Below are 57,671 nucleotides of genomic sequence, written 5' to 3'. Positions count from 1 at the left end.
GTTACCAGAACTACTGTTTTTCTCACGCTGATATCATCTAATGTCTTTCTGACACTCGTAAATCGTTCTTTTTATTATTCTATATTTACGACCATACGTTACAAAAACAATCTGGTTTTAATGATTATTTCGTTAACCATTATCATCACGGGGTTATTATTGTTTGTTCCAATATTCGCTCATTTCTTTCAATTTGAAACGGTTTCAGCCAGCCAAATAGGTTTGAGTATTTTAGTCGGGTTTGTCTCCGTACTTTGGATTGAAATTTACAAATTATTTAAGCGTAGAAAACAGAACGAAAAGCCCGAGATAAGATAAAGGCAAGAAGATTTATTTTACTGACTAGCGTCTAAAAAGTCTATCACTCTTTATCTTTAAAAATGATATTGAGTCCAAATTGAAACGAAAGACTATTGGCTTTGGAAACATCCTTATATTCTAAAAGATTATCAGCCAGAACATAAAAATTCACAGGTCCGAATTGACTTGACAACCCCAATCCGATATTTTTATAGGAGTAAGAATCGATCGTGTAAGTTGCTTTCATTTGCAAAGAATTGAAAATTTTTCTTCTATAATACGTTGTAAAAGCCATTAATGGTGTCCGTGGAGTTGACATTAGAAACAACTGCGCACCAACGGCACTTTTATAAACAGTTTCAGGATTATAATTCAAACAGTCACAATCATCAGGGCGTTCTTCATCAAACGAATATTGAATAGATGAATTAAATTTTGCTGGACGCCAAGTGGTATATTTAGTGTACAAAGTATCTAAAGGAATAGCTGCTTTAAATTCTTGATAAACATTTCCTGCTGAATTTCCGCCCAAAAATTTTGGGTTAATACCCTCCGCATTATAATATCCTTTATAAACAAAACTTTCTACGTCCTTCGTGTGCTTTATAAAACCAATATCCGCAACACTTGCCGTAAACTGAACATTTTTCTTAGGATAATAGGTAAGTCCAGCATCAAAACCTAAGCCGAGATCACCACCAAAAAAAGTCCTATGAGCAATATCACTTGCAATATTTCCTGAATAATCACTTTTAGTATATTGCGAAATTCCAGAAGTATTGAGTTGCAAATTCGAAGAAATAACTTGTTCATAAATCCCCTTATCAGATGGAATTGTATAAATATATCCTGAATTATTAGTCGAATTCAGATTTGCAGCACTTGAATATATTTTTCCTCGAAAACCAAGGATCAAATGGTCATTTACGTTTTTATGATATCCTATATGAAGAACCGATAGCATTTCTGCCTTTACATTCAAATCCCCCAAATCAAATACTTTTCCTAAATAATCTTTATTTCCGTCCAAAGCGAGTATGGCTAAATCTTTAGGCATATAGCTCAAGAAATCAAATTCCTGATACATTCCAAAAGAAATGTAAGAATCGTATTGATCTTCGTCCCTTTTGATCCTGAAACCGCCGTTAAACAGTTCTACTTGTTCGTTTATTGCTGCTTTATCTTTTCTTGTGGTAGAAAACACGACATCACGCAATTTTTCATTAAAATCCACTCCGTTATTAGCAAATAAATCATAGGCAGAAAAACCACTTGAACCTACATTTGCCGAAATTCCAGATAATAATGGAATTCCAAAGTAGAATTTATATTTAACATCAGATCCGGGGTTAGTCAACAAAGACTGAGGAACTGCCGTAAAATTATATAAAAGTTGTTTGTTTTGGGAAATACTGTTAACCGAAACCAATAGAATAAAAAGCAATATTATTTTTCTCATTGTATAACTAAATAAGCGGTAACACTTGAACGTAATTTAATACTTCCCGAACTGTTTTCAGTTAATATTGGGCCTGGTAGCATTCTCAGAACGAAAGACATTTTAGTGGTACTTTTTAATAAATTAAGTTTTGTGTTTTGAAAAATTTCGGTTTTTGTTACAACATTAGTTCCCCCAGTATAAGCAGGAATAAAAAAGTTCATAGAATAAAGAGGTTGATTGTTTTTATCAATTAAAACGATATCCAAAACATAAGCTCTATTTATGGTGTTATTAATTTCAAAAAAGAAATCGGCTCGATTTAAATTATCTCTGAAAAAAGCATCGTTAAAGACATCAATTGTTGGAGAGTCCACTGATATAATTTGTTCTATTCCATTGGTTACAAATTGATTTGCCGGAACATCAAAACTAGCCAGATTCGTAACAAAAATAGGTTCTAACTTTACTGTATTAACTTGATTAAAATCTAAGTCGCTTGAACAGGAAAAGAAGAATATAGAGAGAAGAAATATTCCTAAAATTCTATTGAAAGGCACTGGTTTCATTGTTAAATTTATTAAAATCAATCTGTAAATAATTGTATTACCAACGCACCAATTACCTACTTATTATTTTAAATACCAAATGTTAATAAAGGCTTAAAGCTATTCATTGACTAGTGAAATTCACCAAACAATTTAGAAGCCTCATTATAAGCACTTTCAAAACTCATCGGACTTAAATTTGTATTTTCTTTTTTGGAAGTAAAGTAGGACAATAATTTCTCTGTAGGCATATTACCCGTCAAATCATCAGTGGCCATTGGACAACCACCAAAACCCTGAATCGCACCATCATATCTGCGGCAACCTGCGTTGTAAGCGGCGTCAATTTTCTCAAACCATTTATCTGGTGTCGTATGAAGATGGGCTCCAAACTCAATTTTAGGATATTTTGGAATTAAATTCGAAAATAAATACCCAATTACATCAGGTGTCGAACTTCCCACAGTATCAGAAAGTGAAAGGATTTTCACGCCCATATCAGATAATTTTTGGGTCCACTCCCCTACTATTTCCGTGCTCCATGGATCACCATAAGGATTTCCAAAACCCATAGAAAGATAGGCCACCACTTCTTTATTACTTTTATAGGCAATTTCCAGAATTTCCTGCAAAGTGATTAATGATTCAGCAATAGTTTTATGGGTATTTCGCATCTGAAAATTTTCGGAAATCGAAAACGGGAAACCTAAATATTGTATTTCAGCGTGTTCTGATGCCAAAATTGCCCCTTGCGTATTTGCAATTATTGCCAATAATTTACTTCGGGTTTTTGACAAATCTAGTTGTGCCAACAATTCCGCCGTATCCTGCATTTGCGGAATAGCTTTTGGCGAAACAAAACTACCAAAATCAATGGTATCAAAACCGACACGCAATAAGGACTGGATATAGGCTACTTTTCTAGCAGTAGGAATAAATGGTTTTATGCCTTGCATGGCATCACGTGGACATTCTATAATTTTTATTGGCTCCATAGAAAGCCAAAGATAAGAAAAGTTGCAAAGTTGCAAAGTTTCTGACTTACAAAGTTTTTATGAATTCAAAAAAAGAATGTACACTCAAAATATTAGATGGTTTTAGGATAAATTTCAACCTTATTTAGTTTTGGTTTTCCCAAATTTCCCCAAATTTTAGAATAATCCAAATTACTTAATTCTTTCTAAAATTTCCTTGTTTATGGCTTTCACCAATGCAGGACCTTCATATATAAATCCAGTATACAGTTGCACTAAACATGCTCCTGCTTCCAGCTTTTCAATTGCGTCAGCGGCAGAATGGATTCCACCTACTCCAATAATAGGAAAGGCTTTTTTACTGTTTTGAGATAAAAATCGGATTACTTCAGTGGAACGTTGCGATAATGGTTTTCCTGACAGACCGCCCATTTCCGTTTTGTTTTCGGATTGTAATCCTTCGCGGGAAATCGTTGTATTTGTAGCAATAACTCCAGCAATTTTAGTTTCTTTAATGATATCAATAATATCTAGTAATTGCTCATCAGTCAAATCAGGAGCAATTTTCAAAAGAATCGGCTTTTGTTTTGGCTTAGCCAAATTCTTATTTTGCAATGTTTGCAACAATTGAGTCAATGGTTCTTTATCTTGCAAGGCACGAAGATTTGGCGTGTTTGGCGAACTTACGTTGACTACAAAATAATCAACATAATCAAACAAAGCTTCAAAACAAATTTCATAATCTGAAGTGGCATCTTCATTTGGTGTCAATTTATTTTTACCAATATTCCCTCCAATCAATACGCCTGTATTTTTTTTCAATCGTTCAACTGCTTCAAGAACACCACCATTATTAAAACCCATTCGGTTTATGATTGCGCTATCTTCTTTAAGGCGAAACAACCGTTTTTTTGGATTTCCTTCTTGCCCTTTTGGCGTAAGAGTTCCTATTTCGATAAATCCAAAACCAAAATTTGACAATTCTTTATACAACTTGGCGTCTTTATCAAAACCAGCTGCCAATCCAACCGGGTTTTTAAATTTTAATCCAAAAACTTCGGTTTCTAACCGTGGATCATTGATGTCATAGAGCGATTTAAAAAGGGACGAAAATCCCGGAATTTTAGATAAAAATCTAATAAGTGAAAAAGTGAAATAATGAACTTTTTCCGGATCAAACCAAAAAAGTATGGGACGAATTATTAATTTATACATGATTGTTGTGTTGCTGCTGCAAAAATAGAACTATCTACTCGATAATTAAATATTTGCAAATTAATTTAATAAATGAATTCTATTTTTCATAGAATTAATCTGAATAATTAATTATAAATCACTAATTTTAAGCATCTTATGTTATTTTAAATTGAATCAACCTTAAATATTTAATTATTAAACTTTAAAAAAATGAGAAAAAATTTAAATTTCCAGAAATTCTTGTCTGTTTGCATCGCTATTGTCAGCTGTATGTTTATTTCAACAAGTTGTAATTCTCAAAAAAAAGAGAATAAAGAAACTTTCAATATGGCAGTTGCCAAAAAAGCTGTTGAGAAACAAAACACAATTTTTACTGAGGCAATGAACAAAAGCGACTCGATAGCTGCAGCCAATTGCTACGCTACAGATGCAAAATTTATGCAGCCTAATGCAAAAGCTGCTGTTGGCAAAAATAATATTCTTCACGTAATGTCGGCTTTTATGAAAATGGGAATGCCAAAACTCAGTTTGAAAACCATAGATGTTTGGGGAAATAGTGATTTGCTCTTATCCGAAGATGAATGGACATTTACCGATAAAGACGGAAAAGAATTAGACCGAGGAAAGTCGTTAGTCGCTTGGAAAATGGAAGATGGAAAATGGAAAATGTTCCGTGACTGCTATAATTCTGATATGCCAATGCCACAAGCTAAATAAATTTATCCGTTTTCAGCAATGAATAATAAAATTATCAAAACTTTAAATTATATACCATGTTGGCTAACTAATCTGAAGTTTCTACTACGGCATTAAAATAAAAAAACCGAACCCATAAAATAACTGAGTTCGGTTTTTTTAATTTCAACTTTTAAAATAAAATGCAGCTTCAAATTTTAAATCTTTCTACTTTTTGTTCATTTTTTCTTTTTCCATTTCCATTTTAGATTTGGTTTTCATCATCATCATTCCATTCATATCCATCATTTGACCGTTTTCAATCATCATAGATTTTCCGTTTTTCATTTTCACCATTCCGCTAGGAGAAACTACTGAACCATTACTTAATTTCATATCTTTTTGCATCATCATCATTTTCCCATTTTTCATCATCATCATCTTCCCATTTTTCATGTGCACATAATCATTCATTTTGTCCATCATCATTCCATTCATAGCGATCATGTCCCCGTTTTTCATCATCATGGATTTTCCATTTTTCATTTTCACCATTCCGCTAGGGTAAACCATTGTGCCGTTACTCATTGTCATTTCTCTATTCATCATCATCATTTTACCGTCCTTTACCATCATCATTTTACCGTCACTCATCATTACATGGTCCTTAATTTGCACAATTTTTGAATCATCCACCTTATTTTTATCAATTTTGCTCTCATGAGCCATCACTCCCATGGAGAAAAAAGCAACCACCAATAACACAAATAAATTTTTCATAACTTTTTGATTTTAAATTATTTAATTTTTTTTTTGACATATTAAAATTACAAAAAAAGTATATCAATTTACTGAAAAATAAAATTATAAAAATAATTTTAAAAACTGATGTTTAACAGCGTAGCCAATCATAGTCAAAAGTGCACAATTAACAATATTCTATTATTGTTATACATTATCAATTTTGTGCTTTAATCTAACTTTAACTAGAAAAAATATAATTACGGTTATAATTATCATAAAAACTACAAAGATGGAGTGTCTGAATATTTCAAGTTCATTTAAAAAATATTCCAAACAATGATGAAATAATAAGCTAGCTGCGATGTAATTAGACATCCATGCATCTCTTTCTCCTTTGGTTAAATCCCCGAGTAATTTTTTACCTGTTTCGGTATATTTGGCATTTACAAATTCGACAGTTCGAACTTTTGTTTCGCTCGCAGTTAATAGTGGAGTTTCCATCGATTTTTCTTTTTTACAAACTACCTATATAGTAAAGCACAAAGCAAATAAAAGTATCTTTTTCATAATTTAAAAATTGAAGTTAATAATCTAAAAATTAAAAAAAGATCTGGGAAATTTAGGATTAAATTTAGCAATAAAAATTGACATATCACTTGCATTTTTTAAATTTATATTTTTTAAATATCTGAATATCAATTTTTTATAAAAAAATTAATGACTCTAAAAATAAAAAATGTCGATTTTAAAAAAGATCAAACAAAAAAAATTATAAATACTAATGAAGATGGCATTTAATTCTGACAAAACGGTATGATTTTAGTGTCGAATACCTTAAATTAGCATTGGAAAATTAATACAATTACCAATTTTATAAACAACTACTTAATATCATGAAAATTAAAATTACGATTAGCTTACTCTTCTTCTTTAGCGTTCAACTTTTTTTTGCACAAGCTGTCAAAAATGACTCTCTTCATTTCGCTGCGAATACCACGGTAATAACCACGATTACAACAACAAAAGACACTCTTAAAGTTACAGGAACTGGAATACTATTAAACAAAGACAACATCGCATTAAAAGAAGATGAAAGAGCTTTGAATGACAGATTAAGAGCTGAAAAAAAAGCACTAAAAGATGCTAAAAGAAGTGAGAACGAAAAAAAGGATTTTGAAAAAAAGCAAAGACGTTTTGAAAGACAACAAGACAAAATTGCCTCAAACGAAAGTTCTGTTGCTAAATTAAAAAGTAAACTTGCAAAAGAAAAAGAAAATTTTTCGAAACTTTCGGGAAGATTAGAATCAAAGAAAGCAAGAGGAAAACTTTCATCTACCAAAATTGAAAAAGAAAACATCAAAATAAGCAAAAGCCAGATAAAAATTAACAAATTAGAAGATGATTTGGAAAAAGCTGGAAATAAGCTCACTAAAAGCAGAAAATAGCAAATACCACCTTCGGGTGGTTTTTTTTTTGTGTAAAGAGAAACATCCCGAAGATAAATTATTTCTAATAGTAACTCTTTGCACTGATTTCAAAATTAGAGAAAAAGACAAAATTTAGTTCGAGAGCCACCAGAAAATGCTCCTAAAAAAATGATTACATTTGCATAAAAAAATAAAAGATGCAACATATTATAGATCGATTTATCAGCTATGTAACCATCGATACAGAATCTGACGCCAACTCTGAAACCACGCCAAGTACAGCCAAACAATGGGATCTGGCCAATAAACTCGTTGAGGAATTGAAAACTATTGGGATGCAAGACGTAACAATAGATGACAAAGCATACATCATGGCTACCTTGCCAAGTAATGTTATTCATGAAGTACCAACTATTGGATTCATTTCACACTTTGACACTACACCCGATTTTACCGGAGCCAATGTAAAACCTCAAATTATTCCTAATTATGATGGTAAAGACATTGTGTTAAATGCAGAACAAAATATTATATTATCACCTAATTATTTTAAAGATTTGTTATTGTACAAGGGACAAACGTTGATTACAACTGACGGCACAACCTTGTTAGGTGCCGATGATAAAGCTGGAATAACCGAAATTGTTACCGCAATGGAGTTCCTAATTAAAAATCCAGAAATCAAACACGGAAAAATCAGAGTAGGTTTTACACCTGATGAAGAAATTGGTCGTGGTGCACATCATTTTGATGTAGATAAATTCGGAGCTGAATGGGCGTATACTATGGATGGTAGCCAAATAGGTGAACTGGAATATGAGAATTTTAATGCGGCTGGTGCCAAAATTATTTTGAAAGGAAAAAGTGTTCACCCTGGCTATGCCAAAGGAAAGATGATTAATTCCATGTTGATTGCCAATGATTTCCTCAATCAACTGCCTCTAGGTGAAACTCCAGAAGAAACTAAAGGATACGAAGGATTTTTTCATGTACACCATTTAACCGGAAGTATTGAAGAAACAGTTTTGGAACTTATTATAAGAGATCATAACAAGAAAAAATTTGAAAAACGTAAAGAATTAATTGAGAAAATTACCAAAAAAATCAATAAAAAATTTGCGAAACAATTTGGTGAGGATATTGTTGTAACCGAAATAAAAGACCAATATTACAATATGAAAGAAAAGGTATTGCCTGTAAAACATATTGTAGATATTGCAGAGAAAGCCATGAAAGAAATAGGTATTAAACCGCTTATTAAGCCCATTCGAGGCGGAACTGACGGTTCTCAATTATCTTATAAAGGATTGCCTTGTCCTAATATTTTTGCGGGTGGACATAATTTTCACGGGAAATACGAATACGTTCCAGTAGAAAGCATGCAAAAAGCAGTTGAAGTAATTGTAAAAATTGCGGAATTAACAGCAATTGGCGATTTCTCTAAAAGTAAATAATGATAATTTAGTAACATCTGAAATTTAGTTTCTTATTCGCGACAAAATCAATAATTTGTCAAAAAAAATAAACAGAAGTGTATCAATACATATCGAATATATCATAAATACAAAGGAAAAAAAAGTCTCATGAAAATGAGACTTTTTTTTTGCATATTTTCGGAGTATTCAACAAATGATTTCATCATTTCCTCTTTACATCGAATCTTACATACATTAAAATCACTAAAACTACATTAATTAAAAAAACACCTTTTGAAAAAATAAACAAACTTAACATTGGCGCACCAATAAAAATGCTTAAATTTAATAACATTTTATTAACCATTCGTTAATACCTGTGGTAATCAATTTTATTCATGTTAAAAAAATAATTTAAAATAATACGTAACGTTATGGTAGTAAAAAAAGAAGAAACTGAAGTACAAAAAGCGCCTGAAGTAATTGAGTCAGTTAGTCCAATTAAAACTAACAAAATAACAGCAGCTAGTGCAACTGGACAACCTAGTGTAGTTGTTGAAAATACTTCTACAGAAAAAAAAGTCCCAGTAAAAGCACCTGCAAAAATTCCAACAAAAGTAGCGGTAAAAGTCCCAATAAAAGCGCCAGTAGAAGATAAGACGGCTAACGAAGCGGGCGAAAATTCTATTGATGAAACTAAAGAACTAGATAAAAAAAAGAAGAAAAAAAGCAAAACTGACATGAAACAAAAATCAAAAGACAAGGCTAAAAAGGCCGATGCAAAAGAAAAAGCGAAACAAAAAGCTAAGGCAAAAGCGAAAAAAGCAAAAAAAGCAAAAAAAGACAAAGCAAAAAAAGCTAAGGTAAAAGCGAAAATAAAAGCGAAAAAAGCCAAAGCAAAATCTAAAAAAGCGAAGAAAAATAAAAAGAATAAAAAATAATCTACTTATTTTCTTTAAAAAAGTCCCAATCCGAAATATCGGTTGGGACTTTTTTATAAATATAAAAACTGAATTATTTTTTTACTACTGCAGTATTTAGAGCCGCACTCATTTCCATTGAAATAGCGGAACGCTCCATTTTTAATTTTCCTGACATAGTCTCAACAATAACCGTTGTATCCCCAAGCTCAGAAACTTTTCCATGAAGACCACTTTTTGTAATAATCTTATCGCCTACTTTCAAAGTACTTTCAAATTCTTTTTCGCTTTTAGCTTTCTTTTGTTGTGGTCTAATCATGAAGAAATAAATCACCACAAACATTAATAGAAACGGCGCAAATTGAGTTAATTGTCCCATAATTTTAAATTCTCTTTTTTTGTTTATAAATATTACATTAAACCACGACCGGCTTTAATCATTTTTTTATTAGCCTGCAGCTCTTTTACTAAATTATCTAAAATTCCGTTGATAAAAATACTACTTTTTGGAGTAGAATACTCTTTAGCAACTTCTAAATATTCGTTAAGCGTAACTTTTACTGGAATCGATGGAAATTTTAGAAATTCACAGATAGCCATTTTAAGAATAATGGTGTCAATTTCAGCAATTCTGTCGCTGTCCCAATTTGGCGTTTTATCAACATATTCTTTAGCAAATTCCGTTTCATTCAAGACCGTTTTTCTAAACAAATCTCTAACAAAATCTTTGTCCTCGTTGTCTTTATACAATTTTGGAACTCTGAAATTGTCATTTTCACCAGATTTAATAGCTTTCAGTTGTTTGATGATATGAGTATTAACCAATGGAATATCGTCCACCCAAGTTAATTTATCATCTTCTAAATATTCATATAATTTTTCATTAGGGACAATTACATCCATAAATAAATCAACAATAAACTGTTTATCTTCTTCGAATGTGTTGATTGAATTGCTCATGTATTTTCCATACAACTCACTTGACTTTATATCATTAAGAAGTAATAAAATATAATCATCGTTCAATGTCCAATTGTCAATTTTACGATTTTCAAGAGCAATACTTAGTGAATTGTTTTCTGAAAGAATTTGAAAAATACTATTTTTAATAAATTTTTCATTTGGCTTACGCTCTTCTGGAGTGGCAAGATGTTTCAGAGACGATTTATGTAAAAAGATCGTTTCTTTTTTACAAATTTCAATCAGGGAAGAAAGCATTATTAGGTATAAATCTTGAATATTGTCGATACTATAAAAAAGAAATTTTTCTTCTTTTTCAAGATTATCAGAACCATTTTGATGCATCGCATAAATGGATTGCATAACTTTGACGCGGATGTGTCTTCTATTTACCACCTTGTAAGAACTTTATTAATTAGTTTGCAAAAATAAGAATTTCATCCTTGTAAATAAAATTAAAAGACCTTTTTTTAAAAGTAATCAGTATTCAGTCTCGGTTTCCAGTTCTATCTGAACTCTGCGACTGAACACTGCTTATTAACTATTTTCTATCTATTCTCTATCTTTCTTTGATCAATACGATTTTGAGCTATAGTCAAAGCCGCATGATGCGTTGTAATTCCATTAGCAATTGCGAACGCAAAAATCTCCAGCGTTGTATTGTAAATATTCTCTGTTTTACGCATGATTTCCGCTTTGTCATAATGCGCTAATTCTGCATAAACATTAATAATACCACCAGCATTAATCAAAAAATCAGGAGCGTAAAGAATACCTCTTTCTTGCAAAATAGCACCGTGAATATTCTCATTTGCTAATTGGTTATTCGCAGCACCAGCAATTACTTTCGCTTTTATTTTATGTACAGTAGCATCATTTATCGTTGCTCCCATCGCACAAGGCGCATAAATATCAACATCAGCAGTATATAAATCATCACCTGTGAATATTGTGGCACCGTATTTAGATCCAACTTCGTACAATTTTTCTTCATTAATATCTGCGATGGTAACTATTGCACCTTCTTTTGTCAAATAATCAACTAAAGTTTCTCCAACGTGACCAATTCCTTGTACCAATACTTTTTTCCCGTTAAGAACATCCGAACCAAATTGCTGTTTCGCAGCTGCTTTCATACCAAGATATACTCCGTAAGCGGTCACAGGTGATGGATTTCCAGAACCGCCTCTTGATTCAGAAATTCCTGTCACATAAGGCGTCACGTCTCTGACGATATCCATATCTGCGGTCTCCATCCCTACATCTTCGGCAGTAATATATCTTCCGCTTAGTGAATGTACAAACTCACCAAACTTACGCATCAACTCAGGAGTTTTTTGGGTTTTGGCATCGCCAATGATAACTGCCTTACCTCCACCAATATTCAGTCCTGTAATGGCTGCTTTATAAGTCATACCACGAGAAAGTCGCAATACGTCATTTAAAGCTTCCCATTCATTGGCATAATTATACATGCGAGTACCGCCTAAAGCAGGCCCCATAACCGAATTATGAATACCAATAATTGCTTTTAAACCTGTATCTTTGTCGTTGCAAAATACAATTTGTTCGTGATCATCAAATGATAATTGACCAAAAACGGGATCCATTTTTTGAAGTTCCTTTCCAGTTGTGAAAGCTGCATTCATAGTATTAATTTTTATAGTGATAAAATTATGAATTTGTCAAAAAGACAAATCAAATTTACATAAAAAATAAATATACACTAATTTTTAAGCTTAAATTTATTGATATGATAATTATCAGACTAAAATATTAATTTTACAGATTATTAAAAACTGAATGAAATTCAAAAAATAAAACTATTTCAATAAAGAATATCTTAAAAAAATGAAAGAATTACGCTATTTAAATAAATACTTTGTCAAATACAAATACAGTTTTTCTCTTGGTATTTTATTTACCATCATCGCACAAATATTTTCTTTGTTTACACCAAAATTAATTAGCAAATCCTTCAAAGTAATTGAATCTTATTCTAAAGATAAAAACGTAGCCATTTCGGTGATTCGTGAAGAATTAATTTCGAATATTTTACTGATAATTGCGACTACTATTGTTGCTGGTTTTCTTACTTTTTTGATGAGACAAACCTTAATTGTTATGTCGCGACACATTGAATTCGATTTGAAAAATGAAGTCTTTAGACAATATGAAAACTTATCACAGAATTTCTACAAACAAAACCGTACCGGCGATTTAATGAACCGCATTAGCGAGGATGTTTCAAAAGTAAGAATGTATGTAGGCCCTGCCGTTATGTACACCATAAATACTTTTATTCGTTTTACAATTGTGATCGTATATATGTATAACGTATCGCCACGATTGACTTTGTATACTATTCTTCCTCTACCCATATTATCATTTTGTATCTTCAAATTAAGCTCGGAAATCAATATACGAAGTACCATTTTCCAGCAATATTTATCAAAAGTTTCCAGTTTCTCTCAAGAAATATTTTCGGGAATTCGAGTTATAAAAGCCTACTCATTGGAAGATCAGCACCAAAACAACATGGTGGATTTAGCGAATGAGAGCAAAAGCAAAAGTTTAAACTTAGCCAAAGTGCAATCACTATTTGGACCATTGATGTTGGCGCTGATAGGAATAAGCAACTTAGTGGTGATTTATTTTGGTGGATTAATGTACATTGATGGCACCATAAAAAGTATTGGAACCATAGCAGAATTTATTTTGTATGTCAACATGCTTACTTGGCCAGTGGCATCATTAGGTTGGGTTTCGTCAATGGTGCAAGAAGCCGAAGCTTCTCAAAAACGTCTCAATGAATTTCTTAAAATTGAACCCGAAATAAAAAATAATAACCCTAAAAAATCTATTATTGAAGGCACAATTTCTTTCGAAAATGTAAGTTACACTTACGAAGACACCAATATTCAAGCTTTAAAAAATGTAACTTTTACGGTCAAAAAAGGGGAAACATTAGCAATTCTTGGAAAAACAGGATCAGGAAAATCAACTATTTCCTCTTTAATCTCTCGATTATATGACGTAACGAGTGGAAAATTAAATATCGACGGAAATGAAATAAGCACAGTCAATCTTTATGACTTGCGAAATAGCATTGGAATCGTGCCACAAGATGCCTTCTTATTTTCGGATAGTATCAAAAACAACATTAAGTTTGGTAAAGAAAATGCTACCGATCAAGAAGTAGAAACAGCTGCAAAAAATGCGGTGGTTCATGACAACATCCTTGGTTTCAATAAACAATACGATACCATATTAGGCGAAAGAGGAATCACGCTTTCCGGAGGTCAAAAACAGCGCGTTTCTATAGCCCGAGCGATTATCAAAAACCCTCCAATTTTACTTTTTGACGATTGTTTATCCGCTGTTGATACGGAAACCGAAGAAGCGATTTTGAACAATTTATTTGAAATTTGCAAGGATAAAACGACCATTATTGTAAGTCACCGAGTTTCATCTGCTAAAAATGCTGATAATATTATCATTCTTGAGGATGGAAAAATTATCCAACAAGGTTCTCATAATCAATTGATAAATCAAGAAGGATACTATGCCTCCTTATATTTAAAACAACTTTCGGAAAAAGAATTGCTTTAATTGTTGTGTAATACATATATTTTTTAGATTTTTGAGTACTACTTAACAACCATAAATTGACAGAAAGGATTATGAGAGAAAATGACATGTTAGAAAAAGAAGAGATATTTTCAAAAGTTCTACGAGCTGGAAGAAGAACATATTTCTTTGATGTGAGGGCTACAAAAGCAGATGATTATTATATTACAATTACCGAAAGCAAAAAATTTACTGAAGAAGATGGCTCATTCCATTTTAAAAAACATAAAATTTATTTGTACAAAGAAGATTTTGCTGCTTTCGCAGAAATTTTAGGGGAAATGACATCCTATGTATTAAACCACAAAGGAGAAGAAGTAATCTCTGAAAGACACCAAAAAGATTTCAAAAAAGAATATGCTTCAGATAAAACAGATGATGATATCCTACCAAAAACATCTAGTTTTACCGATATAGATTTTGACGATATTTAAAGTCTAATAGATACTTAAACGAAAGTTAAAAGTCTGAAATTCAAATGAATTTCAGACTTTTTTCATTATATTTAGGATCTAGACAAAAAAAAAATGACAGAATCCAATTCCTTGTTCAACTTTTTTTACGCCAAATTTTTATCTGAGAAAACAAAAAAGAGAACTGAAATATTCTTTGTCTCGCTAGCGATAATAAGCTTTTTAATGCATTTGTTAATTATCGCACTAGTTGATTTTAAAATTATTTTAATCAATGATTATTCAAAATTACTAACTAATCCAATTTCAGCAATCTATACACCTTTCTCGTTCATATTGATTTATGAAGTGTATCTTTTAGTTTATTATTTGCCTAAATCAACAACCATCTACATAGGAAAACAATATGAAATTATTACTTTGATCATTATTCGAAGAATATTCAAAGATTTAACAAAATTAGAACTTAACTCCAACTGGTTTGATGTAAAATACAATGTAAATTTCACCCTCGATATTATTGCAACAATACTTTTATTTTTATTGATTTTTATTTTTTATAACCTCAACAGAACAAATGAGATCAATCAAGCTAAAACTCAAAAAACAATAGATGTAAACAAATTTATAAAACTTAAAAACATTTTTGCTTTAGCACTCATCCCTATATTTGTTTTATTATCCGTTTACAGTTTAGCACATTGGATTTACGAAAGTTTCTTTTCATTGACGCAAATAGTCACTACTATTAAGGACATCAATAAGATTTTCTTTGATGATTTTTTTACAATTCTTATATTAATAGATGTACTTTTGTTATTGTTTTCCTTTTTCCTTTCGGATAAATTTAATAGAGTAATTAGGAATTCGGGCTTTATAATTTCAACCATACTGATAAAACTTTCTTTTGCTACCGAAGGAATTCTGAATACAATCCTTATTGTTGCCGCAGTTTTGTTTGGTGTAATAATTTTAGCCATCCACAATAAATACGAAACTTTAGAAGCAAAAAAAGTAAGTACTTTTGAGACTTAAATCACCATATTCTTAAACCGTTTTCTACGTTTAATCAAATCGCATTACAACAATAGTAATGCTCTTCCGCACTGAATCTAAAACCAAAAATTAACTCATAAATTTTATTATTTGCTTTTTAGCATAAATAAGGACTGTTATTTGTCGCTTCAGTAGCTCTTCTTTTTGATAAAGCTAAAATTGCATATCAGAAAGAACATTAAAAAAAGCTATGGAATATTACTCAAAAAGTTATGCAACCGATTCATTAAATGTCGATGCCAGCTGTAATAGAGCTTCATCATATTATGAATTTGACGCGTTTAAATGAACTTGGAATGATTGGGCAGATTTATCCAAATTAGGACAAATCAATGGAAAAAAAACTTTATATGAATTATTGCAAATCATAAGTGACAAAAAACCAACTGGTGGACTTACTTTTGCTGCAACGACAATAATCAAGTAACCATTTTAATTTAAAAATGGGATTCTAGTAATTATATCATCTCTATTTTTAAATTTCTTCTCCAACTATTAAATCTCTACAGTAAAAAAAAATGAGTAACTTTGATAACAAACTCGTTTTCAACACTATTGACACTACTTATTCGCATCCAATAAAACCCATTTCGCTATTATTTTTCTATTTTATAGTCCAAAACTTTAGAACTTTAATTTATGAAAACTTCAGCAACCGCGAATTTTTGGCAATTCGACACAAACTATTGGCTTCAAAAACTGAATAGTAGTAACAAAGGTTTGTCTAAAACTGCTGCCGATAAAATACTATCACAGTCGGAACATATCAAAAGAAATAAATCGGTTTTCAGGAAAGATGTGACTCTTTTTATAGGACAATTTAAAAGCCCATTGATGCTGTTATTGATTGGTGCTGTAGTATTATCGGCTTTTCTTGGCGATACCTCCGATGTGTTTATTATCCTCTTTATTGTTTTATCTACAGGTTTACTTAGTTTTTTCCAAGAAAGAAATGCAGGACGGTTTGTCGAAAAATTACAGTCGTTGATTGCTTTAAAAAGCAATGTTTTGAGAGATGGGAAAGAACAGGAAATTTTCTCTTATGAAGTGGTAACTGGAGATATTATTATTTTGAAAGCCGGAGACATGCTGCCGGCTGATTGTCTAATAATTGAAGCTAACGAATTGCATGCAAATGAAGCCAGTTTAACTGGAGAATCTTACCCAACGGCAAAAGAAACTGGGGTTTTAGACCCAAATACCGCATTGGCGAAAAGAACTAATTCGCTTTGGGAAGGTACTAATATCGTCAGCGGAACGGCAAAAGCGTTAGTAATTAATACAGGTAACAATACCATTTTTGGAAATATTGCGAAAAGTGCAACCACAACGGTAGAAACTAAATTTGAAAAAGGAATTAAAGACTTTGGTTATTTTCTAATGAGGATAACATTGGTTCTTTCACTCTTTATTTTAGTGGTCAATCTATTATACCACAAAAATGTTATTGACTCGGCTTTATTTGCTTTGGCTTTAGCCGTAGGAATGGCGCCCGAGCTATTACCAGCCATCACAACAATTGCGATGAGCGCTGGGGCAAAAAGAATGTTGGACAAAAAAGTTATTGTCAAGAAACTATCTTCTATTCAAAATTTAGGCGAAGTAAATTTATTATGCACGGACAAAACTGGAACAATTACAGAAGGAGCAATTATAATATCAGGCGCGGTAGATGGTCTTGGCACCGAAAATCAATTTGTAAAAGAACTCGCTTATTGGAATGCTTTTTTTGAGTCTGGTTATGCCAATCCAATAGATGAAGCGATAAAAAAATTGGAATTGCAAACAAAAATTATTCCCGTAAAAATGGGCGAAGTTCCATATGATTTTATTCGAAAAAGATTAAGCATTGCAGTCAAAAATGCCCCAAATAAGTTATTAATCAGTAAAGGAGCATTTAACCAGATTATCAGTATTTGCACTAGCATCCGTTTAAGCGATGGCAGCGTTGAAAACATTGAATCTCACAAAACTGAAACTGAGAAAAAATTCAATCAATTTGGGATTAACGGTTTTCGAACCATTGCAGTCTGTTATAAAAACATCGCAGCCGACAGTATTTCAAAAGAAGATGAAACAAATATGATTTTTGCGGGTTTTATTTTGCTTGAAGATCCTATAAAAGCTGGAATCATAGAAACCATTGACGAGTTAAAAAAACTACAAGTACATCTAAAAATAATTTCGGGCGACAACAAAAACGTGGCACTTTCTATTGCGTTGAAAATTGGAATAAAAGATCCTATTGTAATGACTGGAAAAGAACTTTTTAGTACAAGTCCGGAGGCGTTACGACAATTAGTAAAAAAAACACACATTTTTGCGGAAGTGGAACCTCAACAAAAGGAACGTCTTATTCAATCTTTACGAACAACATATACTGTCGCGTATGTGGGTGATGGCATAAATGATGTTTCGGCTTTAAGTGCTGCCGATATCGGGATTTCTGTCGAAAATGCAGTGGATGTCGCCCGAGAAGCTGCCGATTTTGTATTAATGGAAAAAGACTTGAAAGTCATAATTGATGGTATAAAAGAAGGTAGAAAAACTTTTGCAAATACCTTAAAATACATCTTTATCAACACCGGTTCCACTTTTGGGAATATGTTTAGCGTGGCAATAGCTTCCTTATTACTACCTTTTTTACCCATGCTTCCAAAGCAAATTCTGCTGACTAACTTTATTACTGACTTCCCATATCTCACCATAGCATCAGATAATGTTGACGAGGAACAACTTCAGAGACCGGGCAAATGGAATTTGAAATTGATTCGGAATTACATGGTCATTTTTGGCATACACAGTTCTATCTTCGATGTAATCACTTTTCTAATCCTTTATTATATATTAAAAGTAAAAGAATCGGCTTTTCAAACGGCTTGGTTCGTAGAATCAATACTTACAGAACTTTTTATTTTATTTATCATACGAACGCACAAAAATTTCTTTAAAAGCCAACCCGGTAAATACCTATTTATTTTGAGTTTTGTTGGATTAATACTAACATTGATTCTACCCTATTTACCCTTTGCAGATAAAGTAGGACTTTCTCCATTACCTTTTCTCAATATGGGAATAATGTTACTAATCGTCGACATTTATATCCTAACTGCTGATCTACTGAAAGTTTGGTTTTTCAAAAAACATATGCAGTCTTAAATACTGATATTTTGGCTCCAAATACTATTCTGGTATCTTCTATAATTAATTTAGTGCTTAAAATATTTGAAATAGATTTTCTAAAAAGTATTTTTGTTTAATGGAAACGAAACTATTAATATTGGCAGGACTCGGCGATTCCGGAGAAAAACATTGGCAAAGCTATTGGTTACAAAAATTTAAAAATGCCACTAAGGTGGCCCAAGAGAATTGGGATGAACCACAATTAGACGATTGGCTTGATAAATTACAGGAAGCAATTTCACAATTAGATTCTCCAACCATTTTGGTGGCACATAGTCTTGCTGTATCTATGGTTTTGCATTGGGCTGCAGCAAATAATAATCCCAATATAATTGGGGCGTTATTAGTTGCGCCAGCCGATGTTGATTCCGAAGATCATACTCCAGAAACGATTTGGAATTTTTCTCCGATGCCAATTAAAAAATTAGATTTCCCATCTATTGTTATCACGAGTGATAATGATCCCTATATTTCATCGGAAAGAGCCCAATATTTTGCGCAAATGTGGGATAGCGACTTTATAAATATTGGACAAAAAGGACACATCAATTCCGATTCAAATTTGGAATTCTGGGAAGAAGGCCAATTGATTTTGGAACAATTAATTCATAAAATTAATCGACAATAAATCTGGAGTTGTTTTAGTAAAACGGTTTTCTATTAAAATAAAAAACTGCTTCAATTTGAAAAGCAGTTTTCTAATTTTAATAGAAAAATATAAAAATAGTAGCTGTCATTTTTATTAAGCGAAACAATTAATTTTTTCTAACCCAACAAACTATTTACCGTTAATATAAAATTTAAATTAATGTGCCAATTGTTGTTCACTACACATTTCTGCACATTTACGGCAAGCTTCTGCGCATTTTTTACAATGTTCCATGTCGGGATGTTTTTCACATTCAGTGGCACATCTTTCACACATTTCTCCACATAGTTTTAGAAAAATATCTGTATTTTCAGAATTTCGTTCCATTAACTGCGCTGTTAAACGGCATATATCCGCACAGTCTTGGTCGTTCATCATGCAATGAGCCATTTCCATTTCTTTTTCTAAATGGCATGCATCATAACAGTGTGTGCATTGTGCAGCACAAAAATGCAATACGTCAATCATACTTTGCTTTTCCATTTTAAATATATGTTTAAATTAATATTCTATTTTTTTAAACTCCAAAAGAGAATGTTTCTGATTTGATACCCGTCAATTTTTCTGCACGTAGAAACCAAGATAATAATTAATCGATTCGAAAGAATTAGCGATGGAGTATACTACTCGAATGATAATTACAAATAGACTTTTTTTTTCGATGATATGCTAAAAAAAATTCCAAGATCAATTAGGAGAAAAGTAAATTTACAATATTTTTATTTTTAAACATTTGATAAATAATAAATTAACATTTTAATAACTGAACTTTATTGGAAAACATAGCCACTTAAATATTTTCTAAATCAACCAATACGCAATCCATTTTCAATCTTGAAATCAGGTGATAACAATATTACATCACCTTCCTCGCCCACTGCACCGAGGACAAGACATTCGCTCATGAATTTGCCAATTTGTTTTTTAGGAAAATTTACCACTGCTACAATTTGACGGTTTACCAAATCTTCTTTTTCGTAACGTTTGGTAATTTGTGCCGAGGTTTTTCGGATTCCAATTACGTTACCAAAATCTATTGTGAGTTGGTAAGCTGGTTTTCGAGCTTCGGGAAAATCATTGACTTCCAAAATAGTTCCTATATGCATTTCTACTTTTTCAAAATCAGACCAATTTAATTCCATAGTTAAAATTTATTAATAAAAGGATAGTTCCTAACAAACCTATCAATTTTACAACTAATTACACTAATTCTATAAAACAATTTTTATCTAATCTTTCTAAATTTACAAATCAACCAAGCTATTAAAAAACTATAATATTGTTACAAGATGGAAGAAAATCAAGCAAATGGAAACGAATTATTTAGAAACAGTAGTTTTTCTAAATCAAAAATATCAACTGATAAGTATATTGAAACGGAAACAAACGTACAATTATACGTGAAGGACTACGGTGAAGGAAAACCAGTAATTCTTATTCATGGTTGGCCACTTTCTAATGAAATGTGGGAATATCAAATTGATGCTCTTGTTGAAAATAATTTCAGAGTTATTGCTTACGACCGTCGTGGTTTTGGAAAATCGTCGCAGCCCTGGGATGGATACGATTATGACACTCTAGCTGATGATTTAAAGGCAATTATTGATCAATTGGAATTAGAAGATGTTTCACTTGTAGGATTTTCGATGGGTGGTGGCGAAGTCGTTCGTTATTTCAGTCGTCATGGTGGAAAAAACGTTGTAAAAGCAGTACTTATTTCGTCAGTTACTCCATTATTGTTAAAAACAGATTCGAATCCAGATGGTGTGCCGCAGGAAAAATACGATGCCATGGCGGAACAAATTAAAGATGATAGAATGAACTTTCTGGAAAGTTTTGCAAAAACATTTTTTGGCGTGACTTTTATCATAAAACCCATAAGTACAGCCTTATTAGACTATTATAGAATGTTATGTTCATTTGCATCACCTCGTGCAACTTTAGAGTGTGCAAAGTCTTTTTCCACAACTGATTTTAGCAATGAAATGCGAGATATTAGCGTCCCTACTTTAATTATTCACGGAGATGAAGACAAGACCGTTCCTATTGAAATCACTTCAGAAATTGCAGCCAGATTAATCCCTGACAATATATTTATCGTTTATGAAGGAGCGCCACATGGCTTATTTTATATCGAAAAGAAAAAATTAAACAGTGATTTGATTAAGTTTTTAAATTCTTAAATTTAGACTGAATCACTAAAAAGTATGCTTTGAACCGTAGTCTATCAAAAGACAAAACAGTTTGAAGCGTACTTTTTCTTATTTTGATTCTAAAATAATTCTAGTAAAAAACAGAATATTTTCTAATAGTGTCTTTTTTATTGTAATTTGGTGAAAGCAATTTCAATTTCAATGGCAAGAACAACTTCAAACATAGTAGCACTGGAGACTTTGGCTCCAAATTTCACATTAAAAGACACAAATTCCAGCGAATGGTTTTCTTTTCCGGATTTAAAAGGCGAAAAGGGAACTTTGGTTGTGTTCATCTGTAATCACTGCCCGTTTGTTCATCATGTAATCGATGAGATTGTTATGATCGCTAATGATTATCGGGTTCAAGGAATTGGAATAATCACGATTTCCAGCAATGATGTTTCAAAATATCCTCAAGACGCACCCGAATTGATGACCGAGTTTGCTTTCCAAAATAAATTCGAGTTTCCCTATCTTTATGACGGAACTCAGGAAGTAGCAAAAGCCTATGATGCAGCATGTACGCCTGATTTTTACTTATTTGACAATCAAGATAAATTAGTTTACCACGGACAATTGGACGACAGCCGTCCGGGAAATGGAATTCCGTTAAGTGGTAGCGATTTGCGTGGTGCAATTGATAGCGTAATTTACAATAGGACAATTAACCCAGATCAAAAACCGAGTTTAGGTTGCAATATTAAGTGGAAATAATTAACATTTAACCTTTCTTTTACTGGAATAAAAACAGTTCATTTCGACGAAGGAGACTCGAACAAAGTGAACTGTGAAACAAATTACATTAGTTGCTCTCGTTATGAAATTTCTCCCCTTGGTCGAAATGACAAAATAAAATGATAAAAAAAATCCCAAAACTCTCGCTTTGGGATTCTAAATGAATTGGATTATTCAATACTGCAAACTGCGACTGAACACTATTACTTCACGTCCATTAATTCTACGTCAAAAATCAAGGTAGCGTTTGGTGGAATTGCTCCTCCAGCGCCACGAGATCCGTAACCTAAATGTGATGGAATTACAAAACGAGCTTTATCACCTACGCGTAACAAGGCAATACCTTCGTCCCATCCTTCGATTACATTTCCTTCTCCTAATGGAAATTCAATTGGTTTTTTTCTTGGGTAAGAACTGTCAAAAACTTTTCCGTCTGGAAGTTGTCCTGTGTAATGTACAGAAACTGTTTTACCATTTTCTGCTTTTTTACCTTCACCTCTTTGGATAAATTGGTAACGCAAACCGCTTTCTGTCTTTTCGAAACCAGCAGCTAATTTTTCCATTTCAGCTTCTGCATCTGCTTTTAGTGAAGCATCACGTTTGTTACGGGCACCTTTGAAATTAATAAAAGCTTCAATCGCATTCCATTTTTCAGCTTCAGCTCCAACTCTAACAATTTCCACTGCATCTAAAACATCTCCTTGAGCGATAGCATCAACAACATCCTGACCTTCTACAACATGTCCAAAAACAGTATGCTTACCGTCTAACCATGAAGTTGGAACATGTGTAATGTAAAATTGAGAACCGTTTGTTCCAGGACCTGAATTAGCCATAGCTAATATTCCCGGTTTGTCATGTTTTAAACTTGGGTGAAATTCATCATCAAACTTATACCCTGGATCTCCAGTTCCAGTTCCTAGTGGACAACCACCTTGAACCATAAAATCAGGAATTACTCTGTGGAATTTTAATCCATTATAAAATTTTGTCCCTTGTGGTTTTACCTTATTTTCTAAGTTTCCTTCTGCTAATCCTACGAAGTTACCAACAGTTCCTGGTGTTAATTCGTGCTCTAATTTTACTAAAACCGACCCTTTTGCGGTGTTGAATTTAGCGTATATTCCGTTTTCCATGGTGTTTAATTTTTATTGAAGGGCAAATTTACAAAATTAATTTTAAAAAGGGAATTGTAGGATTCGTTGATTTGGCTATTTGGCTATTTGGTTATTTGAAAGTTTGCGGATTACCGAGAAATAGATTTTTAGTAACTAAAAGAGTCGATTGTATTTAGTTACCTATGTTCTAAAATTGCTGTTTTTATTTCATTAGGAACTAAATATAGGTAAAAAAAAACCAATCGTTTCATCTGTCCCGTTAGGGACTAAATGTTGGTAGAAACACACATTTCGCCTCTTCTTTTTGTCCCATTAGGGACTATACAATTTTAAATCAATTCTTTGAAAATAAATTTGTCGTCATAATCGATTTCAAATTTTTCAAGAAAATCAAGATATTCATCTTTAAATGTTTTCTTTTTATGATGCAATTCTTGATTTTGAATATAATTTACCACATGGTTTATTTGTGATTTACTATATGAAAACGCACCATAACCTTCTTGCCATTCAAAATGTCCGTTTGTTAGTTTATTTTCATTGATCCATTTTGAAGAACTTTGTTTTATGTCCTTCATTAAATCTGAAATCGATTGTACCGGTCTTAACCCAATCAAAATATGGATATGATCCGGCATTCCATTTATTGCCAAAAGCTTATGGTTATTATTTTGAATTATACCCGTCATATATTTATACAAATCTTCTTTCCATTTAGATTCTATAATTCCATGCCTGAATTTTACCGAAAAAACAAAATGAATGTGTATTTGAGTGTAGGTATTTGCCATATGTTTCGTCCCTACGGGACTTTATTGGTGGGGTTATTATTTTTTTGCTACCAACATTTAATTCCTAGCGGAATAAGCTATTGCTTGTAATATTTCCGTTGAGATAAAACATTTGATTTAGATTTTAATGGGAAATTGCGAAGAATTTTACAAATCTGTTCTTGTTTAAAGTATAAATAAGCATCTTCATTTTGCACTAAAAAAAGCATAAAATCATCTAACTCGATTTTACTGCCATTTTGACCCATATCTTTCCTCACCAATTTCATAATTTTAAAATACAACTTAAAATGATTTACTGCTGAGTTTGGTTTATTAAGCTCAAGAGTCCAACTGGTAAAAGATTTAAAAACATCATCGGGGGCGTATAGAAACATATCTTTTTTAATGTCAAGCAGGCGCTTCATAATATCCTTATCAGAGAACGATTTGCCTAATTAACTTCTTGCAATTATATCAAAAATTATATTTACTAATTCCGAATACATTATATATTTTCTATCCGAAAGCTGACTTTCAATATTTATAATTTTATCCTTTTGATGTTGTACTCTCCAAATCAAAAAAGCACGTACTGTTGCCATTAACAAGAGCGAAATTTCTTTCTACCGAATTTCAGAATACATATTGTGCATTTTTATAAAAAATTTTATTAATTATGTCAACTTGTTTATATATAGATTAATAGAACACATTGTTGTTTCACTAATTTATTAAAAATTAGTTTAAAGCCTTTAAAAAGAAAGATTTATTTTACAAATACTTTTCGTACTCATTCAGTTCTTCAAAACCTCCTAATTCCACAAAACCCTAGCCCAGATAGCAGTGGAAATCCTTTTTATTCGCCTTTTCGGCGTATAAAAAGATTGCAACGAATAGCTGGAATAGCTCCAAAAAAAAATGGCATCCATTACGAATGCCATTTTGATTATTGAATTAAACTAAGATTATTTATCCGACAGTCCTGCGTTTCTTAAATAAGGTTCGATTTCCATATCGTGTCCTATGAATTCTTTGAAGGCTTTATTTAAATCTACACTATTCCCTACGGATAAGATGTATTTTCTGAAACGCTCACTATTTTTTCTTGTGAGACCGCCGTTCGCTTTCATCCAGTCGTACACATTATAATCTAATGTTTTAGACCAAGTATAAGCGTAATAACCTGCTGAATAACCTCCACTCCAAATGTGCGCAAAATAAGGCGTGTGGTATCTTGTAGGCACTTCGTTTACTAACAATCCGTATTTTTGAAGTGCTTCATTTTCAAAAACTAAAGCAGGTTTGAAATCCCCTTCTTTTTCAACACTATGCCAGTTCATATCTAATGTTGATGCCGCCAAAAGTTCGGTTACATCATATCCTTTGTTAAAAGTTTCGGCTTTTTTAATCTTATCAATTAATTCCTGAGGAATCACCTCTTTAGTCTTGTAATGAAGTGCATAATTTTTTAAAACTTCCGGATCTAGCGCAGCGTGTTCATTGATTTGAGAAGGAAATTCTACAAAATCACGTGGCACAGCCGTTCCAGAAAGACTGGTGTAATTTTGATTTGCGAATAAACCGTGCAATGTATGTCCAAACTCATGGAACATAGTCGTTACATCATCAAAACTAATTAGAGATGGGTTTCCGTTTACTGGTTTTGCAAAATTGTAAACGTTTACAATTACTGGTTTTTGTTTCAAATAATGAGATTGATCCACAAAGTTGCTCATCCAAGCTCCCCCGTTTTTATTGTCTCTTGTGTAGAAATCTAAATAATAGATTGCCATTGATTTTCCGTCATTATCAAAAACTTCATACGCCACAACATCGGGGTTATAAACCGGCAAATCTTTGCGTTCTTTAAAGGTAATACCGTACATTTTTTTGGCTGCAAAAAACACTCCTTTTTCTAGTACTGTTGTCAACTCAAAATAAGGTTTTACTTGACTTTCGTCTAAATCATATTTGGCTTTACGTACTTGCTCTGAATAAAAATTCCAATCCCAAGGTTCTAATTTAAACCCACCTTTTTGAGCGTCAATCAAAGCTTGTATTTCTTTTGCTTCTACTTTCGCTTTAGCGACAGCGGGAGGAGCAATTTTTGCTAATAAATCCATCGCTCTCTCTGGAGTTTGAGCCATTTGATCTTGTAGTTTCCATTCTGCAAAATTCTTTTTACCCATTAATTTGGCTTTTTGCAAACGCAATTTCGCCATTTTTTCCAGTATGTCGCGGGTATCACCCTCATCATTCTTTTCGGAGCGAGTCCAAGACGATTTGAATATTTTTTCTCTAGTTGCTCTATTGGTAAGGCTTTGTAATAATGGTTGTTGGGTTGTATTCAATAATCCTATTAAATAATGTCCATCGTGACCTGCCTCAGTCGCTTTTGCTTTTGCAGCAGCAAGTTCATTAGCGCTTAAACCATCTAAATCCTTTACATTATCAAACAAAACAGCTCCGTTTTTACGGGCAATTAATAGTTTAGTACCGAAAAGTGTACCTAAACTAGCTATCTCTCCATTAATTTTTTCCATTTTTACTTTATCGTCAGCAGATAAATTTGCACCTGCCAATTCAAATTTTTGCAAGTAAAACTGAGTCAATTTTTTATCTTCTCCCTTTAAGTTTTTTAAATCCAATGCTTTAAAGCGATTATACAATTGACTGTTCAAATAAATTTTATCATTGTGTGCTGAAAAAATCGGAGCATATTCTGCTTCAATCGCTTGCAGGGTTGGATTGGTGTTAGATCCTGTCAGATTATAAAAATCACTGCTTGCTCTAGTCAAATCTACACCACTGGTTTCTAAAGCTACCACCGTGTTCATAAAAGTGGGCTTAGCTTTATTGCTTGTGATTTTTTTCACTTCTTCATCGTGAACTTTTAAAGCATATTCGAACGCAGGTTTGAAATGTTCGTTTTTAATTAAATTAAATGGCGGTGCTTGATATTGCAACGTACTTTTTTGTAAAAGAGGATTTGTCATTTTTACAGATTTTGTTTGTGCGTAAAGTGATTGTGTTTGCATAGAAGCAACAAAAATCACTGAACTTGCCACGATTATTTTTGAAAAAATTCGCATAGTATTATTTTTTAATTTGGGTATAAATATAGTTAAAAAAGAGTATCTGATAAAAATTAGATCTCCATTTAAAATAGTTTGAAGTCCAATTTTAAACACTACCCAATTAATAGTATTAACTTTGCATCTTAGAAAATAAAAAAATGCGCATAGATATTGTTACAGTTTTACCTGAATTGCTGCGAAGCCCATTTGAGGCTTCTATTATGAAACGAGCTATCGATAAAGGATTAGTGGAAGTTCATTTTCATAATTTACGAGATTATACTACAAACAGGCAGAAAAGTGTGGATGATTATCCATACGGCGGTGGTGCGGGGATGGTGATGACAGTACAGCCTATAGATGCCTGCATTACGCATTTGAAAAGCGAAAGAACCTACGACGAAATCATTTATATGTCACCTGACGGGGAAACTTTGAACCAGAAAATGGCCAATACCATGTCGATGTATGAGAATATCATTATTCTTTGTGGACATTATAAAGGTGTTGATCAACGCGTACGTGATCACTTTATCACTAAGGAAATCTCTATTGGCGATTATGTTTTGAGTGGCGGAGAATTAGGCGCTTTGGTTTTATCGGATGCTTTAATCCGATTGATTCCGGGTGTTTTGAGTGATGAAACCTCAGCATTGACTGATAGTTTTCAGGATGGATTATTGTCTGGACCCATATATACAAGACCCGCAGATTATAACGGATGGAAAGTTCCGGAGGTTTTAACCAGCGGTAATTTTGCAAAAATCGACAAATGGCGAGAAGATATGGCGTATGAACATACAAAGGCGAGACGACCGGATTTATTGGAGGAATAAGCCCCCTAGCCCCCAAAGGGGGAATGTAAAAAATCCAAATTAAAACGTTTGGAACTTTAAACAAGAAAAACTTTAAACTTTAAACTTTTTAATTATCTTTGCACCCAAATTCAGACCAACCTCTGGCGAGATCCGCGAATGTTGATTTGATATAAAAACCATAATTAAAAAATATCATGGCAGATTTAATGAAATTCGTTCAAGACGAATTCGTAACAAGAAAAGAATTCCCAGTTTTTGCAGCTGGAGACACTATCACCGTTTACTACGAAATTAGAGAGGGTGAAAAAACTAGAACACAGTTTTTTAAAGGAGTTGTTATTCAAAGAAGAGGTTCTGCTAATACAGAAACTTTTACTATTCGTAAAATGTCAGGTGCTATTGGAGTTGAGCGTATCTTCCCAGTTAACTTACCAGCTTTGCAAAAAATTGAAATCAACAAAAAAGGTGCAGTTCGTAGAGCTAGAATTTTCTACTTCAGAGAACTTACTGGTAAAAAAGCTAAAATTAAAGACAAAAGAAGATAGTCCACTATCTCTTTACTATAAAAAATCCTCAACATTGTTGAGGATTTTTTTTTGGAATACATTCAATTTGGCTTCTTTGCTTTATCTTCATTTATTTGCGTCTTTTATTTGGTAAAAAAAGAATATTATATTTTTCATATTCTCTTTTAAAGCAATTAAAAATAACAATTTGACAATTAGATTTAATCAAAAAAAGTAAATGTAAACGCATTTTCTTTTACGATAACGTTTTATTATATTTGTAGCCACGTTTTAAAATAAATAAATTACACATCAATAATACATTATGACAAAAATTAAAGTAGCCAATCCAGTGGTTGAATTGGATGGAGATGAAATGACACGAATTATTTGGTCTTTTATTAAAGAAAAACTAATTCTTCCTTATTTAGATTTAGACATTAAATATTACGATTTAGGAATTGAAAACAGAGATGCAACTAATGATCAAATTACTATTGATTCTGCAGAAGCAATAAAAAAATACAATGTAGGAATTAAATGTGCTACTATAACTCCTGATGAAGATCGTGTAAAAGAATTTGGTTTAAAGAAAATGTGGAAATCACCAAACGGAACTATCCGTAACATTGTAGGTGGTACCGTTTTCCGTGAACCAATTATCATGAAAAATGTTCCTCGTTATGTACAAGGATGGACTCAGCCAATTGTTATTGGTCGTCACGCTTTTGGAGATCAATACAAAGCGACAGATACTGTTATAAAAGGAAAAGGAAAATTAACTATGACTTTTGTACCTGAAGATGATGGTGAAACAAAAACATGGGAAGTATATGATTTTGAAGGTGATGGAGTTGCTATGGCAATGTACAACACGGACGAAAGTATTTATGGTTTTGCTCATTCTTCTTTCCAAATGGCTTTGACTAAAAAATGGCCATTATACCTTTCTACTAAAAATACTATTTTGAAAGCTTATGATGGGCGTTTCAAAGATATTTTTGAGGAAGTTTACCAAAAAAACTACAAAACTCAATTCGCTGAAGCTGGAATTACTTATGAGCACCGATTAATCGATGACATGGTTGCTTCTGTGATGAAATGGAGCGGTGGTTTTGTTTGGGCTTGTAAAAACTACGATGGTGATGTACAATCTGATACCGTTGCGCAAGGTTTTGGTTCTTTAGGATTAATGGCTTCTGTATTGGTAACTCCTGATGGAAAAACGGTAGAAGCTGAAGCAGCTCACGGAACGGTAACAAGACACTTTAGACAACACCAACAAGGAAAAGCTACTTCTACTAATCCAATTGCATCTATTTTTGCATGGACAAGAGGATTGGAACACAGAGGTAAATTAGACGAAAATCAACCATTAATTGATTTCTGTCATGCTTTGGAACAAGTTTGTATCGACACTGTTGAAAGCGGAAAAATGACTAAAGATTTAGCCATGTTAGTTAAACCAGAAGGTTTAACTGCTGCTGATTATTTAACTACCGAAGATTTCTTGGCGGCAATAAAACAAAATTTAGATGCTAAATTAGCATAAATCTATTTTTTTTATACATTACAAAAGACAACCCGAAACGGTTGTCTTTTTTTTATCTTAGCAATACATTAACAGTTGTTAAACAAGAATTAACTTCCATTTGTTGAAATTTGCAAATCAAAATCTAAGAAATGATTACTAAGAAAAATATTGTCTTTTTTATTCTTTTATTATCCTCTCTAACTTCTTTCTCCCAAGATAAATTCACGATTAGCGGAACAATTATGGACGCTAACAGCAACGAAACATTGATTGGCGTCAACATCGTTATTCCACAGTTAAAAACTGGGGTAACTACGAATGAATATGGGTTTTACTCGCTTACGATTCCAAAAGGTGAGTACACCGTTCAAATAAGTTATTTAGGTTACCAAACGATTGAAGAAAATATAAACGTAAACCAAAACACAAAACACAATTATAATCTTGCAAGCAATGAAACCGTTTTAAAAGAAGTTATAATTACGGATAATAAAACCAAAACCGATATACGGAAGCCGGAGATGAGCGTCAACAAACTCTCTATTTCAGCTATTAAGAAAATGCCAGTCGTACTAGGTGAAGTCGATGTTTTAAAGTCCCTTTTATTACTTCCTGGAGTTACTAATGCTGGTGAAGGCGCTTCCGGATTCAATGTTCGAGGTGGTGGTGCAGATCAGAATTTAATATTACTGGACGAAGCAACTATATTCAATTCGTCTCATGTCTTTGGCTTTTTCTCTGTTTTTAATCCAGATGCCATCAAGGATTTAAAATTATATAAAGGAGGAATTCCTGCTCGTTATGGAGGAAGAGCGTCTTCTGTTTTAGATATTTATCAAAAAGATGGTAGCAGTAAAGGATTTCATGTCAATGGTGGAATCGGATTAATCTCCAGTAGGATTTTGGTCGAAGGACCATTAGTAAAAGACAAAGGTTCCTTCCTTATTGGCGGTAGAAGTTCGTATGCGCATTTATTCTTGAAACTATCCGAAGAACAAAAAAACAACTCTGCTTATTTCTATGATTTGAATACCAAACTGAGTTACAAGCTGAATCCAAATAACAACTTATATTTATCGGGATATTTTGGAAGAGACGTTTTTAGCTTAAACAAAAGTTTTACTAATATTTATGGTAATACAACGGTCAATCTGAGATGGAATCACTTATACTCCGAAAAATTATTTTCGAATTTGTCCCTTATTTACAGCGATTATTATTACGGTTTGGATTTGGACTTTGTTGGTTTCAAATGGGATTCCGGCATCAAGAATTACAATATCAAATACGATTTCAAAAACTATATTTCTGATAAATTCAAATTAAATTATGGTGTAAATGGGATTTATTACGAATTCAATCCTGGAACTATAAAACCATCTGATGCTAATTCCGGGATTAATTTTGATCAATTGGACAAAAAATATGCATTCGAGCCCGCATTATATATCAATGCTGATCATGAAATTTCAGATAAAATATCAATTTCTTATGGGCTTCGTTATAGCCTATTTTATCGTTTAGGACAATCAACCGTAAATATTTATGAAAATGATAATCCGGTAACATTCAATCCGGATTTACAGATTTATCAAAAAGCGACTCCCATTGGAACAAAATTCTATGAGAAGAATAAAGTTATGAAAAGCTTCAATAATCTGGAACCCCGTTTTTCATTTGCCTATCAAATCAATGATGAGCAATCTGTAAAAGCCAGCTACAACAGAATGGTCCAATATTTACAATTAATTTCAAACACCTCATCTCCCACCCCGCTTGATGTTTGGACGCCAAGTGATGCTTTTATAAAACCCCAAATTGCAGATCAGGTGGCTTTGGGTTATTTCAAAAATTTTAAAGACGGAATGTATTCGCTTGAAGTAGAAACGTATTACAAAAAAGTAAAAAATCGACTGGATTATATAGACGGAGCAAATTTGATAGCCAATAAAGCAATTGAACAAGTGATACTTAACGGTCAATTAAGATCCTACGGATTAGAACTGATGCTCCGAAAAAACGAAGGAAAATTTAACGGATGGATTTCCTATACCTTATCCAAATCTGAGCAGCAAACTCCGGGAAGAACACCCGTTGAAACCGGAATCAACAACGGAGCATGGTACAATTCTGTGTATGATAAATTGCACAATATTGCCATTACGAGTTCTTATAAGTTAAATGAAAAATGGTCTTTTGGAGCCAATTTTGCCTTACAAACCGGACAACCCGTAACCTATCCTAACGGACAATATGAATATCTCGGAATAATTGTTCCAAGTTATGGTTTGAGAAACGAAAACCGCCTCCCAGCGTACCACCATCTCGATATTGCAGCAACTTTGACACCAAGAAAAAACATGGACAGAAACTGGAAAGGAGAATGGGTTTTTAGCATTTATAATTTGTACAACCGCAAAAATGCCGCTTCCATCAATTTCCGTCAAAATACAGATACAGGTAATAATGAGGCAGTAAAAACTTCCATATTCGGGATCGTTCCAGCTATAAGTTATAACTTCAAATTTTAAGGCCCTATCCCTCAAATGGAGAATAAAAAACAAAAAATAATGAAAAAAATAACATTTTATCTGATACTATTCATCGCTGTTTTTTCAACAAGTTGCGAAGACGTGATAGACGTAACTTTAGACAATGCTCCATCAAAACTGGTTATTGAAGCAGCAATTAATTGGAAAAAAGGAACTTCTGGAAATCAACAAAGCATAAAACTAACCACCACAACTGGATTTTACAGCACTGAAATTCCAAAAGTTTCTGGAGCAACAGTTACTATAAAAAATAGTGCTAATGTTGTTTTTACATTTTCAGAAATAGCAAATACTGGCGAATATGCTTGCACTACATTTGTTCCAGTCCTCAATGAGACCTACACGCTAACTGTGATAAGCAAAGGCAATACCTATACCGCCACCGAAACCTTGAAACCTGTTACAGCCATTACTAAAATTGTTCAAAACAATCAAGGTGGTTTAACAGGTAATGAAAAAGAAATTAAAACATTTTATCAAGATCCACCAAGTGAAACTAATTATTATCTATACAAATACGTTTACTCTAATCAGGTAAAATCAAACTTTTATGTTGATCAGGATGAGTTTTTCAACGGAAATGAATTCTTCAGTATCTCGCAAAATGACGACTTAAAAAAAGATGATAAAATTGAGGTTAGTCACTTTGGAATTTCTAAAGCCTATTACAACTACATGAGTGTTTTGGTAAGTATTGCAGGAAATAATGGTGGCGGACCATTTCAATCTCCCCCTGCAACCGTTCGAGGAAATATCATCAATATCACTGATTCGGCTAATTATCCATTGGGCTATTTTTCCCTTAGTGAAGTCGATATCAGAAATTATACGATTGAATAAGTATTAATTCTGAATTTATTTTAGAAGCTTTTCCAGCTTTCCATTACAAGTTCTCTGGTCAAAAAGTTTTTTCCCATTGTTCCAGCAAGAGCTTCCTTTGGTCGCTTTGCCAGTACAGGAAAAAATACTTTTTCCCTGCGAGAACTTTCCATTGCAATCTGGGCTAAAGTGCAGTCGGAGTTTCCAGTTTGCATATTTTAACTAACTTTACAGTCTAGCATTTATTCAACTGTTCTCAATAGCCCAAATCTAATACCACAATTCTTAAATCTACAAGCCTCATGTCCTCACATCATATCGTTCGCGACGACCAAGAACCCGCTTTAATAATTGCCAACGGCGCAGCATGCCATCCGGAATTATTAGGACAATTATTAGAATGGTCTCCTTTAGTAATTGTATTGGATTCGGCCATGGAAAGAGTCATGGAATTAGACATAAAAGTGGATGTTCTTTTAGGCGATTTTGATAGAGGATTTGATCCGGAGCATTACCAAACTTCACAATATCCTATCGAAATAATCCACACGCCAGATCAAAACAAAACCGATTTAGAAAAAGCATTTGATTATTTGATAAACCGGAAAATTCCAGCGGTAAATGTAGTTTGGGCAACCGGAAAAAGAGCAGATCATACGATTACCAATCTCACCAACATTGTCCGATACCGGGACTTATTGAAAATTGTTATCATGGACGACCATTCAAAAATATTTTTATTACCCAATAAATTTGAAAAATGGTACACTGCCAATACGCCTATTTCATTAATTCCAGTGGGTCACGTCACCGGAATTCATTCTGAAAATTTATTTTATCCCTTAAAAGATGACAGTTTAACCATTGGTTACAGAACTGGAAGCAGCAACCATGTCACTAAGGATGGCATTGTAACAATAGAACATAAAGAAGGAGATTTATTGATGATGGAATGCATGGATTAACATTTATTGAATCTTCAACAAAGCATTTCTCACAATCTCATAATGGCTCCAAGGAATAAAATGATTAGCCTTTTCAATCGTTATGATATCTATTGACTTAGCATTGACAAACATTTTTTTCATAAAAGCGACATTACTATACGGTACCAAAACATCTTTTGTTCCGTGAATAATAGTCACATCACAAGTGATTTTATTCAACTCTGGTTCTAAGGCTACCAAATCCTGTTTCAGCCACCAAAGTTCGTCATTAGAAGGTCGTAGTGCTCCTGGAATCAAATACCTCACAGGCGATACTTTGATAGCTGTTCTCCATTTCTCCGGTTTCTCCGCTTTTGGGTCTAATGAACCTGCAAGTATGACCAATCTAGAATACCACGATGGATGATCCACGACAAGCTTAGTCACAACAGGTCCACCAACGGAATGTCCCACCAAAATCAACGGCTTTTTATTATCGATTTTTTTAATGAACTCCGATATTCTTTGAGATTGCACACTTAAATTTTGAGCATCACCAAAATTACTAGATCCAAAACCAGGTCGGTCAATGGCAATCATTCGGTATTTTTTCAACAGTAAAGTATCTTGAAGATATTCTTTGAAGGCGTTCCAACTTCCCGGTGAACCATGAACAAAAAACAAAGTTGGATTTTGCGCGTTACCCGTTGCTACATAATGTATTTTAAAACCTTCAAAAGTGATTGTTTTATCTTGAAACGGTGTTTTTGAAGTAGCAAAAAATTTTGTAGTTTCCTTATCCGAAAATCGCATCGTCATACACGACTGACACATTACAATATAAAAAAACACTAAACTATAAACTATATATCTCTTTTTGAAATGAAATGTAATGGGCATGAAAGTCATTTTATTTGTATTTTTCATAAAAGTAACCGTTTTTATGTTTCAAAAGAAAAATTACAGAACGATTTATGTTGAATTTCCTCTATTAAATATAGCAAAATTACCTAAACCCTTTTACAAAATACTTATGCTTATCTTTACATCGAAATATAGAAAATGAAACCGAAAACGATTACCGAAAAGACCAATTTACATCCAAGAAATCTAGATAGATTTGGGTACAATTTTGAAGAATTAATCAAAGAAAATCCTGAATTAAAAAACTTTGTTGCCATCAATGAGCATCAAATAGAAACTATTGATTTTAGTAATCCTGATGCTGTTAAGTCGCTTAATAAAGCATTGTTAATACACCATTACGATATCCAAGATTGGGATATTCCTGAAAATTATCTTTGCCCTCCCATCCCGGGAAGAGCAGATTACATCCATTATATTGCTGATTTATTGGCTTCGAGTAACAACGGAATTATACCTGAGGGGGAAACAGTTCAAGGATTAGATATCGGTATTGGTGCCAATTGTATTTATCCGTTAATTGGAAATTCCGCTTACGGCTGGAGTTTTGTAGGTACCGATATTGACGAAAATGCCATTCAAAATTGCAAAAAAATCATCGCAGCGAATCCAAAGTTAATGGATCCAATAAGTTTACAATTGCAAACGGAGTCGCGCTTCATTTTTAAAAATATAATTACTCCTGAAGATAATTTTACGTTCACGATTTGCAATCCTCCTTTCCATGCTTCTCAAGATGAAGCTACAAAAAGTTCGGTGCGAAAAATAAATAATTTAGAAAATACAAAAACCACAACCCGAGGCGGAGCCGAACGGAGCGCAGCTAAACCTGTTTTGAATTTTGGTGGTCACAATGCTGAATTATGGTGTGAAGGTGGAGAATTGGGTTTTGTTACCCAAATGATCTATGAAAGTGCTAAATACCCAATGCAATGTTTGTGGTTCACCACTTTAGTATCGAAACAATCACATTTGTCCAGTCTATACAAAACATTAAATAAAGTAAATGCGGCGACCGTAAAAACAATTGATATGGCTCAAGGCCAAAAAACAAGTAGAATTGTAGCCTGGACTTTTATGAGTGAAGCACAACAGAAGGCTTGGAAGTTTTAAAATAGTAAGTAAACTATTATTGCATATTATCAATTTTGACCCTATTACGAAATCAATAATTATCGTATTGTAAAAAACAAGCTTCTAAACTGTCTTTCTTATAAAAAAAGACGCAAATAAAAATAATTTGTGATTTAACAGTTTCAAAGTCAGATAAAAAGAAAATTAACGTTATTTTAGTAGTATTTTAGCACCTACAAACTTAAATAACCAAAAATGAAAAAACTTCTCTTTATTCTGACCTTAATTTTTACAGCAGGATTAACTGCTCAGGAAATTAAAGTTTCGGGTACTGTTACTGATGAGTCCAAATCTACTTTACCAGGAACAACTATTATTGTAAAAGACACAAAAAAAGGAACCACAACTGATAGTGATGGTAATTATACGATTAGTGCAAAAGTCGGAGACGTTCTTCAGTTTTCCTACGTTGGCTTAGATACCAAAAGCATTTCCGTTACGGGAAGCACTCTAAATGTTACTTTATTGGGAAGTGGTGAAACACTTCAGGATGTTGTTGTAATAGGTTCTCGTAATCCTACTCGAACTGTAACAGAATCTGCTGTACCAATTGATGTAATTAGCATGAAAGAAATTGCGTCACAAGGACCCCAAGTAAATTTAAATCAAATTTTAAACATGGTTGCGCCATCGTTTACATCCAATACGACAACCGTTGCTGATGGAACGGATCATATCGATCCAGCACAATTAAGAGGTTTAGGACCAGACCAAGTATTGGTTTTGGTAAACGGAAAAAGAAGACACACTTCTTCGTTAGTAAATATCAATGGTTCGCCAGGAAGAGGATCTGTGGGAACGGATTTAAATGCAATTCCAGCATTTGCAATTGAAAAAATAGAAGTATTGAGAGATGGTGCATCTGCACAATACGGCTCAGATGCTATTGCGGGTGTTATCAACATTAACGTAAAGAAAAATACCAATAAACTAGACGTAGCACTTTTTACTGGCAGTAATTTTGCTAAAGGTGCAAACGACCATACTGGTGGTCATGATGGAAACAATTATCAATTGGATCTGAATTATGGAACTGGACTTGGAAAAGAAAAAAGTTTCATTAATGCTACCGGTAGTTTCCAATTAAGAGATGCTACAAGCAGAGCGAAAGATGTAACTGGCAATTTATTTAACGCCTACAATGCGGTTGAACAAAGAGCTGCAGAAGCTGGAACAAATATCAATGCGTTGTTTGGAAATATCGGTACGGCAACAAGTCCTACAGCTAATCAAGCTCAAATAATTTCAGCGATTAAAACATATGCGCCTTCTGTAAACTATTTCACAACGGCACAACAAACTTCGATTGCCGCTGCAACTTCATTATATGGTCCAACTGGATTACAAACTGTGTTAAACTTTGATGCAACAGCAGGAGAATTAGCGTATAGAAATTTGGAAAGAAAAGATTTCAATATGAAAGTAGGTCAATCTTCATTATCCAGCGCACAATTCTTTTTGAATGCTGCTTATCCTATTAACGACAATCTTGAAATATATGCTTTTGGAGGAACTAGTTATAGAACTGGTGAAGCAGCTGGTTTTTACAGAAAACCAAACCAATCGAGATCATATACCGGATTATATCCAAATGGTTTTTTACCAGAAATTCATTCAACGATAAATGACATTTCTGCTGCGGCGGGATTGAGAGGTAAAATATTTGAAACTTGGAATTTTGACTTAAGTAATACTTTTGGAAAAAACACTTTCGATTATAATATTGAAAATACTGTAAATGCTACTTTAAGAGAAAAGTCAGCTACAAAATTTGATGCTGGTGGATTAGGTTTTTCTCAAAACACAACAAATTTTGACATTAGTAAAAAATTCGATGCATTAAACGTCGCTTTTGGTGCTGAATACAGACATGAAAACTTCAAAATTACTGAAGGAGAACGTGATTCATATAATCTATATGATATTAATGGCGCAGTTGTAACAGGAACAACACCCGCTAATATCAAAGTAACCGACTTTTACGGTTCTGCAAGACCAGGTGGAGCACAAGTGTTTCCAGGTTTTAGACCTGCAAATGCAATTGACAAAGGACGTAATAGTGTAGCCGTTTATGCGGATTTAGAATATGATGTGACGACCAAATGGTTAGTTAACGGAGCAGTTCGTTTCGAAAACTATTCTGATTTTGGGAATACCACGAACTACAAATTAGCTTCTCGTTATAAAGTAACAGACAACATTAATATTCGTGGAGCAGTTTCTACAGGATTTAGAGCGCCATCATTACACCAAATCTATTTCAATTCAACTGCGACGCAATTCGTAGGCGGTGTACCATTTGAAGTTGGTACATTTAGTAATGATTCCCAAGCTGCCAAGTTATTAGGAATTCCTACTTTGAAACAAGAAGAATCACAAAGTGCGAGTATCGGTTTTACAGCTAAAATTCCATCTGCCAATATTACTTTGACTGCTGATGGTTACATTGTGAAAATTAAAGATAGAGTAACTCTTACTGATCAGTTTGCAAGACCAGGAGGAACTCCTGCAGTTGGAACTCCTGCCTATACATTAAATGCCGCATTTGATGCTGCAGGAGCAACTGCCGCAACGTTCTTTGCTAATGCAATTGACACCGAATCTAAAGGTATTGATGTTGTTATTAGCCATAAAGCCAATTTAGGAGAAGGTATATCTTTAAAAACAGATTTATCAGGAACAATTTCAAATACTCGTAAAGTAGGTGACATTCATGCTTCACCAATTCTAGAATCTGCAGGACAAGTAAACAGATATTTTTCTGAATCCAGTAGAGTCTATTTGCAAGAAGCGATACCTAGAGTTAAAGCCAATTTAACAAACTCTCTTTCATATAAAAAATTCGATTTCTTCTTGAGAAATGTATATTTTGGTGAAGTGACTGACCCTAATGTTGCAGATGCTAATGGAGATGGAACGATTAATGCCATTGTAGTAAATAATAAGGCCGTAGAGAATGAACATCCAGTATGGGGTGCGAAAATTATTACTGACTTATCAGTAGGATTCAAAATTACGCCAGCAGCAAAAGTTGTGATAGGTGCAAATAATATTTTTGATATTTATCCTTCCTTAAATTTAGGACCTCAAACAATTGCACAAAGAGCTTCTGGAGTTGATGCAAATGGTGCTGTAATTTACTCGCCTACTACCGCTTCGAATAATTCAATTGATTTATCTAATGCGAATCAGTTTGTATATTCAAGAAATACATCTCAATTTGGTCAAAACGGAAGATTTGTTTTTGCTAGATTAAGTTTCAGTTTCTAAAAAAATATTTATAATTATGAAAAGCCATCAACTGAAAAGTTGGTGGCTTTTTTTTGGCATATACTTTTGATTTAAAAGAATCTAAACTTTGTACCTTTGTAAAACCTAAAGTTTTGAATTAAATAAATGAATTTTCAAGTAGTATCCGATTACCAGCCTAAGGGCGACCAACCACAAGCGATTGAAAAACTAACTCAAGGGATTGTTGATGGCGAAAAGTTCCAAACACTTTTGGGTGTTACTGGTTCTGGGAAGACATTTACAGTAGCGAATGTGATTCAAGAAGTGCAAAGACCCACATTGGTTTTAGCGCACAACAAAACTTTGGCGGCACAATTGTATTCCGAATTCAAGCAATTTTTTCCAAATAATGCAGTGGAATATTTTGTTTCGTACTACGATTATTACCAGCCTGAAGCTTTTATGCCTGTAACCGGCGTTTTCATAGAAAAGGATTTATCCATCAATGAAGAATTGGAAAAAATGCGAATGTCAACCACTGCTTCGTTACTTTCGGGACGTAGAGATATTTTGGTTGTTGCATCGGTTTCGTGTTTGTATGGTATTGGAAATCCTATAGAATTTCAGAAAAACTTAATTCCTGTTGAGAAAGGGCAAATCATTTCCCGAACTAAATTATTACATCAATTGGTACAAAGTTTATATTCGAGAACGGAAGCCGATTTTAATCCCGGAAGTTTCAGAATAAAAGGAGATACCGTAGATGTTTATCCTAGTTATGCTGATGAAGCATACAGAATTCATTTTTTTGGTGATGAAATCGAAGAGATTGAAAGTTTCGATACAAAGGATTCTAAAGTCCTTGAAAAATTTGAAAAACTGACAATTTACCCTGCTAATATGTTTGTGACTTCTCCAGATGTACTGCAAGGCGCGATTTGGGAAATTCAACAGGATTTAGTAAAACAAGTCGATTATTTCAAGGAAATTGGCAAACATTTGGAAGCAAAAAGATTGGAAGAACGTACCAATTTTGATTTGGAAATGATTCGCGAACTCGGTTATTGTTCCGGAATTGAAAATTATTCTCGTTACCTCGACGGTCGATTACCAGGAACGAGACCTTTTTGCTTGCTGGATTATTTCCCTAAAGATTATTTAATGGTCGTGGACGAAAGTCACGTAACACTTTCACAAGTTAGTGCGATGTACGGTGGAGATCGAAGCCGTAAAGAAAATTTAGTAGAATATGGTTTTCGACTTCCAGCAGCAATGGACAATCGCCCATTGAAATTTGAGGAATTTGAAGCCATGCAAAACCAAGTGATTTATGTTTCGGCGACACCAGCCGATTATGAATTAGAAAAAACAGAGGGTGTTGTTGTTGAGCAAGTGATTCGCCCGACAGGATTATTGGATCCAATCATTGAAATCCGACCAAGTTTAAACCAAATTGACGATTTAATTGAAGAAATTCAGGTTCGAGCAGAAATTGACGAGCGCGTGTTGGTGACTACTTTAACGAAAAGAATGGCTGAAGAATTGGCTAAATATTTAACCAAAGTTAACATTCGTTGCCGTTACATTCACTCTGAAGTAGATACATTGGAACGAATTGAAATTATGCAAGATTTGAGAAAAGGAATTTTTGATGTGCTAATTGGTGTGAATTTACTTCGTGAAGGCTTGGATTTACCAGAAGTTTCTTTGGTGGCGATTTTAGATGCAGACAAAGAAGGTTTTTTGAGAAGTCATCGTTCTTTAACTCAAACAATTGGTCGTGCGGCAAGAAATCTAAATGGGAAAGCGATTATGTATGCTGATAAAATCACGAACAGCATGCAAAAAACAATCGATGAAACCAATTACCGAAGAACCAAACAGATTAATTACAATACGGCAAATAATCTGGTTCCGATGGCTTTAAATAAAAAAATAGAGAGTGCTTTTACTAAAAACCCGTTAGCCGATTATGAATTGGGTTACACTTTGAATACTGCCGCTGAGCCTGAAAATTTATATATGTCAAAACCTGAGATTGAAAAAATCATCAGGGAAAAACGCAAATCAATGGAGAAAGCCGCAAAAGAATTGGATTTTATGCAAGCCGCCAAATTACGAGATGATATCAAACGACTACAAGGACAATTAACTTAATTTTGCTGCTCTTGAAAAACGTGTAATAAAACTTCCGGAGGAATAATAGCATTGGGTGCTTTTTTCATCATTTGAAGTATACGTTTTGTAGAAAATGGGTTTAATCCCATGTCGACCGCTATTTGCTGAATAGCAATTTCTTCTTTTTTATGCAAAATCTGATCTACATGCATTAATAGAGCTAAACGGTAAAATTGTTGAATTCGTTGAAACTCTGTTTTGATTACTATTTTTGGAAGTTCTTGGTGAAATAAATCATTAAAATCTTCCTTTTCAATATTCAATTCATCTGCTACTAAATATAAAAAGTCATATTCTCTCTTATGCAATTTTCCATCAACAGTAGAAAATGCAATCATTTCTAAAAGCAAACTTACTTTTTCTTCGTTAGTATCCATCAATTTATTTTTTGCTAAAATATCGCTTTTAAATTAAAATACAATAATTAGCGTAATGATTAAACATCTTTTATTGATTTACAGATATTAGAGTACAATTTTAGAAAACAAAAAAAAGAGAGAGAATCAATTTTGATTCTCTCTCTTTGCTATTTACATTAAATAGGTCTTAATCATCGTACCCATCGTTATCGCAATGTCCAATATTTCTTTCTTCATATCTTCTTTGAGCTTCGTATCTTCTTTGCTCTTCGTATCTTCTTTGCGCTTCATATCTTCTTTGCGCTTCGTATCTTCTTTGCGCTTCGTATCTTCTTCGATCGTAATCTCTTCGATTATTATATTCTCCATTATTACAGTACACTCTATCATTATCTTGATATTCTCTGTAAACTCGTTGAGGAGCATATCCCCGCTCATAATGACCTGAAACCACTACTGCTGGAAGTCCAACATTTAAACCAAACGATACCTGTGCATTTATAGCGCTGGTGGCAAAAAAGGCTATACCTAGTAATGCGAGTAACTTTATTTTTTTCATCTTTTCAAAATATTAATTAATAACTGCACTTGCGAAATCCAATAACTGTGCCAGTAAATAATTTTAATATTGGCACGAATTAACGAAATATAAGAAAAATCGAAATAAAAAAAACGCATTACCCATATTATCAATTGTTTAAAAAAATTAAAAAAAATGGTGCAAAATGAAACTTTAACAAATCAACGAAATTCGAGCACTGAAACGATAGTATTTTGGAAAGTACTTCTAGTGTAAATCGGAGCAATTAATGAAAATATAGTAGCAATTAAAGTAGAGATCAATAACTAAATGGATTTGATTTTTAGGACAAGATGTTTATTTAAATATAATGATCTGCAATTATAATTTTATTCAAAATCAAAATATAAAATTAATTACTATTTTTAGCTAAAATATTCCTTCTAAATTGAAATACAAATTATAAATTAATGATTAAACGACTTCCCCTCCTTGTTGCATTACTTTTTGCACTTACAAACACAATAGCTCAAAAAAGCACCGCATCAAAACAAGTTTCAAGTTTTACGATAGATGCCCCCCAATTACATTCTAACAAAAAAATTTGGGTGTATTTACCAAAAAATTATTCAAGTTCTCATAAAAAATATTCGGTTATTTATATGCATGATGCCCAAAATCTTTTTGACGCCAAAACATCCTACTCTGGCGAATGGAATGTCGATGAAAAGCTGGACAGTATCAATGCACAAGTTATCGTCATTGGGATTGAGCATGGAAACGATAAACGTATGGAAGAATTAACTCCTTATAAAAACGAAAAATACGGAGGCGGAAAAGCTGACGCTTATTTGGAATTTATGGTCAAAACACTAAAACCTCAAATAGACCAAACTTATCGAACTAAAACAGACAAAAAGCATACTATCATTATGGGAAGTTCCCTTGGAGGCTTAGTTTCCTATTATGCGATTTTGAAATATCCACAAGTCTTTGGTAAAGCTGGTATTTTTTCTCCTTCTTTTTGGTTTTCAAAAGAAATTTATAACTTAACTGAAAAGACAAAAAAAATAAGAACGAAAATCTATTTTCTCTGCGGTGACAACGAAAGTGAGGATATGGTTAATGATCTTAATAAAATGGAGCATTTATTAAACACAAAAAGATGTTATTGCTTGAATTTAAATGAAAAGAAAATTGTAAAAGGAGGGCAACATAATGAAAAATTATGGCGTGATGGTTTTGCCAAAGCAATTGTATGGCTTGGCTATTAATATTTTTTATAAGAAAATCCCTTTCGAATAACAACCTTACTTTATGGAACTGATTTTAAGAAAATTTGAACTTAAATTAAAACATACATTTACCATTTCGAGAAAATCGATTGATGTACAACCCACATTAATCGTTGAATTAAAAAGCGAAGGGTTTTCCGGATATGGAGAAGCAACTTCAAATCCCTATTATAACATTGGAGTTCCAATGATGATTCAAGATTTACTGAAAATCAAAAAACAAATCGAAGTTGTCACCAATGAAACTCCAGAAGAATATTGGGATAAAATGTATCCTTTCCTCAAAGAAAATTTGTTCGCTTTATGCGCATTAGACATCGCATACAATGACTTATATGCCCGCAAAAAAGGAAAAAAACTCTACGAATTATGGAATTATCCCATCGATAAAATTCCTTTGACCGATTTTACAATTGGAATAGATACCATAGAAAAAATGGTTTTAAAAATGGAAGAAATGCCTTGGCCCATTTATAAAATAAAATTGGGAACTCCCGATGATATTGCCATAGTAAAAGAATTACGCAAACATTCTAATTCGGTTTTTCGAGTTGATGCTAACTGTGGTTGGGAAGTAAACGAGACTCTCAATAATGCCATTGAGTTAAAAAAATTAGGAGTAGAATTTATAGAACAACCCTTAAAAGCAGATAATTGGGAAGGTCATGCAACAATTTTTAAAAATTCAGTATTACCAATAATTGCGGATGAAAGCTGCATACTCGAAGAAGATGTAGTCAAATGTCATACTTATTTCCATGGGGTAAATATAAAATTAATGAAATGTGGTGGAATTACCCCAGGGAGAAGGATGATTCAACAGGCGAAGAATTTAGGTTTAAAAACTATGGTAGGCTGCATGACTGAATCTACCGTAGGCATTTCTGCAATTGCGCATTTATTACCGGAATTAGATTATGTTGATATGGATGGCGCTCTGCTTTTGGCCGAAGATATTGCAACTGGCGTAGCAATTATTGACGGTAAAATCATTTATTCTCAAACCAACGGTACTGGAGTTCAGTTAAAGGATTCCATCTCGTTTCATGCATAAAAAATATACGAGTCTAATTGCTTTAAAAACGTACCTTTGTAAAAAATTAAAAAGATGACAAATAACGATATCCTTAAAAAATTACGCGTAGCTCTAATGCTCCGTGATGACCAAATAGTTGAAATATTAGAATTGGTAGATTTTAGAATTACTAAATCGGAATTAGGTGCTTTTTTCCGTGCGGAAGACCATGAGAATTATATGGAATGTGGCGACCAAGTGTTGCGTAACTTCCTAAACGCTCTTGTGATTCACTTGCGTGGAACGAAAGAAAATCCAAAAAATCCAAACGATGTTTTAGCCAAACACAAAGCTCAAATACCTGCTAAAGAAGGATCGAAAGACAGACCTGAATTTAAAGCAACACCAAAAGACGAAGAAAGAGCTAGAGGTGATCAAAAACCAAGTAAATCTGCTGATTTTAAGAAAAAACCTGCCTTTAATTCTAAAGACAAAAAAGCGGCACCGAAAGTACAAGTTGTAGAAAAGGTAAAGTATAGTAACGGAAATAAGAAAAAATCTTAATATTTTGAAAACGGCTTTAATCATAGGAAGTACAGGTTTAATAGGTGCAAGATTATTGAATCTTCTTTTGGAAAGCAGCGACTATGAAAAAGTAGTTACTTTCGTAAAAAGAGATACAGGTATAAAACATCCAAAATTAACGCAACATATTATTGATTTCGACAAACCTGAAAGCTATAAAGAATTAGTTGTTGGTGATGATTTCTTTTGCACCATTGGAACAACCATTAATAAAGCAGGAAGCAAAGAGGCCTTCAGAAAAGTAGATTTCGGATATCCGCGACAATTTGCAACATTTGCAGCGGAAAATAAAGTCAAACAATTTCTTATTATATCCTCTCTTGGCGCCGATGAAACTTCTGGAAATTTTTACCTGAAAACCAAAGGTGAAATTGAAACTTTCCTTAAAAATTGTAATTTTGAAAGTGCTTCTGCACTAAGACCTTCTTTACTTCTGGGAAACCGAAATGAATTTAGATTAGGTGAAAAAATAGGGGCGTTTTTCATGAAAACGTTCTCCGTTTTACTTTTAGGAAATTTAAAAAAATACAAACCTATAGAAAGTAACGATGTTGCAAAAGCATTAGTGAAAATTGCACAAAAAAACAATAAAGGATTCAACATTTATGAATCGGATTTGATTCAAAATACAGCAAATTCTTAAAACAAAAAAAAATCCTGTTCGCCACGGCAAACAGGATTTTTTGTTATAAATAAAGAGCAACTGTAGTGTCTCTTTATTTGCTTATTTAGAAAGAGCTGCTTTTACTTGATCAGCCGCTTCTTGAAATTCAACAGCAGATAAAATTGGCATTCCTGAATTATCAATTAATTCTTTTGCGATAGCTGCATTTGTACCTTGTAAACGAACAATGATCGGTACTTTAATTGCATCACCCATATTTTTATAAGCATCAACAACTCCTTGCGCCACACGGTCACAACGAACGATTCCACCAAAAATATTAATTAAAATTGCTTTTACGTTTGGATCTTTCAATATAATACGGAAAGCAGTTTCAACACGTTTTGCATCAGCAGTTCCACCTACGTCAAGGAAGTTAGCAGGCTCAAAACCAGCATATTTAATTAAATCCATTGTTGCCATCGCTAAACCAGCTCCGTTAACCATACATCCAACTGTACCGTCAAGATCAACGTAATTTAATCCTACTTCTTTAGCTTCAACTTCGATTGGGTTCTCCTCACGAATGTCACGCATATCAGCATATTTTTTTTGTCTGTATAAAGCATTATCATCGATATTTACTTTAGCATCTACAGCCATAATTTTATTGTCAGATGTTTTCAAAACCGGGTTGATTTCAAACATCGATGCATCAGATCCAATATATGCATTGTATAAAGAATCGATAAATTTTACCATTTCTTTGAACGCATTTCCTGAAAGACCTAAATTAAAAGCAATTCTTCTTGCTTGAAAACCTTGCAATCCAACAGAGGGATCAATTTCTTCAGTAAAAATTAAATGTGGCGTATGTTCCGCAACTTCTTCAATATCCATTCCACCTTCAGTAGAATACATAATCATGTTACGACCTGTAGCTCTATTCAATAAAACAGAAACATAAAACTCAGAAGTTTCACTTTCACCAGGATAATAAACATCTTCAGCGATTAAAACTTTGTGTACTTTTTTACCTTCGGCAGAAGTTTGAGGTGTAACTAATTGCATTCCGATGATTTGTTCTGCAATTTCTTCTACTTGTTGTAAGTTTTTTGCCAATTTAACTCCACCACCTTTTCCACGTCCACCTGCATGAACTTGGGCTTTTACAACATACCAACTTGTACCCGTTTCGGTAGTTAATTGTTTAGCAGCAGCAACCGCTTCTACTGGGCTATTAGCAACGATTCCGCGTTGAATGCGAACTCCGTAACTAGCTAAAATCTCTTTTCCTTGATATTCGTGTATGTTCATAATATAGAATTTGTCTGGATTCTGAATTTATTCCAGAATAAAAGTGCCACAAAAATAGCAAAATTAAACAGAACTGTTATTTATTTTTCAATATAATATGCAACATAAATCAGTTTATTCTGTACCAGCCTCACTTTAGATTAGAAAAAAATAAAATTTAAAAATTCTTTACTAATTTGTTATAAAATTTAAAAAGAAATCCGAGGTAGAACATTTCTTTCAAAACTGGGAGCTTCGACTCTTTTTATTTGTTTACTTATTAGCGATTAATCATTTCACAAGTATTTAAACATCGTTTTTGCGATTTATTCAACCCTTTTTTACTATTACTGTAAAAATCGACCCGTTTTGGCATTTACACCTATTATATCCTAGCAAACCTTTAATTTTGTAGAAAAAATATTAAGCATGAAAGTTAAAGAACAAGGCCTTTATTTGCCCGAATTTGAACACGACAACTGTGGCGCAGGATTTATTTGCAATTTAAATGGAATCAAGTCCAATGACATTATACATAAAGCATTAGATATTTTAATAAAATTAGAGCATCGTGGAGCTGTGAGTGCTGATGGTAGAACTGGAGATGGAGCAGGAATTTTATTTGACATCCCTCACGATTTTTTTAAGAAAGTTTGTGATTTTGAATTACCCGAAACTAGACAATATGCAGTAGGAATGGTTTTTATGCCTAAAAGCCAAAACCAAGTTGTTTTTTGCAAAACTACTTTTGAAACTTCGATAAAAGACCAAAATCTAGAAATTCTAGGATGGAGAGATGTTCCTGTAGACGCTACTAATTTAGGACAAATAGCAGCCGAGAAAGAACCAACGGTAAAACAAGTATTCGTTGGCAAAAATGGATTAGATCTTACCGAACAACAATTCAATGCAAAATTGTTTGCAGCAAGAAAAATTGCTGAGCACGCTATTAGAAATTCAAGAATTTCCGAAAGCCACATGTTCTATTTTTCTAGTTTTTCAACAACAACAATAATATACAAAGGTTTGCTGATGCCGGAAGATATCAGTAGATATTATACTGATTTAACCGATGACGATTTGGTAACTAGGCTAGCTTTAGTACACCAACGCTTCTCGACTAATACTTTTCCTTCCTGGGAATTAGCACAACCGTTTAGATACATGTGTCATAACGGTGAAATAAATACACTTCGCGGTAACATAAGTAGAATGCGAGCTCGTGAAGAATTAATGAAAAGTGACGTTTTTGGTGATGATATAAAAAAATTATTTCCTATTATATTAGAAGGCAAATCCGATTCGGCTTCAATGGATATGGTAATCGAATTGTTATTAATGACAGGACGTTCTTTACCGGAAGCAATGATGATGGTTGTACCTGAAGCTTGGGAAAAACACCAAACAATGTCCGAAGATAAAAAAGCATTTTACGAATACAATGCTTGTATCATGGAGCCTTGGGATGGTCCAGCTTCTATTCCGTTTACGGATGGAAATGTTATTGGTGCTTTGTTAGACAGAAACGGTTTACGTCCATCACGATATACACTTACTAAAACTGGCTTTGTTATTATGTCTTCAGAAATTGGCGTTCTCGATATCAAGCCAGAAGATGTGATTAAACATGGTCGATTAGAACCTGGTAAAATGTTTCTAGTAGACATGAACGAAGGAAGAATTATTGAAGATGATGAGATAAAAAATGCTATTGCAACTAAACGTCCCTATAAAAAATGGCTCGATGAAAATTTATTGCAATTAGCTCAAATTCCTTATACTAACAATGCGATTCCAATAGAAAATATCGATTTTGAAACAAGACAGCGTTTATTTGGTTATACCATTGAAGATTTAAAAACTATAATCAACCCAATGGGGACGCAAGGTGCTGAGCCTTTAAGTTCCATGGGAAATGACACTCCATTAGCCGTTTTATCAGATCAACCGCAACTATTATACAACTACTTCAAACAGTTATTTGCACAAGTTACTAATCCGCCATTGGACGGTATTCGCGAAGAAATAATTACTGATATTAGTCTAGCTATTGGTGGTGATTACAACATTTTTGATATTGTTCCAAAACATTGTAAAAAATTAAAAATCCAAAATCCGGTTATTTCAAATGAGGATTTAGATAAAATAAGAAACATCAATCATCCTGATTTCAAATCGGTTACTATTTCAACTTTATACGATATAGAAAAAGGAGTAAACGGCTTAGAACGCGCATTGGAAAGAGCGGTGAAAGCTACTTTCAAAGCAGTTTCAGAGGGCTGCAACATTGTGATTATTTCTGACAGAGGAGTTAGTGAAAAATTGGCACCAATACCAATGTTGTTGGCTTGTTCTTATATTCATCATTCGCTAAACATTCTAAAAGTTCGTTCGAAATTTGGAATCATAATCGAATCTGCAGAACCTCGTGAGCCACACCATTTCGCTTTATTATTTGGATATGGCGCAAGCGCAATTAACCCGTACATGGTGAATGAGATTATTCATAACCAAGTAAATCAAGGTTTTATTACAGGTATAAAAGCAGATTATGCAATTAAAAATTACAATAAAGCAATTGCAAAAGGAATTCTTAAAATCATGAACAAAATTGGCATCTCTACTTTACATTCCTACAGAGCCGCACAGATTTTTGAAATTTTAGGATTAAATAAAACTTTTACTTCTAAATATTTTCCTTACACTCCTTCAAGAATTGAAGGAATTGGATTGAATGAAGTAGAAAAAGAAATCAAAAAAAGATACCAGAAGGCTTTCCCAAATTCAGAAGTAGCTAATTTATTGCCTTTAGAAATTGGAGGAATATACAGATGGAGAAGAACCGGTGAAAAACACATGTTCAACCCAACAACAATTTCTAAATTACAACAAGCTGTTCGATTAAACAGTCCAGAAAGTTATAAAGAATATGCTAATATGGTTAATGACCAAAGCAAAAACCTAATGACTATAAGAGGTTTATTCGAATTTAATAATTTGGATCCAATATCTATTGACGAAGTAGAACCTTGGACAGAAATTGTGAAAAAATTCAAAACTGGCGCAATGTCTTATGGATCAATCAGTCAGGAAGCCCATGAAAACTTAGCAATCGCTATGAATAGAATTGGCGGAAAAAGCAATTCTGGCGAAGGTGGAGAAGATTCTAAACGTTTTCAAAAAGATCTTAATGGCGATTCTAGAAATAGTGCGATTAAGCAAGTGGCTTCGGGAAGATTTGGTGTTTCTATCAATTATTTGACTAATGCCAAGGAGATTCAAATAAAAATGGCTCAAGGTGCAAAACCTGGAGAAGGTGGTCAATTACCCGGTGAAAAAGTAGTGCCATGGATTGCAGAAGTTAGAAATTCAACTCCATATGTTGGATTGATTTCACCACCGCCTCATCACGATATTTATTCTATTGAAGATTTATCTCAATTGATTTTTGATTTAAAAAATGCCAATCGTGAAGCACGTATTAACGTTAAATTAGTTTCTGAAGTTGGTGTTGGAACAATCGCTGCAGGTGTTGCTAAAGCGAAAGCCGATGTGATCTTGATTTCAGGATATGACGGAGGAACAGGTGCAGCGCCATTAACATCCTTACAACATACTGGAATTCCTTGGGAACTTGGATTGGCGGAAGCCCAACAAACCTTAATCTTAAATGATTTAAGAAGCCGTGTCGTTTTAGAATGTGACGGACAATTGAAAACAGGTCGTGATGTAGCCATCGCCGCCTTACTTGGTGCCGAAGAATTTGGTTTCGCAACCGCTCCGCTGGTAGCTTCAGGATGTATTATGATGAGAGCTTGTCACTTGAATACTTGTCCCGTTGGAATTGCAACACAGGATCCTGAATTGAGAAAAAATTTCAAAGGAACACCGGAACACATTATCAACTTCATGTATTTTATTGCCGAAGAGTTAAGAGAAATCATGGCGCAACTAGGGTTTAGAACGCTAAAAGAAATGGTTGGGCAATCTCAGAAATTGAATGTCAACAAAGCCATCAAACATTATAAGGCAAGTGGATTAGATTTATCTACAATTTTATACAAACCGGAAAAAGCAAAAACGGTTCCAAATCATAATACTACAACTCAAGACCATGCCTTAGAACATGTACTTGATTTTGATATTATAAAAGCAGCTATTCCTTCTATTTATAGAAAAGAAAAAACAAGAGTTACTTTTGATATCAAAAACACAGATCGATCTGTTGGCGCTATTTTAAGTAATGAAATTTCAAAAATTTATGGCGCCCAAGGATTACCTGAAGATACGATTTTAGTTGATTTTGAAGGCTCTGCCGGACAAAGTTTTGGTGCTTTTGCAACTAATGGATTATCATTTAAAATTCATGGAAATTGTAATGACTATTTAGGAAAAGGGCTTTCTGGAGGAAAACTGATTATAAAAGTTCCCCCTACCGCTACTTTCAAACCGGAAGAAAACATTATCATAGGCAACGTTGCACTTTATGGTGCGATTACGGGTGAAGCTTATATCAACGGTATGGCGGGCGAACGTTTTTGCGTTAGAAATTCTGGGGCAACAGCAGTTGTTGAAGGAATTGGAGATCATGGATGTGAATATATGACAGGAGGAACTGTAGTCGTTTTAGGAAAAACCGGAAGAAATTTCGCTGCAGGTATGAGTGGAGGTATCGCTTATGTTTTTGATCCAAATAAAAAATTCGACGCAACATTATGTAATATGGAAATGGTCGCATTCGAAACATTAGAAGATGAAGATGTTGCAAAACTAAGACGTTTAATTCGAAATCATTCCTTGTATACCAACAGTCCTTTGGCAAAAAGAATTTTGGAAGATTGGGAAAATCAACAAAAAAACTTTATCAAGGTAATGCCTATTGACTACAAAAAAGCATTGCAACGATTAGCGCAAGAAAAAAAAATTGAAGAACTAATAGCAGAATAGTCATGGGCAAGATAGGTGGATTTATAGAATATAAAAGAACTGACGAAAGTAATATAGTAGCTAAAGAACGGGTATCGAATTATAGTGAATTTACAATTCCTTTAGAAAAAGATAAAATTAAAGAACAAGGTTCCAGATGTATGGATTGTGGCATCCCTTTTTGCCACAGTGCCTGTCCGTTAGGAAATTTAATTCCAGATTTTAATGACATGGTACATCAGGAAGAATGGCAAAGTGCATTAGAGATTTTGCAATCAACAAATAACTTCCCTGAATTTACAGGTCGTTTATGCCCTGCACCATGTGAGAAATCATGTGTTTTAGGAATCATCAGCGAACCGGTAGCAATCGAAAATATCGAAAAAAATATTATCGAAAGAGGTTTTGCCGAAGGATGGATAAAACCACAACCTCCAAAAATAAGAACTGGTAAATCGGTAGCTGTGATAGGCTCTGGCCCTGCTGGTTTAGCAGCTGCACAGCAATTAAATCGCGCTGGACATACTGTAACCGTTTTTGAACGAGATAATGCAATTGGTGGATTATTACGTTACGGAATTCCAAATTTCAAATTAGAAAAAGGAATTATCGACAGACGTGTTAAAGTACTGGAAGCAGAAGGAATTACTTTTAAAACCAATGTAAACGTTGGTGTGAATTACAGTATAGACCAATTGAATGCTTTTGACTCAATCGTATTATGTGGAGGAGCAACTGAAAGAAGAAGTTTACCAACAAAAGGGATTGAAAGCAAAGGTGTTGTTCAAGCGATGACTTTTTTGACACAACAAACTAAAGTATTGTACGGTGAAGCAATTCCAGATCAAATAAAGGCAACTGGCAAGAATGTTATCGTTATTGGTGGTGGAGATACCGGTTCTGACTGTGTAGGAACATCAAATAGACATGGAGCAATATCGGTCACAAATTTTGAGATTTTACCAAAACCACCAGTTGGAAGAAGTGAAACTACTCCTTGGCCATTTTGGCCGCTACAATTAAAAACATCATCTTCACACGAAGAAGGTTGCAATAGAAATTGGTTAATCAATACCAAAGAATTCATATCTAATGAAAGCGGCCAATTAACAGGATTAAAAACTGTTGAAGTAGCTTGGAAAATGACACCTGGTCAAAGACCAGAATTGATTGAAAAGGAAGGTTCAGAGAAAATTTGGCCTTGCGATTTAGCGTTACTGGCACTAGGATTTACGGGTCCTGAAAAGACATTAAGCGATCAATTGGGATTAGAAGTTGACTTTAGAAGTAATTACAAAGCAACAAATTATCAAACAAATGTACCGCATATTTTTACAGCTGGAGATATGAGAAGAGGTCAATCTTTAATTGTTTGGGCTATTTCTGAAGGTCGTGAGGCAGCAAGAGAAGTTGACAATTATTTGATGGGTTTCACCAATTTACCAACAAAAGGAACCGGGGATTTACCCAATTTATAGTAGTATTCCATTTAAAATAATTAAAATTCAGCTTTTACAACAAAAGATTAAAAAAACAAAAAAACACAATAAATGTTTGTTTCCAAACATTTTGTTACAATTTGTTATAATCTTCGTTTTTATTTGTTTGTATTAGTAAAGATAATAAATTTGCAAAAAAATAATAACAATGCAATCAAAAGACTTAGTACAATTAGCGGAACAATTCGGAAGCCCATTATATGTTTATGATGCCGAAAAAATACAATCTCAGTACAACAGATTATCAAAAGCTTTTTCTAAGGTAAATAAGTTGCGCATTAATTATGCGATGAAAGCACTGTCAAATGTTGCTATACTTCAATTGCTTAAAGAAATGGGATCTGGACTGGATACCGTATCTATCCAAGAAGTAATGTTAGGACTTCATGCAGGTTACGAGCCCGAAAAAATATTTTATACCCCAAACGGAGTTTCTTTAGAAGAAATCGAAGAAGTTAACGCCATGGGAGTTCAAATAAATATCGATAATTTGTCAATATTAGAACAATTTGGAACAAAATATCCAAACGTTCCAGTTTGCATCCGAATAAATCCTCATGTGATGGCTGGAGGAAATGCAAATATTTCGGTAGGTCATATCGATAGTAAATTTGGTATTTCAGTTCATCAATTACCACATTTAGTTCGTATTGTCGAAAACACGAAAATGAATATCGTAGGAATACATATGCATACGGGTTCAGATATTCTTGATATTGAAGTCTTTTTATATGCCGCTGAAATCTTATTTGATGCTGCTAAAAATTTCAAAAATCTTGAGTTTTTAGATTTTGGAAGCGGATTTAAAGTACCATACAAAAAAGATGATATTGAAACTGATATTGAAGAATTAGGAAAAAAATTGTCTAAAAGATTCAACGCTTTTTGTGTTGAATACGGTAAAGAATTAACACTAATATTTGAGCCAGGTAAATTTTTAGTAAGTGAAGCTGGATTCTTTTTAGCAAAAGTAAATGTTGTGAAACAAACTACATCAACAGTTTTCGCAGGTATTGACAGTGGTTTTAATCATTTAATAAGACCAATGTTTTACGGTTCACAACATCATATTGAAAACATTTCTCATCCAAAAGGAAAGGAACGTTTCTACTCAGTTGTAGGCTACATTTGCGAAACAGATACTTTCGCAAATAACAGAAGGATTTCAGAAATAAAAGAAGGAGATATTTTATGTTTTAGAAATGCTGGAGCCTATTGTTTCTCCATGGCTTCGAATTACAATTCAAGATACAAACCCGCAGAAGTATTGTGGATGAACGGAGAAGGGCATTTAATCAGAGCACATGAAACCTTTGAAGATTTGTTAAAAAATCAGATTCCGCTACCACTTTCCGTAACCACAGTATAAAAATAAAAAATCCCATTTGACAAAGCAAATGGGATTTTTCATAATTAGGAAAATACTATTTATTTATTTTTTAATACCGTTTCCAAAACTTCCGACTCTGTTCCGTTAGGAAATGGAATTTTCAACATTTGCGAAAGTGTAGGCGCAATTTGAGTAATGTATTTTTTAGCATGCAATTCTCCTTTTGGAACTTGCCATCCGTAAAAAAGCAATGGTACATGAGTATCATAACTGTTAGGTGAACCATGTGTAGTTCCTGTAGCTTGATATTCCATATATCCCGCTTTATCAAGTATAACTATATCACCATTTTGTTTTGGATCATATCCTTTTGAAATAAAACTCAAAAAGTAATCATTTCCAGAAGAAGCCAAAATTTCTTCCTCGGTATATACTCTTTTAACTTGCTCCTGGGTCATCAAAAAGTCTTTAAAACTTTGTTTCACTTTTGCCAATTCTAAGCCTCTTTGTTTTATAATTTCTTTATTAAAAAAAAGATTAAAGTTAGAATAATCCAGTACTAAATCGACACCAAACGTATATATTGAATATTTTTTCAACGATTCAATAACATCTTTTGACGGAATATTTTTTACATTGTATTTATTATCTTTTAAATAATTTGGATTTTCAGCTCCAGCATGATCGGCAGTTAAAAAAAGTAAATATTTATCCTTTCCAACGGTTTTGTCTAAATAGTTTAAAAAGATAGCCAAAGTTTGATCTAAACGCAAGTAAGTATCCTGTAACTCCATAGAACGCGGTCCAAAAGTATGCCCTACATAATCAGTGGAAGAAAAACTAACGGTTAGAAAATCCGTAAAATCATCTTTCCCTAGCTCTTCTTTTTCTATTGCTTTCATCGCTAAATCTGCTAAAATATCATTCCCAAAAGGTGTAGTACGTAAAATATCTGCGCCTTTTTCTTTATATATCTTACTCAAATCATATGGAAAAACGGGTGCGTTAGCTTTATCTAATTTCCCTTCATATGGATTATCATCAGGAAGACTTTCATTATAAGTAGCTTTAGGCTTTAATAAATCCCAACCTTTATTAATGTAATTCATATATCGTTTTTCTAGGTTGAATTCTGTTACCCAATCAGGTAATATTGAACCATAAAAGGTACTTGAGATAAAAGATCCTGTTTTACTATACCAAAATGCCCAATTAGCGAAATGACCTGCAGGCAAAATTGCGCCACGATCTTTGATACTTAATCCAATTACTTTTCCTTTGAAATTCGTTGCCATACGCAATTCATCAGTGATGGTAGTACTTAATAAGTTTTTTGGAGACATTGCCCCCTCCTTCTCTGTTCCATCACCAACTGTTTTTACAGAAGCGTCATCGGTACAATACATGTTTTTCTCTGTAGCTTTGTTGAACCAATCATTCCCTACAATACCGTGAGTCGACGGTGTTGTTCCTGTATAAATACTTGCATGACCAGGAGCTGTATAAGTAGGTACATAATTGTAATGCATATTATGAAATGTATAGCCGTTGTCCATGATTCTTTTAAAACCATTAGCTGAAAAATCATCTGAAAAACGATACAAATATTCCATTTTCATTTGATCTACAACAATACCAACAACCAATTTTGGTCTCTCTTGAGCTTGCATATTTAAAGCCATAAAAAATGACAAAGACAAAATAACTTTTTTCATATTATATTTTTATATAGTTCTCCAAAAATACAATTTAATGTTATAAAAATAGGCGTGAAGTAGAACTTAAGAACAATAAATTATCGTTTTTAAATCATTTTAAATGGGCTTGAACCTATAATTTAGCACACTATAAAAATTTTAACGCAAAAAATCCACATCAACTGAATGCTGAGGATATAATAGAATCTGACACTAGTTCAGATTAAAGAAAGGCGACCAATCGATTCGCTGGGTAAACACGTGGAACTGCTGTAAAACAAAAAATCCTCATCAAATGAATGATGAGGATTTTTCAAAGAAAGGCGACGAACCCAGGCAATAGCCGAACACGTCGTACCTATAAAAAAAAAGAACCCCAGCTTTTTCAAGCTGGGGTTCCATAAAGAAAGGCGACGACATACTCTCCCACATAACTGCAGTACCATCTGCGCAGGCGGGCTTAACTACTCTGTTCGGGATGGGAAGAGGTGAGCCC

Annotated in this window: 48 protein-coding genes and 1 rRNA gene (1 of these 49 running past the window's edge); 28 read left to right on the top strand and 21 right to left on the bottom strand. The window is 33.4% G+C overall.

Annotated elements, in window-relative coordinates:
* Window positions 1-318, top strand: partial view of a cation-translocating P-type ATPase gene (locus IWX84_RS11450; RefSeq protein ID WP_196850889.1) — the final stretch only. It extends 2,229 nt beyond the left edge of the window; the window shows 318 of its 2,547 coding nt (coding positions 2,230-2,547); the start codon falls outside the window, past its left edge; the stop codon is at window positions 316-318.
* Between the two features lie 43 nt (window positions 319-361).
* Here IWX84_RS11450 and IWX84_RS11445 read toward each other — a convergent pair whose 3' ends face one another.
* The 4 genes from IWX84_RS11445 to IWX84_RS11430 form a co-directional block, all read right to left on the bottom strand.
* Window positions 362-1,759, bottom strand: a complete 1,398-nt coding sequence (locus IWX84_RS11445; RefSeq protein WP_196850888.1) for a DUF5723 family protein — start codon at window positions 1,757-1,759, stop codon at window positions 362-364.
* Entirely contained in the window at window positions 1,756-2,307 is a 552-nt protein-coding gene (locus IWX84_RS11440; protein ID WP_196850887.1) for a hypothetical protein, read from the bottom strand. The genes IWX84_RS11445 and IWX84_RS11440 overlap by 4 nt, the downstream gene beginning before the upstream one ends.
* Before the next feature lie 110 nt (window positions 2,308-2,417).
* Window positions 2,418-3,281 (bottom strand): hydroxymethylglutaryl-CoA lyase, encoded by an 864-nt coding sequence (locus IWX84_RS11435; RefSeq protein WP_196850886.1) that lies wholly within the window; start codon window positions 3,279-3,281, stop codon window positions 2,418-2,420.
* 171 nt (window positions 3,282-3,452) lie between these two features.
* Window positions 3,453-4,475, bottom strand: coding sequence for a quinone-dependent dihydroorotate dehydrogenase (locus IWX84_RS11430; protein ID WP_196850885.1), 1,023 nt, complete (start codon window positions 4,473-4,475; stop codon window positions 3,453-3,455).
* A gap of 192 nt (window positions 4,476-4,667) precedes the next feature.
* On the opposite strand from IWX84_RS11430, the gene IWX84_RS11425 reads away from it, so the two are divergent.
* Window positions 4,668-5,174 carry a YybH family protein gene (locus IWX84_RS11425; RefSeq protein WP_196850884.1) on the top strand — a complete coding sequence of 169 codons (507 nt, stop codon included), beginning with the start codon at window positions 4,668-4,670 and terminating at the stop codon, window positions 5,172-5,174.
* Window positions 5,175-5,360: 186 nt separating this feature from the next.
* Here the strand turns inward: IWX84_RS11425 and IWX84_RS11420 are convergent, their stop codons facing one another.
* Together IWX84_RS11420 and IWX84_RS11415 are read right to left on the bottom strand one after the other, a co-directional pair.
* On the bottom strand, window positions 5,361-5,912 hold the full coding sequence (locus IWX84_RS11420; protein ID WP_196850883.1) for a DUF6799 domain-containing protein: 552 nt from the start codon (window positions 5,910-5,912) through the stop codon (window positions 5,361-5,363).
* Between the two features lie 168 nt (window positions 5,913-6,080).
* Window positions 6,081-6,377, bottom strand: coding sequence for a hypothetical protein (locus IWX84_RS11415; protein ID WP_196850882.1), 297 nt, complete (start codon window positions 6,375-6,377; stop codon window positions 6,081-6,083).
* A 392-nt stretch (window positions 6,378-6,769) separates the two neighbouring features.
* Here IWX84_RS11415 and IWX84_RS11410 point away from each other — a divergent pair, with 392 nt between their 5' ends.
* The 3 genes from IWX84_RS11410 (at window position 6,770) to IWX84_RS11400 (ending at window position 9,659) form a co-directional block, all read left to right on the top strand.
* The gene (locus IWX84_RS11410; protein WP_196850881.1) at window positions 6,770-7,321 is read left to right on the top strand and encodes a hypothetical protein; all 552 of its coding nucleotides are present in this window, start codon (window positions 6,770-6,772) and stop codon (window positions 7,319-7,321) included.
* A 179-nt stretch (window positions 7,322-7,500) separates the two neighbouring features.
* The gene (gene pepT / locus IWX84_RS11405; RefSeq protein WP_196850880.1) at window positions 7,501-8,757 is read left to right on the top strand and encodes a peptidase T; all 1,257 of its coding nucleotides are present in this window, start codon (window positions 7,501-7,503) and stop codon (window positions 8,755-8,757) included.
* 395 nt (window positions 8,758-9,152) lie between these two features.
* Window positions 9,153-9,659, top strand: a complete 507-nt coding sequence (locus IWX84_RS11400) for a hypothetical protein (protein ID WP_196850879.1) — start codon at window positions 9,153-9,155, stop codon at window positions 9,657-9,659.
* A 73-nt stretch (window positions 9,660-9,732) separates the two neighbouring features.
* Here IWX84_RS11400 and yajC read toward each other — a convergent pair whose 3' ends face one another.
* The 3 genes from yajC to IWX84_RS11385 all read right to left on the bottom strand — a co-directional run bounded on the left by yajC (window position 9,733) and on the right by IWX84_RS11385 (window position 12,247).
* A complete protein-coding gene (yajC, locus tag IWX84_RS11395) occupies window positions 9,733-10,017 on the bottom strand; it encodes a preprotein translocase subunit YajC (protein WP_196850878.1) in 285 nt (94 codons plus the stop codon).
* A gap of 32 nt (window positions 10,018-10,049) precedes the next feature.
* Complete coding sequence (gene nusB / locus IWX84_RS11390; RefSeq protein ID WP_196850877.1) at window positions 10,050-10,961, bottom strand: transcription antitermination factor NusB; 912 nt, start codon at window positions 10,959-10,961, stop codon at window positions 10,050-10,052.
* Between the two features lie 185 nt (window positions 10,962-11,146).
* The gene (locus IWX84_RS11385; RefSeq protein WP_317192118.1) at window positions 11,147-12,247 is read right to left on the bottom strand and encodes a Glu/Leu/Phe/Val dehydrogenase; all 1,101 of its coding nucleotides are present in this window, start codon (window positions 12,245-12,247) and stop codon (window positions 11,147-11,149) included.
* Between the two features lie 202 nt (window positions 12,248-12,449).
* Here IWX84_RS11385 and IWX84_RS11380 point away from each other — a divergent pair, with 202 nt between their 5' ends.
* The 5 genes from IWX84_RS11380 to IWX84_RS11360 all read left to right on the top strand — a co-directional run bounded on the left by IWX84_RS11380 (window position 12,450) and on the right by IWX84_RS11360 (window position 19,508).
* A complete protein-coding gene (locus IWX84_RS11380; RefSeq protein WP_196850876.1) occupies window positions 12,450-14,210 on the top strand; it encodes an ABC transporter ATP-binding protein in 1,761 nt (586 codons plus the stop codon).
* Between the two features lie 71 nt (window positions 14,211-14,281).
* Window positions 14,282-14,662 carry a PUR family DNA/RNA-binding protein gene (locus IWX84_RS11375; RefSeq protein WP_196850943.1) on the top strand — a complete coding sequence of 127 codons (381 nt, stop codon included), beginning with the start codon at window positions 14,282-14,284 and terminating at the stop codon, window positions 14,660-14,662.
* 204 nt (window positions 14,663-14,866) lie between these two features.
* Entirely contained in the window at window positions 14,867-15,676 is an 810-nt protein-coding gene (locus tag IWX84_RS11370) for a hypothetical protein (protein ID WP_231385475.1), read from the top strand.
* A gap of 660 nt (window positions 15,677-16,336) precedes the next feature.
* Window positions 16,337-18,856: a magnesium-translocating P-type ATPase gene (gene mgtA, locus IWX84_RS11365; protein WP_196850874.1), complete on the top strand. Its 2,520-nt coding sequence runs from the start codon at window positions 16,337-16,339 to the stop codon at window positions 18,854-18,856.
* Window positions 18,857-18,956: 100 nt separating this feature from the next.
* Window positions 18,957-19,508 (top strand): RBBP9/YdeN family alpha/beta hydrolase, encoded by a 552-nt coding sequence (locus IWX84_RS11360; protein WP_196850873.1) that lies wholly within the window; start codon window positions 18,957-18,959, stop codon window positions 19,506-19,508.
* A gap of 177 nt (window positions 19,509-19,685) precedes the next feature.
* On the opposite strand, the gene IWX84_RS11355 is transcribed toward IWX84_RS11360, so the two are convergent.
* Both IWX84_RS11355 and IWX84_RS11350 read right to left on the bottom strand, forming a co-directional pair.
* The gene (locus IWX84_RS11355) at window positions 19,686-20,012 is read right to left on the bottom strand and encodes a four-helix bundle copper-binding protein (RefSeq protein WP_196850942.1); all 327 of its coding nucleotides are present in this window, start codon (window positions 20,010-20,012) and stop codon (window positions 19,686-19,688) included.
* A 323-nt stretch (window positions 20,013-20,335) separates the two neighbouring features.
* Window positions 20,336-20,671 (bottom strand): tRNA-binding protein, encoded by a 336-nt coding sequence (locus IWX84_RS11350; protein WP_196850872.1) that lies wholly within the window; start codon window positions 20,669-20,671, stop codon window positions 20,336-20,338.
* A gap of 147 nt (window positions 20,672-20,818) precedes the next feature.
* Between IWX84_RS11350 and IWX84_RS11345 the strand changes: the two genes are divergently transcribed.
* Window positions 20,819-21,712, top strand: a complete 894-nt coding sequence (locus IWX84_RS11345) for an alpha/beta fold hydrolase (protein WP_196850871.1) — start codon at window positions 20,819-20,821, stop codon at window positions 21,710-21,712.
* A 171-nt stretch (window positions 21,713-21,883) separates the two neighbouring features.
* On the top strand, window positions 21,884-22,438 hold the full coding sequence (locus IWX84_RS11340; RefSeq protein ID WP_196850870.1) for a thioredoxin family protein: 555 nt from the start codon (window positions 21,884-21,886) through the stop codon (window positions 22,436-22,438).
* A gap of 224 nt (window positions 22,439-22,662) precedes the next feature.
* On the opposite strand, the gene IWX84_RS11335 is transcribed toward IWX84_RS11340, so the two are convergent.
* The 4 genes from IWX84_RS11335 to IWX84_RS11320 form a co-directional block, all read right to left on the bottom strand.
* On the bottom strand, window positions 22,663-23,595 hold the full coding sequence (locus IWX84_RS11335) for a peptidylprolyl isomerase (RefSeq protein WP_196850869.1): 933 nt from the start codon (window positions 23,593-23,595) through the stop codon (window positions 22,663-22,665).
* A 311-nt stretch (window positions 23,596-23,906) separates the two neighbouring features.
* A complete protein-coding gene (gene tnpA, locus IWX84_RS11330) occupies window positions 23,907-24,368 on the bottom strand; it encodes an IS200/IS605 family transposase (protein ID WP_196850868.1) in 462 nt (153 codons plus the stop codon).
* 77 nt (window positions 24,369-24,445) lie between these two features.
* Window positions 24,446-24,775, bottom strand: coding sequence for a hypothetical protein (locus IWX84_RS11325; protein WP_196850867.1), 330 nt, complete (start codon window positions 24,773-24,775; stop codon window positions 24,446-24,448).
* A gap of 540 nt (window positions 24,776-25,315) precedes the next feature.
* Complete coding sequence (locus IWX84_RS11320; protein WP_231385479.1) at window positions 25,316-27,388, bottom strand: M3 family metallopeptidase; 2,073 nt, start codon at window positions 27,386-27,388, stop codon at window positions 25,316-25,318.
* 197 nt (window positions 27,389-27,585) lie between these two features.
* Here IWX84_RS11320 and trmD point away from each other — a divergent pair, with 197 nt between their 5' ends.
* The 6 genes from trmD (at window position 27,586) to IWX84_RS11285 (ending at window position 34,621) form a co-directional block, all read left to right on the top strand.
* The gene (gene trmD / locus IWX84_RS11315) at window positions 27,586-28,263 is read left to right on the top strand and encodes a tRNA (guanosine(37)-N1)-methyltransferase TrmD (RefSeq protein ID WP_196850865.1); all 678 of its coding nucleotides are present in this window, start codon (window positions 27,586-27,588) and stop codon (window positions 28,261-28,263) included.
* A gap of 176 nt (window positions 28,264-28,439) precedes the next feature.
* The gene (gene rplS, locus IWX84_RS11310; RefSeq protein WP_073354306.1) at window positions 28,440-28,790 is read left to right on the top strand and encodes a 50S ribosomal protein L19; all 351 of its coding nucleotides are present in this window, start codon (window positions 28,440-28,442) and stop codon (window positions 28,788-28,790) included.
* 286 nt (window positions 28,791-29,076) lie between these two features.
* On the top strand, window positions 29,077-30,303 hold the full coding sequence (locus IWX84_RS11305; protein WP_196850864.1) for an isocitrate dehydrogenase (NADP(+)): 1,227 nt from the start codon (window positions 29,077-29,079) through the stop codon (window positions 30,301-30,303).
* 131 nt (window positions 30,304-30,434) lie between these two features.
* Window positions 30,435-32,816 (top strand): TonB-dependent receptor, encoded by a 2,382-nt coding sequence (locus tag IWX84_RS11300; protein ID WP_196850863.1) that lies wholly within the window; start codon window positions 30,435-30,437, stop codon window positions 32,814-32,816.
* A gap of 39 nt (window positions 32,817-32,855) precedes the next feature.
* The gene (locus tag IWX84_RS11295; protein ID WP_196850862.1) at window positions 32,856-33,677 is read left to right on the top strand and encodes a DUF4249 domain-containing protein; all 822 of its coding nucleotides are present in this window, start codon (window positions 32,856-32,858) and stop codon (window positions 33,675-33,677) included.
* 281 nt (window positions 33,678-33,958) lie between these two features.
* A complete protein-coding gene (locus IWX84_RS11285; protein WP_196850860.1) occupies window positions 33,959-34,621 on the top strand; it encodes a thiamine diphosphokinase in 663 nt (220 codons plus the stop codon).
* 3 nt (window positions 34,622-34,624) lie between these two features.
* Here IWX84_RS11285 and IWX84_RS11280 read toward each other — a convergent pair whose 3' ends face one another.
* The gene (locus IWX84_RS11280) at window positions 34,625-35,509 is read right to left on the bottom strand and encodes an alpha/beta fold hydrolase (protein ID WP_196850859.1); all 885 of its coding nucleotides are present in this window, start codon (window positions 35,507-35,509) and stop codon (window positions 34,625-34,627) included.
* A 135-nt stretch (window positions 35,510-35,644) separates the two neighbouring features.
* Between IWX84_RS11280 and rlmF the strand changes: the two genes are divergently transcribed.
* The 3 genes from rlmF (at window position 35,645) to uvrB (ending at window position 42,028) form a co-directional block, all read left to right on the top strand.
* Window positions 35,645-36,619, top strand: a complete 975-nt coding sequence (gene rlmF / locus IWX84_RS11275) for a 23S rRNA (adenine(1618)-N(6))-methyltransferase RlmF (protein WP_196850858.1) — start codon at window positions 35,645-35,647, stop codon at window positions 36,617-36,619.
* A gap of 216 nt (window positions 36,620-36,835) precedes the next feature.
* On the top strand, window positions 36,836-39,910 hold the full coding sequence (locus IWX84_RS11270; protein ID WP_196850857.1) for a TonB-dependent receptor: 3,075 nt from the start codon (window positions 36,836-36,838) through the stop codon (window positions 39,908-39,910).
* Window positions 39,911-40,036: 126 nt separating this feature from the next.
* Entirely contained in the window at window positions 40,037-42,028 is a 1,992-nt protein-coding gene (gene uvrB, locus IWX84_RS11265) for an excinuclease ABC subunit UvrB (RefSeq protein ID WP_196850856.1), read from the top strand.
* Here the strand turns inward: uvrB and IWX84_RS11260 are convergent.
* Together IWX84_RS11260 and IWX84_RS11255 are read right to left on the bottom strand one after the other, a co-directional pair.
* On the bottom strand, window positions 42,025-42,426 hold the full coding sequence (locus IWX84_RS11260; RefSeq protein ID WP_196850855.1) for an excinuclease ABC subunit B: 402 nt from the start codon (window positions 42,424-42,426) through the stop codon (window positions 42,025-42,027). The two genes, uvrB and IWX84_RS11260, sit on opposite strands and share 4 nt — an antisense overlap.
* 169 nt (window positions 42,427-42,595) lie before the next feature.
* Window positions 42,596-42,967, bottom strand: coding sequence for a hypothetical protein (locus IWX84_RS11255; protein WP_196850854.1), 372 nt, complete (start codon window positions 42,965-42,967; stop codon window positions 42,596-42,598).
* A 431-nt stretch (window positions 42,968-43,398) separates the two neighbouring features.
* On the opposite strand from IWX84_RS11255, the gene IWX84_RS11250 reads away from it, so the two are divergent.
* From IWX84_RS11250 to IWX84_RS11235, 4 genes are read left to right on the top strand one after another with little or no spacing between them, the layout of a single operon-like run.
* Window positions 43,399-44,202: an alpha/beta hydrolase gene (locus IWX84_RS11250; RefSeq protein WP_196850853.1), complete on the top strand. Its 804-nt coding sequence runs from the start codon at window positions 43,399-43,401 to the stop codon at window positions 44,200-44,202.
* 43 nt (window positions 44,203-44,245) lie between these two features.
* Entirely contained in the window at window positions 44,246-45,277 is a 1,032-nt protein-coding gene (locus IWX84_RS11245; RefSeq protein ID WP_196850852.1) for a dipeptide epimerase, read from the top strand.
* 54 nt (window positions 45,278-45,331) lie between these two features.
* Window positions 45,332-45,802, top strand: a complete 471-nt coding sequence (locus tag IWX84_RS11240) for a DUF1456 family protein (RefSeq protein WP_196850851.1) — start codon at window positions 45,332-45,334, stop codon at window positions 45,800-45,802.
* Between the two features lie 4 nt (window positions 45,803-45,806).
* On the top strand, window positions 45,807-46,466 hold the full coding sequence (locus IWX84_RS11235; RefSeq protein ID WP_196850850.1) for an NAD(P)H-binding protein: 660 nt from the start codon (window positions 45,807-45,809) through the stop codon (window positions 46,464-46,466).
* Window positions 46,467-46,547: 81 nt separating this feature from the next.
* Here the strand turns inward: IWX84_RS11235 and sucC are convergent, their stop codons facing one another.
* Window positions 46,548-47,744, bottom strand: coding sequence for an ADP-forming succinate--CoA ligase subunit beta (gene sucC, locus IWX84_RS11230; protein ID WP_196850849.1), 1,197 nt, complete (start codon window positions 47,742-47,744; stop codon window positions 46,548-46,550).
* Window positions 47,745-48,152: 408 nt separating this feature from the next.
* Between sucC and gltB the strand changes: the two genes are divergently transcribed.
* The 3 genes from gltB (at window position 48,153) to lysA (ending at window position 55,517) form a co-directional block, all read left to right on the top strand.
* Window positions 48,153-52,670, top strand: coding sequence for a glutamate synthase large subunit (gltB, locus tag IWX84_RS11225; RefSeq protein ID WP_196850848.1), 4,518 nt, complete (start codon window positions 48,153-48,155; stop codon window positions 52,668-52,670).
* 2 nt (window positions 52,671-52,672) lie between these two features.
* On the top strand, window positions 52,673-54,127 hold the full coding sequence (locus tag IWX84_RS11220) for a glutamate synthase subunit beta (RefSeq protein ID WP_196850847.1): 1,455 nt from the start codon (window positions 52,673-52,675) through the stop codon (window positions 54,125-54,127).
* Window positions 54,128-54,296: 169 nt separating this feature from the next.
* Entirely contained in the window at window positions 54,297-55,517 is a 1,221-nt protein-coding gene (lysA, locus tag IWX84_RS11215; protein WP_196850846.1) for a diaminopimelate decarboxylase, read from the top strand.
* 59 nt (window positions 55,518-55,576) lie between these two features.
* On the opposite strand, the gene pafA is transcribed toward lysA, so the two are convergent.
* On the bottom strand, window positions 55,577-57,193 hold the full coding sequence (gene pafA, locus IWX84_RS11210) for an alkaline phosphatase PafA (RefSeq protein WP_196850845.1): 1,617 nt from the start codon (window positions 57,191-57,193) through the stop codon (window positions 55,577-55,579).
* Between the two features lie 387 nt (window positions 57,194-57,580).
* Window positions 57,581-57,671, bottom strand: a 5S ribosomal RNA gene (rrf, locus tag IWX84_RS11205); the annotation flags it as partial.

The sequence above is a fragment of the Flavobacterium sp. CG_9.10 genome (genome assembly GCF_015752245.1).
Classification (GTDB): Bacteria; Bacteroidota; Bacteroidia; order Flavobacteriales; family Flavobacteriaceae; genus Flavobacterium.
This window is presented reverse-complemented; position numbering and strand designations above follow the sequence as displayed.

Bases quoted from the DNA above. Each gene is read 5' to 3' on its own strand.
- IWX84_RS11340 (WP_196850870.1), top strand. From the start codon at position 21,884: ATGGCAAGAACAACTTCAAACATAGTAGCACTGGAGACTTTGGCTCCA.
- IWX84_RS11350 (WP_196850872.1), bottom strand. From the start codon at position 20,671: ATGGAATTAAATTGGTCTGATTTTGAAAAAGTAGAAATGCATATAGGA.
- IWX84_RS11245 (WP_196850852.1), top strand. From the start codon at position 44,246: ATGGAACTGATTTTAAGAAAATTTGAACTTAAATTAAAACATACATTT.
- IWX84_RS11260 (WP_196850855.1), bottom strand. From the start codon at position 42,426: ATGGATACTAACGAAGAAAAAGTAAGTTTGCTTTTAGAAATGATTGCA.
- IWX84_RS11220 (WP_196850847.1), top strand. From the start codon at position 52,673: ATGGGCAAGATAGGTGGATTTATAGAATATAAAAGAACTGACGAAAGT.
- IWX84_RS11435 (WP_196850886.1), bottom strand. From the start codon at position 3,281: ATGGAGCCAATAAAAATTATAGAATGTCCACGTGATGCCATGCAAGGC.
- IWX84_RS11270 (WP_196850857.1), top strand. From the start codon at position 36,836: ATGAAAAAACTTCTCTTTATTCTGACCTTAATTTTTACAGCAGGATTA.
- sucC (WP_196850849.1), bottom strand. From the start codon at position 47,744: ATGAACATACACGAATATCAAGGAAAAGAGATTTTAGCTAGTTACGGA.
- rlmF (WP_196850858.1), top strand. From the start codon at position 35,645: ATGAAACCGAAAACGATTACCGAAAAGACCAATTTACATCCAAGAAAT.
- pafA (WP_196850845.1), bottom strand. From the start codon at position 57,193: ATGAAAAAAGTTATTTTGTCTTTGTCATTTTTTATGGCTTTAAATATG.
- IWX84_RS11410 (WP_196850881.1), top strand. From the start codon at position 6,770: ATGAAAATTAAAATTACGATTAGCTTACTCTTCTTCTTTAGCGTTCAA.
- IWX84_RS11385 (WP_317192118.1), bottom strand. From the start codon at position 12,247: ATGAATGCAGCTTTCACAACTGGAAAGGAACTTCAAAAAATGGATCCC.
- IWX84_RS11370 (WP_231385475.1), top strand. From the start codon at position 14,867: ATGCATTTGTTAATTATCGCACTAGTTGATTTTAAAATTATTTTAATC.
- mgtA (WP_196850874.1), top strand. From the start codon at position 16,337: ATGAAAACTTCAGCAACCGCGAATTTTTGGCAATTCGACACAAACTAT.
- IWX84_RS11380 (WP_196850876.1), top strand. From the start codon at position 12,450: ATGAAAGAATTACGCTATTTAAATAAATACTTTGTCAAATACAAATAC.
- nusB (WP_196850877.1), bottom strand. From the start codon at position 10,961: ATGCAATCCATTTATGCGATGCATCAAAATGGTTCTGATAATCTTGAA.
- IWX84_RS11425 (WP_196850884.1), top strand. From the start codon at position 4,668: ATGAGAAAAAATTTAAATTTCCAGAAATTCTTGTCTGTTTGCATCGCT.
- IWX84_RS11440 (WP_196850887.1), bottom strand. From the start codon at position 2,307: ATGAAACCAGTGCCTTTCAATAGAATTTTAGGAATATTTCTTCTCTCT.
- rplS (WP_073354306.1), top strand. From the start codon at position 28,440: ATGGCAGATTTAATGAAATTCGTTCAAGACGAATTCGTAACAAGAAAA.
- IWX84_RS11320 (WP_231385479.1), bottom strand. From the start codon at position 27,388: ATGCAAACACAATCACTTTACGCACAAACAAAATCTGTAAAAATGACA.
- IWX84_RS11285 (WP_196850860.1), top strand. From the start codon at position 33,959: ATGTCCTCACATCATATCGTTCGCGACGACCAAGAACCCGCTTTAATA.
- IWX84_RS11345 (WP_196850871.1), top strand. From the start codon at position 20,819: ATGGAAGAAAATCAAGCAAATGGAAACGAATTATTTAGAAACAGTAGT.
- trmD (WP_196850865.1), top strand. From the start codon at position 27,586: ATGCGCATAGATATTGTTACAGTTTTACCTGAATTGCTGCGAAGCCCA.
- IWX84_RS11240 (WP_196850851.1), top strand. From the start codon at position 45,332: ATGACAAATAACGATATCCTTAAAAAATTACGCGTAGCTCTAATGCTC.
- IWX84_RS11335 (WP_196850869.1), bottom strand. From the start codon at position 23,595: ATGGAAAACGGAATATACGCTAAATTCAACACCGCAAAAGGGTCGGTT.
- IWX84_RS11415 (WP_196850882.1), bottom strand. From the start codon at position 6,377: ATGGAAACTCCACTATTAACTGCGAGCGAAACAAAAGTTCGAACTGTC.
- IWX84_RS11400 (WP_196850879.1), top strand. From the start codon at position 9,153: ATGGTAGTAAAAAAAGAAGAAACTGAAGTACAAAAAGCGCCTGAAGTA.
- IWX84_RS11325 (WP_196850867.1), bottom strand. From the start codon at position 24,775: ATGAAGCGCCTGCTTGACATTAAAAAAGATATGTTTCTATACGCCCCC.
- IWX84_RS11300 (WP_196850863.1), top strand. From the start codon at position 30,435: ATGATTACTAAGAAAAATATTGTCTTTTTTATTCTTTTATTATCCTCT.
- IWX84_RS11280 (WP_196850859.1), bottom strand. From the start codon at position 35,509: ATGAAAAATACAAATAAAATGACTTTCATGCCCATTACATTTCATTTC.
- tnpA (WP_196850868.1), bottom strand. From the start codon at position 24,368: ATGGCAAATACCTACACTCAAATACACATTCATTTTGTTTTTTCGGTA.
- gltB (WP_196850848.1), top strand. From the start codon at position 48,153: ATGAAAGTTAAAGAACAAGGCCTTTATTTGCCCGAATTTGAACACGAC.
- IWX84_RS11305 (WP_196850864.1), top strand. From the start codon at position 29,077: ATGACAAAAATTAAAGTAGCCAATCCAGTGGTTGAATTGGATGGAGAT.
- IWX84_RS11255 (WP_196850854.1), bottom strand. From the start codon at position 42,967: ATGAAAAAAATAAAGTTACTCGCATTACTAGGTATAGCCTTTTTTGCC.
- yajC (WP_196850878.1), bottom strand. From the start codon at position 10,017: ATGGGACAATTAACTCAATTTGCGCCGTTTCTATTAATGTTTGTGGTG.
- IWX84_RS11360 (WP_196850873.1), top strand. From the start codon at position 18,957: ATGGAAACGAAACTATTAATATTGGCAGGACTCGGCGATTCCGGAGAA.
- IWX84_RS11445 (WP_196850888.1), bottom strand. From the start codon at position 1,759: ATGAGAAAAATAATATTGCTTTTTATTCTATTGGTTTCGGTTAACAGT.
- IWX84_RS11375 (WP_196850943.1), top strand. From the start codon at position 14,282: ATGAGAGAAAATGACATGTTAGAAAAAGAAGAGATATTTTCAAAAGTT.
- IWX84_RS11430 (WP_196850885.1), bottom strand. From the start codon at position 4,475: ATGTATAAATTAATAATTCGTCCCATACTTTTTTGGTTTGATCCGGAA.
- IWX84_RS11420 (WP_196850883.1), bottom strand. From the start codon at position 5,912: ATGAAAAATTTATTTGTGTTATTGGTGGTTGCTTTTTTCTCCATGGGA.
- uvrB (WP_196850856.1), top strand. From the start codon at position 40,037: ATGAATTTTCAAGTAGTATCCGATTACCAGCCTAAGGGCGACCAACCA.
- IWX84_RS11355 (WP_196850942.1), bottom strand. From the start codon at position 20,012: ATGGAAAAGCAAAGTATGATTGACGTATTGCATTTTTGTGCTGCACAA.
- pepT (WP_196850880.1), top strand. From the start codon at position 7,501: ATGCAACATATTATAGATCGATTTATCAGCTATGTAACCATCGATACA.
- IWX84_RS11295 (WP_196850862.1), top strand. From the start codon at position 32,856: ATGAAAAAAATAACATTTTATCTGATACTATTCATCGCTGTTTTTTCA.
- lysA (WP_196850846.1), top strand. From the start codon at position 54,297: ATGCAATCAAAAGACTTAGTACAATTAGCGGAACAATTCGGAAGCCCA.
- IWX84_RS11250 (WP_196850853.1), top strand. From the start codon at position 43,399: ATGATTAAACGACTTCCCCTCCTTGTTGCATTACTTTTTGCACTTACA.